Genomic DNA, 54,699 nt, shown 5'->3' on the forward strand with positions numbered 1-54,699 from the left:
GGGATCAGCTTGGCGGTGTCGGGCTTGTCGGCCTGCACCACCGCGACCGGCTTGCCATCCACCGGGGTGGCGGCGTGGGCGATCGGGCCGGCGAAAACACCGCCGGCGAACGCGAGACCAGCAACAGACAGCATGCTCTTACGGATGATCGTGTTCATGGGGTAGCTCCTTCGGGGGTAGGAAACACCCGCCACCAGGGGGATGGCATGCGGGTGTGAGCACCTCGTCCGGCGCTGCACAAACAAAGGGGAAAAGAGTCTTGGGGGATTCGGCGACCTACGGGCGGGGCTCGTGGCGCCGGGTCCAGATGTAACGACCGACGGGCCGGAGTCATTCCGACCTGCGTAACCCCGTCGAAGCGGGGCTGGTGTGGTCGCTCGTCGGAGATACAACCACCGGCGGGCCGTGGCCATTCCGGGGGCGGCCCATCCACACATCGAGCCGGTGCGGCCGGTCGTGGAGGATGTAACCACCAGAGGACCGGGGTCATTCCGGGGCCCGTCGAGCTAGTGCGCTCGGTCGTCGGGATGTAACGACCGGGCCTGGCCGGGCATTCCAACCCCGCATGTGGGGCAGGCCAGCGGCCAGTGGTACTGCGATCGTCAGGATATGTAACCCGTCCGAGGCCGCCACGATTCCGGCCCCAGGATGCCACCGGTCACACCCAGAAACCACCCACAGACGACATCTCGCCCACACCGGCATCGCCCAGCCCGGTCAGACCGGCCCGTGAGGGGATGATCCACTCGACATCGCCGATATCGCGGTATCCACGGCACCGGGATACCCCGACATCGCCGATGTCGAGTCGATCAACTCTGGGAGGGCTCCTACCAAATCCGGACGACGACTGGAGGGGCGCGACCACTAACGCTGATAACGACTTATAACGGACGGAATGCACCAGGCGGGTGGGCGGATCCCAGCCCTCACAGCCAGCCGACAGCTCTCTGCCCTACCACGCCCCACGCCCCACGCCCCACGCCCCACGCCCCACGCCCCACGCCCCACGCCCCACGCCCCACGCCCCACGCGGGACCCTCACGCCCCGCGCCCGCGCCCCGCGCCGACCCCGACGCCGACTCCCCGACACGACGCCCGAACCCGACTTCGCCCCTCAACCCCGACGCCGCATGGCGCAGACGGCCCGACGACGCCTGTCGCCCGACGCCCGCCCGACGCCCGAGGCCCGGCAACCGACGTTTTGCGAGGTGCCGCCAGGCGAGATCCTTCCGACCGTCGGCTCTGGTTGACGGTGCCGGGTCTAGCGGCCGTCCGGGGTCCACCCACCGCTGCGGTACAGGGTGCCCCGACCGCCCGGGTCGGGAACCCCCCGCTGCCCCAGGCCGGCAGGCTCGCCAGCCTCGGCAGGCTCGGGGTTGCGGGCGGCGCGGCGTGCCCGCAGGACGCGGGAGCCCACGAACCAGGCGACGGCAGCCACGCAGGCCACGATCACCACGTTCTGGAGCACTCCGACGTACCCCTCGACGAGGTGCCAGTTGTCGCCGAGCAGGTAGCCGGCCATCACGAATGTGGTGTTCCAGATGAGGCTGCCCAGCGTCGTGTAGAGCAGGAAGATTCGCACCGGCATCCGCTCCACCCCGGCGGGGATGGAGATCAGGCTCCGGAAGATCGGAAGCATCCGGCCGAAGAAGACGGCCTTCACACCGTGCCGGAGGAACCACGCCTCGGTCCGGTCCACGTCGCTGAGCTTCACCAGCGGCAACCGTTCCACGATGGCGCGCATCCGGTCCCGCCCCAGTGACGCGCCGATGTAGTACAGCGCCAGGGCACCCACCACCGACCCCAGCGTCGTCCAGAAAATCGCACCGATCAGGCTGATCCGGCCCTGCGCGGCGACGAACCCGGCGAGCGGCAGGATGATCTCGCTGGGGATCGGCGGGAACAGGTTCTCCAACGCCACCGCCAGGCCGGCGCCCGGACCGCCGAGCCGTTCCACCAGGTCGCTGACGTAACCGACGAGGCCATCCTGGGGCGGTTCGGCCGCAGCGATGGGGGTTCCGGCGGCGAGCACGGCGTGGGACGTTCGAATCATGCCCCCACGCTACGAAGTGATCCTGAGAGTCGACCATGAGGGCGACCGCCCGGCCAAGCGGACCGAGCCGGCCAAGCGGACCGAGCACGCCGAGCGGGCCGAGCACACCGAGCACGCCGGGCCGGCCGAGCACGCCGAGCACGCCGAGCGCGCCGCTGGGGGCGCGCACGACCGTACCCCGCTGCGGCTCGCGGTGGCGCAGCCTCCGTGCGTACCCCTTGATGTTGACAAGAACGCGCGGGCGCACGCCGCCGCGGTCCGCGCGGCGCGCGCCCGGGTGGTGGTCTTTCCAGAGCTGTCACTGACGGGGTACGAGTTGGACGGGCCTGTCGTGTCGGTCGACGATCCCCGGTTGGCGCCGCTTGTCGAGGCGTGCGCCGAGACGGGAGCCCTGGCGCTGGCCGGTGCGCCGGTCGCGGGCGACCACATCGCCACGCTGGCCGTGACCGGCGACGGCGTGACGGTGGCGTACCGGAAGATGTGGCTGGGGGACGTGGAGGCCCGCCGGTTCCGGCCGGGCGACGCGCCGGCCGTGCTCGTCGTGGACGGATGGCGGGTGGGGCTGGCGATCTGCAAGGACACCGGCGTCGCCGCGCACGCGGCGGAGACGGCCGCGTGCGGCATCGACGTGTACGCGGCGGGCGTGCTGGAGTCGGCGCGCGACGCCGCCGTTACGGACGAGCGAGCGCTGCGGATCGCCACGACGCACCGGGTGTGGGTGGCGGTGGCGAGCTTCGCGGGGTCGACCGGTGGTGGCTACACCGAGGCCGCCGGCGGGTCGGCGATCTGGTCACCTGCGGGCGAGGTGCACGCACAGGCGGGCACCGAGCCCGGGTCGCTGGCCCGGGCCGACATCGGCTGACGGCACCGGGCCAGCCGGCGAAACGGAGTCCTCCGTCACCTCGCCTCGCCTCGCTAGTGGCGAACCGCCACCCGCTTCGGCGGCCAGGCTGGCGGCGGGCCGTCACGCGCTTTGGCGGGCAAGGCTCGCGGCGAGCTCGGCTGAGCTGTGGTCGGGCTCGACTCCGTCGGCCAGGATCACGTCGCCGGCGATGTGCCGCGTCCGTAAGGGCTTGATCTGTTGGTAGTCGCTGGAGTCGTACCAGGCGCGGGCCGTGGGCAGGTCGGGGAACTCGACGATCACCAGATGGCCCGGCCAGGTGCCCTCCAGGACGTCGACGTCGCCGCCGTGGACGAGGAACCGGCCGCCGAACGGGGCGAAGGTGGCGTCGATGCGGCGCAGGTACTCCAGCACCTCGGCGTGGGTGGATGCGGTGCGCAGGTGCGCAAGTGCGTACGCGGTCATGGGGAGATGGTCCCGAGGCTGCCGGTGCCCTGTCGATTACCTCGCAGGTAATGGTTCGTGCGCAGCTGCGGTCACTAGGGTCGAGGCGTGACGACCACGGCAAGGCCCACGCGCGGCGTCGGGGAGTTGCTGCGCGACTGGCGCCGGACCCGCGGGCTGAGTCAGCTCGACCTGTCGATCGAGGCGGGGGTGTCGGCCCGGCACCTGAGCTTCGTGGAGACCGGGCGGTCGCGCCCGAGCCCGGAGCTGATCCTGCGGCTGGCCGAGCATCTCGACCTGCCGTTGGCGGCCCGCAACACGATCCTGCTCGCCGGTGGCTACGCGCCCGCATACTCCACTCACGAGCTGACCGATCCGGAGTTGGACCCGGTGCGCGCGGCAGTGCGGCAGATCCTCGACGGTCACAGCCCGTACCCAGCACTGCTCGTCGACCAGCACTGGCACCTTGTCGAGGCCAATCCGGCAGTGGCCCTGTTCACCGCTGGCGCGGACCCTCGCCTACTGAGCCCTCCGGTGAACGTGCTGCGGCTCAGCCTGCACCCCGACGGCATGGCTCCGCGCATCCTCAACCTGCCGCAGTGGCGCGCCCACCTGCTGAGCCGGCTGCGCCAGCAGGCAGTGACGAGCAACGACCCGATCCTGTACGACCTGCACGAGGAGCTTCGGGGCTACCCCGGCGACGACGCCCACGAGACGCCGATCAGCACGGCGGTGTCACGCATCGTCGTTCCGCTGCGCTACCGCCATGACGGCCGGGAGATGTCCTTCCTCAGCACCACCACCCTCTTCGGTACGCCGCTGGACGTCACAGTCGCCGGATTGGCCGTCGAGGCCTTCTTCCCGGCCGACCCGGCGACCACCGCGTCGCTTCAGGCCCTCGCCGGCCCGGGAGCCGCTCACCGTCCCTGACGGACGGTGGGTGCCGACATGTCGTACGCGCCGGGCAGGATCAGTGTCATGGACGCACTTCCCTCCCGACTGTCGGTTGTCACAGTGGGCACCCGCGACGTGGGCCGGCTGCGGTCGTTCTACCGCTCGTTGGGCTGGCCCGAGTCGCCGGGCAGCGACGACAGTTGGTCGGCGTTCCTGCTCGGCGGCGTTCTGTTCGCGCTCTTTCCGTTGTCAGAGTTGGCCGCCGAGGCGGCACCCGGCGTGCCCGGTCCGGCCGGCGGTTGGTCCGGGGTGACCCTGGCCTGCAACGTCGACAGCCGGGCCGAGGTCGACACGGCTTTCGCCGCGGCGGTCGCGGCGGGTGCGACGGTGGTGGCCGAGCCTACCGACCGGTCCTGGGGTGGGCGCTCGGCCTATATCGCCGATCCCGAGGGCAACCGTTGGGAGATCGCGTGGGCGGGCACGGCCCGCTTCGACGAGCGCGGCGCCCTGCTCTCCTTCGGTTAGCGCCGGTCGCGGCAGCCGTCCTCCGCCGGTGTCTTAGGCTTCGACCATGACCTCCTTTCCGCCGACCTTCGCGATCGACGTGGTCGGTGCGTCCGCGCAGGAGCAGTTCGAGGCGTTCATCGACGAGCACCGCAACGCGCTCAACGGCTACCTGGACGGGCTGGCCGAGGAGCAGGCGCGCCGATCGTTGGTGCCGTCGCGCACAACGCTGCTCGGCCTGGTCAAGCACGCCACGTTCGTCGAGAAGGTGTGGTTCGACGAGGCCGTCACGTGCCGGTCCCGTGCGGAGATCGGCGTCCCGGAGCGGTCGGAAGACTCGTTTCTCCTCGACGACGGCGACACGATCGCCAGTGTCCAGCGAGCACACCGCGAGGCGTGTGCGGCGTCCCGCCGCGCGACCGCCGCCCTGGGTCTGGACGACGTGCTGCGCGGCAACCGGCGCGGCCCTCTGCCGCTGCGCTGGGTCTACCTGCACGTGCTGCGGGAGTTGGCGCAGCACTGCGGGCACGCGGAGATCCTTCGGGAGCAGATCCTCAACGAATAGGCCGACGCCGACGAATACGATCGCCGCATGCCCGAGCTGATCGCGCCCACCGTGCACCTGCACCGCCCGTGGCTGGACGCGCACGAAGAGTGGGGTGCTGGCCTCCACGAGGACGGCTTCGGCTTGCGGCCCACCGACGAGGTGCGTACGCCTGACGGGTTCGCGACCTGGGTGACGCGGCTGACGGACCAGTCGGATCCGGCTAAGCCGCTTGACGAGGGTCAGGTGCGGTGCACGTACCGGTGGATTGTCGAGGACGACCGCGTGCTCGGTGGGATCGCGCTGCGGCACGAACTCGACGATCATCTGCTGTGGGCCACCGGCCACGTCGGTTACGGCATTCGGCCGTCCGCCCGCCGCCGGGGTGTGGCGACCTGGGCGTTGGGGCGGATGCTCGACGAGGCTCGGCGGCTCGGCCTGGATCGTGTCCTGGTCGTCTGCGCGGCCGACAATGTCGCGTCGGCGAAGACCGTCGAGCGGCACGGCGGTGTCCTTGAGGGCGTCCGGGACTCCGACCTCGGCCCCGCGCGCCGCTACTGGATCACGCTCTGAGCGTCCCGGCCCGTGAAGCCGCGGGTGCCGCAGCTCTAGCGTGAGTCGTCGGTGCGGCCGGTGGCGGCCGTTGTCGCCTGGGTGAGCAGGGCGTCGAGCTGGGCGGCTGTGCGCGCCGACATCTCGCGCCGCTCGACCAGCTCGGCGATGTGTTCGCGCAGGTCGGCGACGTTTCTGGCCCGGTCGCGCGGCCGGCGGTCCAGGTTGTCGAGGTCGTCGCGCAGGTCCTCGGCGGTCTTGCGGTCGATGTCGCCGCGCGCCTGGGCCTGAGCGAGCACCGCAGCGAACTCGCTGGTCACCTGCCGCAGGCTGACCGGCACCTGCTGACCGAAGGTCCGAGTCGGAGTCGGGGTCGGTGCGCCGCTGGTGGGCGGCGGTGCGGCCGGTGACGTCGGCGTCGGCGACTGTGTGGTGGCCGAGGGTGCCGGGGCGGAGGCCGTCGACGGGCCGGCGAGCGGCGGGGATTCGGGCGACCCGGACGAGTCGAAGCCCTGGGCGAGCAGCGCGCCGAGCCCGACCACGGCGGCGAGGCCGGCGGCGGTCAAAACGGCGAGCGGCCGGCGGGAGCGACGCCGACGGGGTGCGAGGGCCACCGGCGCGAGGGCAGGCGGGGCCCCCGAACGGTCGATGAGCGTGGGCGGGTGGACTGCCGAGGCCGACGACGGGACATGTGACATCTCGGTGGCGGCCAGGACCGACGGCGGGACGCGCAGCATCTCGGTGGGCGGGTGGGCTGATGGCAGCAGCTCGGTGGATGGCTCGACCGGCTGGGCGGCGCCGAACCGGCGGGCGAGCCGTGCGGCGCTCGGCCGGCGGGCCGGGTCGGCGGCGAGGCAGGCGACTGTCAGTTCGGCGATGTCAGCGGGCAGGCCGGGCACCTGCGGCGGCGCCACCGGGGTGCGTTGCCGGTGGACCTCGAGCGCGTCCTCCCAGCTCTGCACGGGCAGCGGCGCCCGGCCGGTGAGGGTGCGGTAGAGCAGCGCGCCGAGGGCGTACACGTCACTGGCCGGGTCGGGCGGGCCGGCGGCGAGCCGCTCCGGGGCGAAGTAGGCAGGTGTGCCCATCACCGGCTCGCCGGACCGGCTGTCGAGCCCGCCGAGCGCGGCGATGCCGAAGTCGAGCACCTTGGCGCCGGTGTCGGTGAGCATGACGTTGCCGGGCTTGATGTCCCGGTGCACGACGCCGATGCGGTGCGCGGCGGCAAGCGCCGCGGCGATCTGCCCGGCCACCCGGACGGCCTCCGGCCAGGGCATCGGCCCGGAGCGCATCCGGTCGGCCAGGTTGTGCCCCTCGACCAACTCCATCACCAGGTACGGCACGACGACCCCGCCGGCCAGGGTCGCCTCGGCGTAGTCGTACACCTGGGTCACGTGTGGGTGAGTCAGCCGGGCGGCCGCGCGGGCCTCGCGTCGGATGGTGGCCCGCAGGTGCGGGTCGGCGGTGAGTTGCCCGGCGAGCACCTTGACCGCGACGGGCCGGCCGAGCACCTCGTCGTCGGCCCGCCACACCTCGGACATGCCGCCGAGACCGATCCGCTCGTGCAGTACGTAGCGGTCGTGGAGACGGAGAGTAGGCGTGAACGGTGACATGGCCCCGCCAGTCTGCCTGGCCCTGCCCCACTCGACCACCCGCGCCGCCCGGTGCTGACCCGCTCGTTCCCCACGTACCGAAATGGGGTGTTGCGTGGGTGGCACCGGGCCTGACGGTCCGTCAGGAGCAGCGGGGCGTGGACGGCATCGGTCGCGGCTGGATCCGGTCGGCGAGGCGGTGCAGGGCACCCGCCGCGGCCTGCCGGGTCGGCGCGAGCAGCGCCCGGCGGGGCCGCTCGACCTGGACGGGGGCGTCCGGTCGGGCCGAGTTGACGTGTCGGTTCATGGCGTCGAGAGCGGTGACGTATCCGGTCGGGAATTCCATGGTCAACTCCTCGGGACAGGTCCGGTGGAGGCCCGGACGATGAGTGCGGTGGGTAGCAGCACGTGACCGGCTGCGGGGTCCGTGGGTGGGTCGAGCAGTAGTTCGGCGGCGATCCGGCCCTTCTCCTCGGCCGGCTGCCGGACTGTGGTGAGGCCGGCGGTAGCGGCCTCGGGAACGTCGTCGAAACCGGTCACCGAGACCGGCGGGTTGTCGCCGTCCGGCCGCTGGGCCAGCACGTCGAGCACGCCCAGGGCGAGCACGTCGGAGCCGGCGAGCACTGCGGTAGGCGGTGCGGGCCCGTCGAACAGCCCGGCGACGGCAGCGGCTCCGGCGGCCCGGCTGTTGCCCGCGGCGCTGACCAGGGTCAACTCGCCCCAGGCGACGCCGACCTCGGCGAACGCGTCGGCGAAGCCGGCCAGCCGGTCGCGGGTGGTCGGATGCCACACCTCGTGGGCCCCGGCCAGGGTGAGCGGGCCGCTCGACGCGTGGGGCAGCACGGCTTCGGCGAGCAGAGCGACCCGGCGGTGGCCGAGCCCAGCCACGTGCGCGGCGATGCCGTAGGCAGCAGCGCGCTCGTCGATGCCGACGAACCGGTCGTCGGGGCCGGCGTCCTCGCGGGCGGCAGTGGTGACGAACGGCAGGCCACGATCCCGGATCACGTCCAGCGCCCATTGCTCGTCGGCGGCGCAGTAGACGCAGAAGCCGTCGACGGCGGCGTTCTCCACTGCCTGCCGGGCGTCGGTCTGTGCCGGTGGCAGCGGCACCAGCAGCATGCTGGTGCCGTGCCGTTCGGCGGCGGCACCGACCCCGGCGAGGAAGCGGACCGCGAAGGGGTCGGTGAAGGCGTACGACAGTTGCGAGGTGAACAGCACCCCGATCGAGCCGACGAAGCCACGTCGCAGGGATCGGGCGGTGGGGTTGGGACCGGGGTAGCCGAGCTGCCGGGCGGCGTCCAGGATCCGCTCGCGCAGGGCGGCGGAGAGCTGGTCAGGACGGCTGTAGGCATTGGACACGGTGCTGCGGGAGACGCCCACGGCGTCCGCAACGGCTTGCAGCGTTGGCTTCACCCGGCACCCCTCTGGATCGATTCAGAACTGTATCGATCCAGAGGTTAGCGCGAGACGTCGGTGTCGGTCAATAGCGACGCTCAGCAACAAGTGGTTGGCCCTGGTGGTGAGCGAGCCGGTCGGTGACGGCGAGCGTGCCGGCCCGGGTCGACTACCGGCTGACGCCGCTGGGCGAGAGCGTGCTGCCCGAGCAGCGGGCCATCAAGGCGTGGGCCGAGGCACACATCGCCGATTTGCACGAGGCCCGAGCCCGCTACGACGACACGGACGCGCGTCAGTGCGGGTAGGCGTCCTTCAGCAGCCGGTCGAGGATCTCCGGGGTGCGCTCCGGCGGCTCGGCCTCGACGCAGAGCCGTTCCATGGCCACGGCGTAATAGTCGAGGTCGTCGCGCTTGTCCAGGTAGATGGCGCTTGTGAGCTGTTCGATGTAGACGATGTCGGGCAACTCCTGGTCGCCGAAGCGCAGGATGGTGAAGGCGCCGCCGGCCGCCGCGTGGCCACCGGCCGCGAACGGGATGACCTGGAGCCGGATGTGGGGTGACCGGGTCGCCTCGATGAGCGCCTCGATCTGCCCCCGCATCACCTCGACACCGCCGATCGGACGGCGGAGCGCCGCCTCGTCCACCACTGCCCAGAGCTGCGGTGGATCGTCGCGGCGCAGCAGTTGCTGGCGCTGCATCCGCAGCGCCACCCGGCGTTCGATCTCGGCCGCGTCAGCGGTGCCGTGCCCGAGCAGGACGACCGCGCGGGCGTACTCCCGGGTCTGCAACAGGCCGGGTACGAATTGCACCTCGTAGCTGCGGATCAGCGCGGCCGCCGCCTCCAGGCCCAGGTAGGACTGGAACCAGCTGGGCAGGACGTCGCCGTAGCGATGCCACCAGCCAGGGCTGTTGGCGTCCCGGGCGAGTTTGAGCAGCGCCTCGCGCTCCTGCCCGTCTGTGACGCCGTACAGGGTGAGCAGGTCGGACACGTCGCGTTCCTTGAAGCCGACGCGACCCAGCTCCATCCGACTGATCTTCGACTCAGAGGACCGGATCTCCCAGCCGGCGCCTTCGCGGGTCACCCCGCTGGATTCCCGCAGCCGGCGCAGCTGGGCACCGAGCAACATGCGCAGCACAGTGGGCCCTGTTGTCGGGCCGCCCTCGGCGGGAACCATCGTCACGTGCGGACCTCCGCATACCGACCACATCGTCGGGCATCCGGCCCGGCCGACGTGTAAGCATGCCATGGACCGTCAGTGAGATGAACTCCTGGAAAGCGGTGATTCAGGCGCGTTCCGAGGAGGGGCCTGTCGGAGCGCTCAGTTGATCAGATGGTCGAAGTCGCCGTCGCGGGCACCGAGCACGAAGGCGGCGATCTCGTCCACTGTGTAGATCAGGGCCGGCCCCTCCGGATGCCGCGAGTTGCGGACGGCGATGCCCGCTCCCCCGGGCAGCTCAGCGATTTCGACGCAGTTGCCGCTGGGGTTGCTGCGACGACTTTTTTGCCAGCTCAGCGGGGGCAACTGATGGATCGGAACGCCATTGGGTGGCTGCTGCATGAGAGGCGTCTTTCTGGTCACGAGCCCGCCGGTGCCCGTGGGGAGGAGCGGTGACGGCGAGGGTGCGGTATCAACGACGGACGGTTCTGCACGTGCATCTGCTATTGCATCTGCACCGGACGGCGAGCATGATAACGCACGTGATCGGTGCTCATCCGTTCACTTTGAGTGACCCCGGCTGGGGCACCAAACGGGGACAACTGGGCCCGACGCGGCAACCGCGCCGCGTCGACCGACGCCTGGAAGCGGTCGCGGCGATGGGAGGTCTCGTGCCGGATCCGATGAGTGTCGCCTCCGGCATCTGTGCGGCGGGAGCGCTGCTGTCCTCCTGGCAACTGCGGCGACGGGCGCTGCGGGCCGAGGCCGAGATCGAGCACCTCCAGGCCGAGCTCGCCGCCGAACGGCACGCCGCCAGCCACGACCCACTCACCGGACTGCCCAACCGGCGGGCCTTCTATCGCCTCGCGGCCGCACTCCTCACCGACGCCGCCGGCCAGCCCTTGATCGCCATCGTGCTCGACCTCGACGACTTCAAGCAGATCAACGACAGGTACGGGCACGCCGCAGGCGACCAGGTGCTGATAAGCGTCGCCGACCGGCTGGCAGGCTTCGCCGGGGACAACCTCGTCGCCCGCCTCGGCGGCGACGAGTTCGCCGGCCTGCTCGCCAGCCCGACCGTCGACAGGCGCTGGATCGAGCACGCCACCCGACGGCTCAGCGAGACCGTCGCCGCGCCGATCCGACTCAGCGGATGCAGCAGCGTCCGGGTGACCGCATCCGTCGGGCTCGCCCCGGTGACCGGCCCTGCCCAGCTCACCGAGGCGCTCAGCCGCGCCGACGCGGCCATGTACCAGGCGAAGAGCCTCTCCGGCGCCCGACCGGCCCGCCAACTCACCGACCGCACCCGCCTCGTGGAGCGCTGACCGTCCACACTGGCTGAGCCGCGAGCCAGCCTGATCGGCCGACAGACTTTACCGGAGTACGGTCAGCGCCAGCCGTAGCCGGCGCGCAGCGCCTGCCCGACCCGGTCGAACCGGGGCCGGTCCAGCACCGCGCCCTCCCGGCGGATGCTGTCCTCGCGCATGGTGAGCACCCGGTCCAGCCGGACCCAGCTCGGCCGGTTGTCCCGGTCCCACTCGCCGGGGCCGAGCGCGAACCAGTGCCGCTGCCCGTCCCGGTCGCTCTGGCTCGACAGCATCAGCCCGAACAGCGTCCGGCTGTGCCGCCCCACCACAAGCACCGGGCGGTCCTTGCCCTGGCGGGGGTCGTCCTCGTAGGGCACCCAGGTCCAGACGATCTCGCCCGGGTCGGCGTGGCCGTCCTGCTCGGGGGCGTACGTCAGCTCCCGCCGCTGCAACGCGTTGACCTGGCGGGGACGGGCAACCTTCGCGGGCGCCGGCCCGGACCGTCGGGGCGACGGGATCGCCGCGCCGACCCGGGAGATGCGTTGCGCCATGTTCCTCAACAGACCAGCCACGGCGGGCAGCCTACCGGCCCCGCCGCCGGCAGTCGGAGCCGGAGCTACGGCAGAGCGGGCGACCACCACGGCGCTGGCGGTCGACCGCAGCGGGCCGCTACGGCAGGGCGGCGGCCGAGGTCTCTGCGGTGCCTTTGGAGCTGATGACGTAGACGATTCAGCGCCGAGGTGCCCCGCACCGTCGGTCCGCCAGCCCTGCGAGGCCGGGCGTCGGTGATGTCGTAAACGGTTCAGCTCCAAAGGGACGAGCCACTGCGGCATGAGGCGCCGGCCGGGGCCGGGCCTGCGGCATGAGGCGCCGGCCGGGGCCGGGCCTGCGGCAGACTGGTCCGATGAGCGAGTTGCCCGACGACCTGCCCGTGTGGGAGCGGCGCGCGGTGCGGGTGGTGGTCCTCGACGCCACCGATCGGGTGCTGCTGTTCCACACCCGCGACCCGGACCATCCCCGGCTCGGCACCTGGTGGGAGCTGCCCGGCGGCGGCATGGACCCCGGTGAGGCATACCGCGACACGGCTGTCCGGGAACTGCGCGAGGAGACCGGCATCGTGGTGACCGCCGGGCAGGTGGGTGCGCCGACCTGGCGGCGACGGGCGAGCTTCCCGCACCGGCAGTTGCGCCACGTCCAGAACGAGGTGATCGTCGCGGTACGGCTGGACGGCCCCGGGCCGGACGTGGACGAGGCCCACCGGCTCGACTACGAGCGGGAGGACTACTTCGGGTTCCGCTGGTGGCCGCTGCCGGACGTGGTGGCCAGCCGGGAACGCTTCTACCCCGGCCGACTCCCCCAGCTGATCACCCCGTTCCTGGCCGGCGAGACCATCGACGAGCCGTTCGAACTGTGGGCGTGAGCGACAGTTGGTGAGGATGCCGGACCGGCGCGCGGCGGGCAGAGTGGGGGCATGACGACCGACCTGCACGGCCCGCTCTCCGCGTACGCCGAGCGGCTGCACGCCACGATCGGCGACCGGCACCACGTCGCCTCCCCGCTCGGCGCGTGGCTGCTGCTCGCCCTCAGCGCAGCGGCGTCCGATCCCGAGGCGACGCCCGAGCGCACAACGGCGGGCGCGAGCGCGACGGTGGCTGCGGACCTGGCGGCGGCGCTCGGCACGGACCTGGCAGGCGCGGCGGAGGTCGCCCGCGCGCTGCTGGACGCGCCGCACCCGCTTGTCGCGTCCGCCACCGCGCTTTGGCACCGACCGGGCCGTCTCGCCGACGGTACGGCGGGGTGGCGGGCGGCGTTGCCCGCGACGACCGAGGTGGGTGCGCTACCCGATCAGGCCGGGTTGGACGCGTGGGCGCGCGAGCACACCGACGGCCTGATCGACACGTTCCCCCTGAAGGTCGGCCCGGATGTGGTGTTCGCCCTCGCCAGCGCCCTCGCGACCCGGATCTCGTGGGCCGAGCCGTTCGAGGTCACCGAGGCCGGCGCGCTCGGCCCCGGCAGCGCCTGGGCGCGCACGCTACGCCGAGCGTTGCGCAGCCCGAGCCACGGCCACCGCGGCGCCATCGTCACGACCACGCGGGCCGGTGACGTGATCGTGCACGCCGCACCGGCTCAGACGGCCGACGGGGCGGGGCTAGTCGTGCTCTCGGTCGCCGCCGCACCGGAGGTGCCGCCGGCCGACGTGCTGGCCGCCGCGTACCACCTAAGTGCCGGCGCGGCCGACGGCGGGCAACTGGCCGGCCGGCGCTCGCTGTTCGACCTGCCGCTCGGCGACGCGCCGCTGTGGACGATCCGGGAGGAGCAGGTCCGCACCCGGGCCCGCGACGGCCGCGAGGAGCGGCACAGCGCGGTGCTTCCCTGCTGGTCGGCCCGCAGCGAGCACGACCTCACCGCCGAGGCGCTGGGCTTCCCGGCGGCCACGGCGGCGCTGGCTCGGGCGCTCGCCCAGCCGACACAGGGCTTCGAGGCGCGGCAGGTGGCGATGGCCCGCTACGACAGGTACGGCTTCGAGGCGGCGGCGGTGACCGGCATGTTCGGGACTGTCAGCCTGCCGCCGGAGGGCGTCGCCCGCACCGCCGAGTTGCGCTTCGGCCACCCGTACGCCGTCGTGGCCGTCGCCACCGAACGCCGGCCCGACGGGACCACCGGGCCGTGGCACGGGGTGCCGGTCTTCTCCGCCTGGGTCGCCGAGCCCGAGGAGCCACAGGTCATCTGAAGCCTCGATCTGCTCGCGCGCCGGAGCGGGTCAGGGGTCGGGCAGGGTGGGCAGGCCGTCGTCGTCGTGGGGCAGTTGCGCCACCATCGCGCGGAACTCCCGCACGGTCACCGCCTCGCGCAGTGTCGCGAAGACCGCCCCGGTGCCGGCCCCTGCCGTCACCGGATCCACCCCGGCGCGCTGGCCCACCCTGCGAAGGAACTCGGCCGGCCCGGCGTTCGCCGGCGGCGTGGCCGCGGCAGGCCCCGGCGCGGAGGGGTCAAGGTAGCCGCCCACCTGGTCCGGGAGGTGCCCGACGAGGTCGTCGGGCACCCCGCCTGTGACTCGTTCGGACATGGTCTGGAGTACGGCGCGGGCAACGGTGGCGGCCTGCTCGGGCGGCAGGCCGGACCGTCGGGCCACCGCGTCGATGAAGTGCGGAAACCCGTCGCCGAGCACGCTGTCGGTCACGCCCGGGCGGTTACCCACGGCCGGTGCCGGCAAACTGCGCTGCAAGCGCAGGCCTTGGCAACGGGCAACGGCTCCTACTCCTGGTCGGCGAGCAGGTCGAGCAGCAGCGCGGCGGTCCAGCCGAACGCCGGTGAGCCCAGCCCGACGCCAGTGTCGGGGTGGAAGTACTCGTGGCAGCCGGCCCCGGCGACCAGCCCGATCATCGACCGGCGCAGCCCGGCCGCCAACTCCGGGTGCCCGTGCGCGAGCAGGCCGCGCCGCACCAGCCAGCCGATGTTCAGCCAGCTCGGCCCGCGCCAGTAGCGCAGCGGCTCGAAGTCGGGCGCGGTCCGATCGTGGCTGGGCAGCGGGCGGTCCATCCGCACGGCCACCCCGAAGCGCGCCGACCGGGCCTCGACGACAAGCGCGTCGACCTGCCGGGCGGGCAGGTCGGGCAGGATCAGTGGCGTCAGCCCGAGCACGGTACGCGCACCGAGCAGCCGACCGGCCCGCACGTCGCGGGGTTGGAAGGTGCCGGTCACCGGGTCGTACAGCCGACGTACCACTGCCTCGGTGATCTGGGCCGCGCGGACCCGGTGCGGGCCGGGGTCGGCGCCGATCAGCGTGGCGATCTCGGCGAGGGCGTGTTCGGCGACGCCGAACGCCGCGTTGAACAGCGGGCACTCCACCAGGAACGGATGGCGCTCGGCCAGGTTGTGATCGTCGTAGCCGTGGTCGCGGTAGGCCGCGACGATCGCCAGGTAGCGCGCATAGTCGAGGTCCGTGGGGCGGTGCGCGGCGTCGGCGTGCGCGGTGTCGTGCCGACGGTACGCGCGCATCACCGCCGCCTCGGCCGGCACGGCGGCCATCGGCTCGTCCCACGCGGGGCTGTTGTCCAGGCCGGACTCCCATGGGTGCACGATGCACACGAGCCCGTCGCCGGCCACGTCCCGCCGGTCGGCGAGGTAGCGCTGCTGCGCGACGAGCGCAGGGTAGAGCTGGTGCAGGGCTGCCAGGCCGACCGGCTCGGGTGCCCGCCGGTACGCCAGCAGCGCGGCGAGCGCGTGCACCGGCGGCTGGACCAGGCCGGAGGTGTGCCCGGCGGGCGCTCCCGGGGCGTCGGTGGAGCGCCACAGCTCCGGCCCGGGGAAGTACGCGCCGACGCGCAGCGCGGGGTTGAACACGATGTGTGGGACCCGCCCGTGGGCCCACTGTGCCCGGAAGAGGCTTGTCAGCTCCCGCCAGGCGCGCTCGGGGCGCACGTGGGCCAGGCCGACCGCGATGAACGCCGAGTCCCAGCTCCACTGGTGGGGATAGAGGGTGCGTGACGGCACTGTGTGGTCGTGTTCCCAGTTGGCGTCGAGGGTGGTGACCGCGAGCTGGCGCAGCCCGGCGAGGTCGGTCGGCCCGCCGGTGCGGGCCGGGGCGGCGGTCATGCGGCGGCCCGCCGGGGCAGCGCGTGCCGCAGCACAGTGGCGGCCTGCTGCAACGCGCGGACCGGGTCGCCGCGCAGCCGGCACTCCAACGCCAGCCAACCCTGGTAGTCAAGCTCCAACAGGGTTCGCACGAGCGCCGGCCAGTCCAGGTGCCCGGCACCCGGCTGGTAGCGGTTGGAGTCGCTTACCTGCACGTGCCCGAGGTACGGGGCGGCGGCACGGAGTGCCCGGTGCACGTCGTCCTCCTCGATGTTCATGTGGAAGGTGTCGGCGACCACCCGGACCGAGGGTAGGCCGACCGCCGCGCAGAGGGCGACAGCCTCGTCGAGACGGTTGACCATGTGATCCTCGTACCTGTTGAGGGGTTCGAGAAAGAGGGTGACTCCCTCGGCGCGGGCGTGCGTGCCCAGCTCGCCGAGGGCGTCGAGGAGCACCAGCCGGTCGCCGGCCGGCGGGCGAGGCGGCTCGAACGGCGGCAGTCGCCGGGAGAACATCCCCCAGGACGCCGGGGTCATCACCCCGATGCCGCCCAGCTCGGCGATCACCGACAGTTGGGAGCGCAGGTTGCGGACGGCGTCGGCGGAGCGGGCGGGGTCGAAGTCGCCGATGAAGTGGTCCATCTCGACGCAGACGGTGGGCATCACCACTCCGGCGGCGCGGGCGCGGCGCAGCTCGGGCAGTCGGCGGGCGAACGCGCCGTCGCCGCGCCCGCGTAGCTCGATGCCCTGGTAGCCGAGGGCGGCGGCGAGGGCGTACTTCTGGATCAGGTTGGTGCCCGGCAGGAGTTGTTCCTGGCAGGCGAGCGCGATGGTGGTCATCTAGAACCTCAACACCACTTGGAGGACGTCACCGGCGCCGCTGTCGAGCAGCGCGAGGGCGTCGGCGACCGCGCTGGCGTCGACGATGTGGCTGACAAGCGGCAGCGGGTCGACCCGATGCTCAGCCACCAACTCCATGAAGGTCTGCGCCACCCGGTCGCCTGTCCACCGGCCGGCCATGCTCGGCGCGGGGGTGGGGCCGGAGACCTGGGCGGCCACCAACTGGATGCGGTTGTGGTGGAACTCCTCACCGAGGCCGAGGCCGTCGGCCTGGCCCTGGTAGAAGCCGGCGGCCACGACCCGACCGGCGTGTGCGGTGGATCGGATGGCCTCGTGCAGCGCCGGGTACGCCCCGGACAGCTCCAGGCAGACGTCCGCGCCCCGGCCGTCGGTGGCCTGGCGCAGCACTGTGGCGGCGGATGCGGCGGTGGCGTCCACTATGGCCCGGGCGCCGTAGCGGGCCGCGTGTTCCAGTCGGTCGGGCACCCGGTCGACGGCCACCACCCGGGCCCCGGAGAGGACGGCGAGCCGGGTGGCGAGCAGACCCATAACGCCCTGCCCGAAGACGCCCACCCAGTCGCCGAGGTGCAGATCGGCGGCGAGCACGGAGGTCAGCGCGATGGCGCCCGGCCGGGCGAACACCGCGGCCAGCGGGTCGAGGTCGGCGGGCAGTGGACGGACCGCCTCGGCGGCGAGCACGGCCTCGGCCCGGTGCCCCCAGATGCCCCACACGAGCTGCCCCGGGTGCCGGTCAGTGACCTCCGGCGCCACCTCGACGACCTCGCCGACCTCCTCGTAGCCGAACCCGACCAGCGGGTAGGGCACCGGGGTCTGCCGGGGGACGAACATCCGCGCAGCGTCGTCCCAGTCTTTGCTGAGCCGGGGATTGCTGCCCCGGTAGAGGGTCAGCTCGGTGCCGGCGGAGATGCCCGAGTAGCAGGTGCGGACCCGGACCTGGCCGGGGCCGAGCGGATCCGGCGGGCAGGGCTCGAGGCTGATCTGCCGAGGCCCGGCGAGGGAGACGACCCAGTTGCCCATGTGTCACATCCCGGTAGCACTGGGCTCCAGGATAGCAAAAAATCGCTATATGTCTTGTCATTGATCAATCGAAGCGGTTGAATCCGGCATGTACCCTTCGAGAGGAGTGCCACCGATGTCAGCACCTCCGAGGCGGATACTCGCCACCACTGTGATCCTGGCACTGACCGCGTCCACCCTGCTTGCCTGCGGAGACGGCGGATCCGACAGCAACAGCAAAAAGATCACCGTTTGGAGTCTGGAAGACGTCGCCGACCGGGTCACCGCCACCAAGGCGATCATCGCGGACTTCACCGCGAAGACGGGGATCCAGGTCGACCTCGTGACCGTCAACGAGGACCAGTTCCCCTCCCTCATCGCCGCCAACGCCGCAGCCGGTGACCTGCCCGACGTGGTCGGCTCGGTCTCCCTGGCCGGCATCCGTACGCTCGCGGGAAACGAGCTGCTGCACGCCTCGGCGAACGCGGAGGTCGTCGAGAAGCTGGGCCGGCAGACGTTCTCCCCCCGAGCGCTGGAGCTGACCGCCGACGACGGCAAGCAGCTCGCCGTGCCCAGCGACGGGTGGGGGCAACTGCTCGTCTACCGCAAGGACCTGTTCGCCGCGGCCGGCCTGCCCGCCCCCGACACGTACGAGCGGATCACCGACGCCGCGGCGAAGTTGAACACCGGCGGCGTCGCCGGGATCACCGCCGCGACATCGCCCAGTGACGTGTTCACCCAGCAGACCTTCGAGCACCTGGCTCTTGCCAACGGCTGCCAGCTCACCGACGACTCCGGCGGCATCACCCTCGATTCGCCGCAGTGTGTCGAGGCGTTCCGCTTCTACGGCGACCTGATCCGCACCAGCTCGACCAAGGGCGCGCAGGACGTCGACACGACACGGGCGACCTACTTCGCGGGCAAGGCGGCAATGGTGATCTGGTCGCCGTTCATCCTCGACGAGCTGGCCGGGCTGCGTAACGACGCCAAGCCGACCTGCCCGCAGTGCCAGGCCGACCCGGCGTTCCTCGCGAAGAACAGCGGGTTCGTCACCGCGATCAAGGGCCCCAACGGCACCGAGCCGGCCCAGTACGGCGAGATCAGTTCCTGGGCCGTGCTGGACGGCGCGGCGGCCGACCCGGCGAAGTCTTTCGTGGAGTACATGCTCGGTGACGGCTACCCGCGCTGGTTCGGCATGTCCCCCGAGGGCCGGTTCCCGGTGCGCAAGGGCACCCCGGCCGAGCCGGAGGCGTACCTGACCGCGTGGAACGCCAGCCAGGCCGGCGTGGACGCCAAGAAACCCCTCGCCGACGTGTACGGCGACGAGGTGCTCGCCACGCTGCGCCGCAGCCCGGACACCTTCGGGCGCTGGGGGCTCACCCAGGGGCAGGGCAAGCTGGTCGGCGCGATGCTCGGCGAGCTGCCGGTGCCCAAGGTGCTGGCCGACCTCACGTCCGGCAAGTCCGACGCGGCGGCAGCGGCCGGCCGGGCCAAGAAGGATGTCGAGGCGATCAAGGCGGGCGTCAATTGACCACCACGGCGCCGGACACCGGCCGCTCCCCCACCCGGGAGCGGCCGGCGCCACCGAAGCGCCGACCACTGACCCTGCGTCGCCGCGAGTCCCGCGCCGGCCTGGCGCTTGTCGCGCCGACGCTGCTCGTCACGATCGCGGTCATCGGCATCCCGATCGTCTGGACCGTGGTGCTCGCCTTCCAGCGGGTCCGGCTCGCCACCCTGCGCAAGACCGGGCTGTTCGGCGAGTTCACCATGGACAACATCGACCGGGTGCTGCACACCCCGGGCTTTGCCGACACGCTGTGGGTGACGCTGCTCTACAGCATCGGCGGCACCGTCGGGTCGATAGTGCTCGGCCTGGTCGCCGCCCTGGTGGTCCGCCGGCCGTTCCGGGGCCGCACGCTGGTCCGGGCGTCCATGCTGCTGCCGTACGTGGCGCCCGTGGTCGCTGTGACATTCGTCTGGCAGGTGATGCTGGACCCGCAGCTCGGCATCGTCAACGACTGGGGGCAGCGACTGCTGGGCTGGGACGCGCCGGTGCCGTTCCTCACCCAGGAGTCGACAGCGCTCGCCACGGTGATCGTGTTCGAGGCGTGGCGGTACTTCCCGTTCGCGTTCCTGTTCCTGCTGGCTCGGCTCCAGGCGGTGCCCGGTGAGTTGGAGGAGGCCGCCCGAGTCGACGGCGCCACCCCCACCCAGCGGTTCCGGCACATCCTGCTGCCGCAACTGCTGCCGGTGATCGCCCTGCTGGGGGTGCTGCGCTTCATCATGACGTTCAACAAGTTCGACGACGTCTACCTGCTCACCGGTGGCGCGGCGGGCACCGAGGTGGTCAGCGTGCGGGTGTACGAGTTTCTCACCGCGCGTACCGACATCGGCGCCGCCGCCGCGCAGGCGGTCGTGCTGGCCGTGGTGCTCATCGTGTTCGTGCTGATCTACCTGCGCTTCTTCGGACGGAGGGTCGGCTGATGGACAGGGACGTCGTCGAGACGGTGAGCCTGCGCTGGCTGCGCCGCCTGGTGATCGCCGCGTTCCTGGTGGTCACCGTCTTCCCCTTCTACTACATGCTCGTGCTCTCGGTGCGCCCCATCGAGCGTCTGCTGCTCGACCCGGGCTCGCTGATCGTCGGCTTCGGCGAGCTGACCGTCGCCACGTACGCCGAGGTGCTCAAGGCCACCGACGACGGCGGCCAGGGGTTCCTCACGTTCATGCGCAACAGCGGCCTCGTCGCCGTCGCCGCGACAGTGCTCACGCTGCTGGTCGCGATCCCCGGCGCGTACGCGGTGGCGCGGTTGCGGTTCTTCGGCAGGCGGCAGGTCGACTTCCTGTTCCTGGCGGTCTACCTGTTCCCGTCGATAGTCATCGCGATCCCGCTGTTCGTGGTCTTCACCCGGGCCGGGCTGCGCGGCTCGCTGTTCGGGCTGGTGCTCGTCTACATCTCGCAGACGCTGCCGGTCTCGGTCTACATGTTGAAGAACTACTTCGAGACGATCCCGGTCAGTCTGGAGGAGTCCGCCGCCATCGACGGCGCGGGCCGGCTCGGCATCATCCGCCGGGTGAGCCTGCCGCTCGCCGCGCCGTCGATCATGGCGGTCGCGCTCTACGACTTCATGATCGCCTGGAACGAGTTCCTCTTCGCCCTGCTGTTCCTGGTCGACAAACCCGACAGGTGGACGGTCTCGCTCGGGCTGTCCCTGCTCGCCGACGGCGTCGAGGTGCCCAAGACGGTGCTGATGGCCGGGTCGGTCGTGCTCACCCTGCCCATCGTCATCCTCTTCTTCGCCAGCGAGCGGCTGCTCACCGAGGGGCTGACAAGCGGCGCGGAGAAGGGATGATCGTCTCCCCCAGGTCTCCCGCCGCACCCCCATCGGCCCGGTTACGGTGGCCCCATGGCCAACCCGACCCGCTGGGCGACCGAAACCGGTCCCGAGCACTCACAGTGGTACATCGACCGGTTCCGCAAGCTCGCCGCCGAGGGGGCCGACCTGGCCGGCGAGGCCCGCCTGGTGGACACGCTCGTCGCACCCGGCTCGCGGATCCTCGACGCCGGCAGCGGCACCGGGCGGGTCGGCGCGGCGCTGGCCGAGCGGGGGCACAACGTGGTTGGCGTGGACGCTGATCCGGCGCTGGTGCAGGCAGCCCAGGCCGACTACCCCGGCGCGCACTGGCTCGTAGCCGACCTTGCCGAGTTGGACCTGCCGGCGCTCGGCGAGGCCGAGCCGTTCGACGCCGCAGTGCTTGCCGGCAACGTGCTCGCGTTCGTCGCCGTCGGCACCGAGCCGGAGGTGCTGCGCCGCGTCGCCGCTCACCTGCGCCCGGACGGCGTGCTGGCGGTGGGCTTCGGCACCGAACGCGGCTACCCGCTCACCGCGTTCGACGCCGACGCGGTCGCCGCCGGGCTGCGCCTGGAGCACCGCTTCGCCACCTGGGATCTGCGCCCGTGGCGCGACGACGCGGACTTCGCCGTCACCGTGCTGCGCCGCCCGGCCGGCTGACACCCGGGCTGTCCCGCATCAGGCCGGCACCGCCACCGCCCGAGCTGCGGCCGGATCCAGTGCCGCGCCGGCCGGCACGAGGCTGACCAGGCCGGCGGGCAGCCGCACCGGTCGCACGTCGCGGTAGCCGAGCATCGTCAACACGTCCCGGTCGGCAAGCACGTACCGCCGGCCCAGGTCCGTGACCACGGACACCGCGCCGCCGGACGCGCCGGGCGCCGCGGCGGCCTCGACGACCGCGCCGCGGCCCGGCTCCACCACCACGTGGTCGGCAAGCACGGCACCACCGGCCTGCGCGGTCCGCGGCACGGCGGCCAGATCCGGCAGGTGTACGCCCCAGCGCACCTCGCCGGGCCCGCTGTCGTCGCCGACGCGGGTGCAGACCGCCGCGTCGTCGGCGGCGGCGAGCCGGGGCGGTGCCGGCGGTGGGGCGGTCGGGCCACTCGGCGCGAGGTCCGGCATCGTGGGCAGCGCCGCGAACCGGCCGAGCGTCATCGGCTCCGGCTCGCCCTGCCCGGTGCGGGCCAGCAGCAGCCCGGCCTGCAACTCGGTGATGCCGGCCAGCCCGTCGTCGAGCGCCACCGCGTACTGCCGGCCGCCGCCGGAGTTGCGCACCAGGTAGACCTGACCGATCGTGGCGCCCGGCACGCCGGTGGCCGGGCGGCCCGCATCAGGCAGGGCGAGCGGGGCCAGGTCGACGCCGGCGGGCAGCGAATTGAGCAGCGCGGGCGCCACCGGCACCGCCCGGGCACGCGTGGTGGCCAGCGCCGCGAGCACCCGGCTGGGATCGCGGACCAGGTAGCGGCGCTGATGCCACACCAGGTGCAGGCCACCGTCGGGGTGGCGCAGCAGCAGCGCGTCGTCACCAAGTGGCTGACCGCCAGCGGGCTCGGTGCCGATGAGCAGCGCGGAGCGGGGCCCGTCGGCACTCGCGCTGGACGAGCAGACCGTCCAGGGCGCCGTGGCCAGCCGGCCCGCTGCGGGCAGGGAATCCGGTGCGTCGGCGATGCCCAGCGGCAGCCCGCGCGGCACGCCGTCGATCGAACGGCGGGACACCAGAACGGTCTTGGACTGGTCCGCGCCGACGATCAGCAGCGCCGAGGCATAGTTGAGCACCGGATGCAGCTTCTGGTCGCGGTAGACGAACCGGGCACCGGACTCCTTCTCCACGATCACCGCGCCCGGATCGCGCCACCCCTTGCCACCGCCCGCGAACAGGCCGTAGAGCGCCGAGCCACCCAGCCCGATCGCCGCGACCAGCAGGCTGGCCAGACCCGCGCCCGCGAGCCGCCGAAACGGCGACTGAGCCGGGTCGGTCTCCCGCATGACCAGAGCGGCGACGGCCCGCTGGACGCTGAACTGGTAGGAGTGCAGCTGGTCCTGCCGCGACGGCATCGGGTCCCCTCCGGTGGATTCGGGCGGCCACAGAATATGCGTTGCGTCGATGTCCCGTGGACCCTGCGTGGCCGGTGATCGCCCCACCGGTAACATCCAGGGACGAATCCGGCGGCAGAAGGGCACCCGTGGGCGCGCGTTTCGAGGAGCTGGCCTGGCGGGAGACCCCGATCGGGGCCATCAGCCTGCGTCGACGCCGGGACCCGGCACTCCAGGTCGAGGTGTACGAGGTCAAGCTCGACGACGAGTACCTGATGTCTAGCCTGTTCCCCGTCGCGGAGATCGAGCTGGCCCGGCTGGGGCTGGCCGAGCTGACCGGTGACACGCTCGACGTGGTGGTCGGAGGGCTCGGCCTGGGCTACACCGCCCGCACCGCGCTCGACGACCCGAGGGTGCGGTCGCTGCTGGTGGTGGAGGCCATCGAGGACGTGATCGACTGGCACCAGCGCGGGCTGCTGCCGTTCGCGGCGGGGCTCGCCGAGGACCCACGGAACCGGTTCGTACGCGCCGACTTCTTCGCGGCGGTCGCCGGCGACACCGGGTTCGACGCCGAGGCGCCCGGACGGCGGTTCGACGCCGTGCTGCTCGACGTCGACCACTCACCCCGCAACGTCCTGCACCCCAGCCACGCCCCCTTCTACGAGCCGGACGGGCTGTGCCGGCTCACCGCGCTGCTGCGTCCGGGAGGCGTCTTCGCTCTCTGGTCGGACGACCCGCCGGACGCCGAGTTCACGGCCGCGCTCACCGAGGTGTTCGCGACCGCACGGGCCCACGTCGTGCCGTTCGCCAACCCGCTTACCGGCGGCGAGTCCGCCAACACCGTCTACGTCGCCCGCACCGCGCCCTGAACCGGCTTCTCCGCCCGGTTGGGCATGGTTGCGGCGAGATCGGGAAAGGTGACCGGCGGGTCGCCGCACGGGCGGGGCCGTCACGGGAGGTCGAGATGCGTGCCTTGCTCTGGGTCGTCGGCGTGGTGGCCGGCGTGCTGATCCTGCTCGGGCTGCTCCTCGAAGCCGTCCGCTGGCTGATCATCATCGGGCTGATCGCGCTCGTCGTCGTGATCGTGTGGGGCATGGTCAAGGGACGGCAGGCGATGCACAACCAGAACCGACGACGGTGAGGCCGACCCGACCGCCGTTCAGAACCAGTCCGCGCGCATGTCGAGCGTGGTCCGGTCCCGGCTGTCCAACAGGTCGAACTGAGGGCCGGTGCGGGGCAGTTCGACGGTGAAGAAGTAGCGGGCCGCCTGCCGCTTGCCGGCGTGGAACGCATCCCCGGCCTCCTCCGGCGGCAGCGCCAGCCACTGCTCCAGCCACATCCACGCGATCACCACGTGCCCGACCGCTTCCAGGTAGGTGCTGGCATTGGCCAGGGCGAGCACCGGGTCACCGTCGGCCCAGAGTCGACGGGTGACCGCGACGATCCGGTCCACCGCAGCGGTCAGCCGATCGGCCAACTCGGCGGCTTCCCCGCCGGCCTTGCGACCCCGGGTGGCGGCGTCCCGCAGCGTCTCGGTCAGCAGGAGCAGACCCGCACCGTCGTGCATTGTCATCTTGCGTCCCAGCAGGTCCAGCGCCTGGATGCCGTGGGTGCCCTCGTGGATCGGGTTGAGCCGGTTGTCCCGGTAGTGCTGTTCCACGTCGTGATCGCGTGTGTAGCCGGCGCCGCCGAGCACCTGGATCGCCAGGTCGTTGGCGGCCAGGCACCACTGCGACGGCCAGCTCTTCGTGATCGGGGTGAGCACCTCCAGCAGCAGGTGCGCACGCTCGCGGTCGACCTGCTCCGGGGCGGTCTTCTCCTCGTCGAGCAGCCGGGCGCAGTAGAGCACAAGGGCCAGCGCGCCCTCCACGTAGCTCTTCTGCGCCAGCAGCATCCGGCGTACATCCGGGTGGTCGATGATCGGCACCTGCGGCGCGGCCGGGTCCTTCGCGCCGACCGGCCGGCCCTGCGGCCGCTCCCGGGCGTACTCCAGGCTCTTGAGATAGCCGGTGTAGCCAAGCGCGGTGGCGCCGGCGCCGACGCCGATGCGGGCCCCGTTCATCATGTGGAACATCTGGGCGAGCCCCTGGTGCGGCGTGCCGACCAGGTGGCCGACCGCGCCGGGGCGACCGGCGGGGGTGTGCAGGCCGTCGCCGAAGCTGAGCAGGGTGTTCGTGGTCCCCCGGAAGCCCATCTTGTGGTTGAGCCCGACCAGCACCACGTCGTTGCGGTCGCCGAGCGAGCCGTCCGGCTCGACGAGCACCTTGGGCACGACGAACAGCGAGATGCCCTTCACCCCGGGCGGACCGCCGGGGATCCGCGCCAACACCAGGTGGACGATGTTCTCGCCCAGCTCGTGATCCCCGCCGGAGATCCACATCTTGGTGCCGAAGAGCCGGTACGTGCCGTCCGGCTGCGGCTCGGCACGTGTGGTGATGTCGGCGAGGGAACTGCCCGCGTGCGGCTCGGACAGGCACATCGTGCCGAAGAACCGACCCTCCAGCATGGGCCGGACGTAGGTGTCGACCTGCTCCGGGCTGCCGTGTGCCAGCAACAGGTTCGCGTTGCCCAGGGTGAGCATCGGGTACGCCGAGGTGGCCACGTTTGCCGCCTGGAACCAGGCGAAGCAGGCGGCGGCGACGGCGTGCGGCAGTTGCAGACCGCCGACCGAGGCGTCCAGCCCGGCGCTGAGCAGACCGGTCTCGGCGAAGCTGTCCAACGCGGCGCGGACCTGCGGGATCAGCCGGACCTGCTGCCCGTCGAACGTCGGCTCGGCGAGGTCGGCGGCCCGGTTGTGCGAGGCGAACTGCTCGGTGGCCACCCGCTCGGCGAGGTCCAGCGCGTCGTCGAACGTCTCCCGGGAATGCTCGGCGTAACGAGGACGCGCGACGAGCTGCGACACCCGCAGCCAGTCGTGCAGCAGGAAGTCCAGGTCGCGGCGTGAGAGCAGGGTGGACGGCACGGCACTCCTCGGAGGGGCGGGGGCGGCGGGTGGGTGCGGCGGTCGGGGCAGTCGTCGGACGTGTGCCGCTCTGGCCTCATCCTGTCGGATCGTTCGGGCGGGCACCACACCGACGGCACCGGACTGGGCCCCATCCACGGACGAGAATTGTCACACCGGGCGCTAGGGTCGCTGGCCGTGACCGAACCCGGAGACGTCCCTCCCGAGGTCCTCGACCGGCTGCGGCCGATCTGTCGTGCGCTGCCGGAGAGCTACGAGCCGGCGGCCATGATCGACACGAGGTCGGCGATGTCGGGGTGTCCGGGTGCCGTGGATACCCCGACATCGCCGATCCCGAGTGGATCACCCGGCGCAGCCGCACCTGACCGCAGGTCCGCGTTAGGGTCCCGGGCATGGCTGATTTCGTGCTTGTGGCGGGGGCGTGGCTGGGGTCACTGGCCGATGTTCTCGCAGCCCGCCGAGCTGGCCCGGCTGCTGCTGGAGCAGGCCGGCTGACCCACCCCGATCGACACCGAGCCGCCCACACTGAAGCGCGCTCGACAGCCCGACGGTCCGGCTTTCGAGCCGAGCGGAGCGGCACTGGCGGCGGTAATCTGCCGCGCATGCATCGAAGCCGTGTGTACGCGCTGTTGATCGACACTCCGCGCGCGGAGGCCGAGCAGGCTGCGCGGTTCTGGTCGGCGGCGCTCGGTGTCACCACCCGGTCGGATCCCGCCGAGCCGCAGTTCGTCGGCCTGTGCCAGGCCGTGCCGGGGCTGGTCACCGCCGTGCAGTCGGTCGACGATGCGCCACGCTTTCACCTCGACATCGAGACCGATGACGTGCCGGCCGAGACCGCCAGGCTGATCGACCTGGGGGCGACCGAGGTGACACGGTGGCAGGAGTGCCGGATTCTGCGGGCACCGGGCGGCCATCTGCTCTGCGTGCTGCCGGTGGAGAGCCCTGCGGAGGTTTTCGCGGCTGAGGCTCGTACCTGGCCGTGACACCCCTGGCCTCGGCCAGCACGGCGGACGCCGACCCCGGGTCCGGCGGTGTCAGGGTGCCGCGTCGTCGATGGACCTGATGTGGCGTACCGGCGACGCGAGCAGCCAGAACACCGCTAGCGCGCCGCCCAGACCGGCGACGACGAGTGTCGGCCGCAGGCCGATGGTGGTGCCAAGCGCGCCGCCGACCAACGCGCCGAGCGGCCGGATGCCGTAGTTGACGGCGCTGTACGCGCCGGCCCGGCGGCCCCGCGCGTCGTCGGGCGTGACGGCGGTGAGCAGGGCGTTGATGTTGACGTCCAGCAGCATCACCCCGACGCTGGAGACCAGCTCGACGGCCGCCAGCATGGCCACCTTCGCCCAGGTGGGGCCGCTGATCAGCGCGGTCAGTGCCAGCGGCGCGGGAAACAGCACCACACCGATCATCGCGGTGCGGCCGAGACCGATGGCGCGCGAGATCCGGGGTGCCAGCGCGGCGCCGGCGAGGCCGCCGAGCGCGCCGACCCCGAAGGCGATGCCGATGGCGCCGGCGGACAGCCCGAGGTCGCGGCTGGCGTAGAGCACCAGCAGGGCGGTGGCGATGAACGTGAAGAAGTTGACGGTGCTGGTGCAGCCGAGCGCGGCGCGCAGCACCGGGTGGCGAAAGACCAGCACGAGCCCTTCGCGGACGAGGGCGAGGGTGGAGGATCGGCGCGGCGGCGGGGGCGCCTCGGTGACCGGGATTCGGCCGAGCAGCAGGGCGGAGCCGAGGAAGGACAACGCGTCGACGACGATCGCGATCGGCGCGGTGAGAGCCTGGACCAGTCCCCCGCCGACGGCCGGTCCGGCGATGAACGACAGAGATCGGCTCAGGCTCAGCTTGCTTGTCGCATCCACGTAGGCGGATCGCGGCACCAGAGCCACGAAGAACGCCTGGTGCGCCATCGCGAACAACACCGCCCCGGCGCCGGTGAGCAGCGCGACCAGGTAGAGCTGGGTGAGGGTCACCGCGTCGAAGAGGTACGCCACCGGCAGGCTGAGCAGCACCGCCGCGCGGATCAGGTCGGCGATGATCAGGATTCGCCGCTTGTGGGTGCGCTGGTCGACCCACGCGCCGAGGAACAGGCCCAGCAGGTTGGGCAGCCAGATCAGTGCCGTGAGGACGCTGACCTGCGCGGGCGTGACCGCGAGGAGGGAGACGGCGATCAGCGGCAGTGCCAGCTCGCTGATCCGGTCGCCGAACTGGGAGACCGTCTCGCCGATCCAGAAGGTGCGGAACCGCCGGTCGCGGTGCAGGGCCGGTGCGGGCGGGGCCTCGATGGCGGTCATGACGCCGCAGGCCCGCCGGGCTCGCTCCGCACCGCGCCGGGCTCGGAGGGCAGTTCGGGCAGCAGGTAGCGCAACATCCGCACGACCTGCGCCCCGGCGGGCTGCGTGTCGTCGTCCTTGCGGCGCACGTACGGCGCGAGCAGGTCCTCGATCGCCTCTTCCAGTTGCCGCGCCTCGGCGGCGGTGGCGACGAACCAGGTGTCGGCGAGGCCGCCCACCCGTCGCCACTCGTCGTCCAGGCGGGGCTCGTCGTGCAGCAGCCACTGTTGGGGCGCCTCGGCGACGCGGGCGAACATCTCGCCACGCAGTTGCCGGCCGGCGGCCTGGCCTTCGGCGTCGTCGGGCAGGGCGAAACGGAAGCCCCGCGCGGCTGCCTGCCACCAGCGTTCCCGCTTGCTGGCGGCGCCCGGGACCCCTTGCGCGTCGGTGACGAGGCCGAACGTCGCGAGGTGGCGCAGGTGCCAGCTGACCACCGACGGGGTGGCGCCGACGTGCGGCGACAGCCCGGTGGCGGTTGCCGGGCCGTGCCGCTGGAGCCGGACGAGGATGGCGAGCCGGACAGGGTGCGCCAACGCCCGCAGTGCCTGCGGCTCGGTGATCTCGAAATCCCCGTACGAGTTCTTGAGAGACATGTTTCGAAAGTAGTCTCTCAGATCGATGGGGGCAACCCCGTCAGCTCACCCCGAGCCGGGCCAGCGGCTCGACAAGCTCACGCTCCTCGTAGCTGAGGTGCGACAGCAGGGTGTCGGTCAGCAGGTTGACCGCCTCGCGCAGCTCCGCCAACCCGTCCGGCGCGCCGACGTACGCGACCAGCGCCTTGTCGACGCCCTCCAGCACCTCGTGGATGACGTGGTGCTCCTGCTCCAGCCGATCGACGACCGGCCGCAGGCGGGGGTCGGCCTGCCGCAGCCGCGGAAAGAGCGCCTGGTCCTCGATGGTGTGGTGGGTGGTGACGATGCGGCAGTAGGACTCGCAGTAGGCACCGAGGGTCCAGCGGTTCTGCCGCATGGTCATCGTGTTGATCTGCGAGCGGGCCGCGCCGGCGTCGATCTCCCCCGCCGCGACCTGCTCGATCAGGTCGTGGATCTGGGCCAGTTCGCCACGTAGGCCGTCGTGGACCTGCACGAGATGCTGGCCGTTGGCCTGTTCGTGGGCGGTGTAGGTGCGCGTCGGGTCGGGCGTGGGGCCGGTCGGGCGCGCCGACTCGTCCCAGACCTGCCGGTCGCTGAGCCGCCGACCGTCGTCGGGCGTCGGCACCACCGCGAAGGCACCGCTTGTCACCCTCGCGCGGGCCGGCCGCGCCGACGGCGCGGGGACCAGAGGTTCAGTGACGGGGGTACGCGTCGACGCGCCGTCCCGCTCGGCGGCGACGATCTCCCGCACGGCGGGCGCCACCTCGCCGGCGAAGCGGCGCAGGTCGTCGGGGTCGTCGCTGGCGAGGATGAACGCGCTGATGCCGTCGTTGAGCGCGTACTCGGTCAGCTCGCGTACCCACTGCTCGGCCGGCCCGTGCAGCGGACCGCGCTCGGCGGTCGCGAACTGGCCGGAGATGTTGAGCAGCCGTCGGACGTCCCGGGGCGACCGACCGGCCTGCCGCGCGGCGTCGTCGATCATCTCGTTGCCCTTGGCCAGGTCACCGGGCTGGAGGTAGGCGAGCGAGGGCAGCCACCCGTCGGCCCGGCGACCGGTCAGCTCCAGCATCCGCGGCTTGTATGCGCCGAGCCAGATCGGCACCGCGTGGGCGGGCGCAGGGCCGCGCTTGGCGCCGAGCACCCGGTGGAACTCGCCGTCGACGCGCACTCCCCCGCGCGCCTCGGCGTCCCAGAGTTGGCGGATGACGTCGATGGCCTCCTCCAGCGCCCGGACCCCCTGCCCGGGGGTCAGCCGCCGGCCGCCCATCGCCTCGATGGCCTCCCAGAACGCGCCCGCGCCGAGGCCCAGCTCGATCCGGCCGCCGCTGAGCAGGTCGAGGCTGGCCACGCTGCGGGCGAGCACCGCGGGCGGACGCAGCGGGAGGTTCGTGACGTTCGCCGACAGGTGCACCCGGCTGGTTCGCGCGGCGACGTAGCTGAGCAGCGTCCAGGTGTCCAGGAATCTCGGCTGGTACGGGTGGTCCTGGAAGGTGACCAGGTCAAGCCCGACCTGCTCGGCCAGGACGGCGAGGCCGACCGTGCGCTCCGGGTCGTCGCTGTCTGGCGTGGTGAACGATCCGAAGATCAGGTCGTGACCGTAGTCGGCCATGGTGAGCCTCCGTTCCCCGACGCCCCGAACGGTGCGTCATGATGTCAACCTTATGTCAGACAGAACATCTGTTGCCAATAAGGTATGCCGAGCCGCGCTATCGTCGGGGTATGACGGGAGCCACTGACGCACGGGACAGGCCGGATCCGCTCGACGACGACCTGGGCTGGATGCTCGGCGTCGTCTTCCGTGGCTACGTCCGGGCGGCCGAGCACACGCTCACCGACTTTCCCGGCGGTCCGCGTGGCTACCAGGTGCTCACCGCCGCGATCAACGGGCCCGCCCGCAACCAGGGCGCCATCGCCGAGGAGCTCGGCATCGACCGCACCGTGCTGACGTACCTGATCGACGACCTGGAACGCCCCGGCTACGTCGCGCGGCGGGCGGACCCGGCGGACCGGCGCAGCCGGCTTGTGGATGTCACCGACGCGGGCCGCGCGGCCTGGGAACAACAACGGCGGGCGCTACGCAGGGTCGAGTCTCATCTGTTGGGGGCCCTCGATCCCGAGGAGTCGGCGAGCCTGCGGGCCCTGCTCCAGCGGATCGCCTGCTCGGCGCAGGCCGTCGACCCGCTGCGGGACCTCTGTGAGGCGGTGACGCAGGTGCGGCCCGAGCCGCCCGGCGACGGCCGCGCACCTCGCCACGGGAACCCCTGAGCGACCAGCCGGAGCAACGAACGCGGGCCCGCCCGCACCCCCGAACGTCGAGAGGTGCCGGCGGGCCCGACGTGCCGCTGCGGCGCAGGTCAGCGCACGTGCACGAACACCGGGTTGGAGTAGAACCAGAGGTCCTGCCACGGGCTCTCCAGCCCGTCCGCGAGCGGCTCGGCCTCGTCGGTGCTGGTGCCACGAACCCGCGCGTAGGTGTCGGCCTCGACGTTGCGCAGGGTGTGCCGGATGACGTAGTCCTCGCCCTGGCGACGCCAGTCGCGCGGGCCGAACCGGGCCACGACTTTTGTGGTGGGGTTGGTGTCGGCGTCCAGGCTGGCGCTCGGGCCGGTGATCTGCCCGACGATCAGGTCGACCCGGCGGACCTCGGGGCGGTCGCCGTTGGCGTTCTTGCCGTTCAGCGGACGGAACCTGATCTCGATCTCGACATCGGTGCGGCTGCGGCGGCTGACCGTGATGGTCTCGCCCACCTGGGCGGTACGCCCCTGCGACGTCGCGCTGACGTCGAGGTTGCGGATCAGGTCACCTGTGGTGACCCAGATCCGGCCGTTGCGCAGCCCGTCCATGATGTCGCCGTAGTCCTGGCGGGCGTGCACGTAGGTCTTGCTGTACTCGCCCGGCCAGAAGTCGGAGCCGCCGCGCGTCCAGTGCACGTGCGAGTCCGACGTCGCCGTGATCCACCAGCGCCGGCCCTCACCGAGCAGCGAGTCCCAGAGCCCACCGACACGCGCGGTCATCTGGTCGAAGCCGCCGTAGGTGGGGTGGTTGCCGTACCCGCCCCGCGCCCCGCCGTTGAGCGGGCCGGCCTGGTGACCGGGCGCGCCCTCGAAGCCGATGTAGACGTCCGGCGCGGCGTTGTTGCCGTTGCGGAACTCGCGCGGGGTGTCCTGGCCGTACACGCCGAGCCCGGGTGCCGAGCGGGACGCGTGGTGGGCGATCACCAGCGGCTTGTGCGGCATGTTGCGGGCGACCTTCAGGAACTCCACCATCTTGGCCTCGGTGTCGCGGGCCGGGTCGGTGGGGAACGCGTCGTACTTGGCGAACCGGCTCTCCAGCTCGAAGAGCTGCTTCGCCTCGTCGTCGTGGCGCGGAATCATGAGCGTGTGGTGGTCCAGCGAGGGCGCGTCGAACTCCATGCCCCAGAACTGGAGCACCTCGGGGACCAGCTTGCGGGAGCGCAGCAGGTCGGGGTACGCCTGCTCGATGTTCACCTTGGAGTGTGTCGGTCCACCGTGGTCGGTGCACATCGCCCAGGTCAGGCCGAAGTTCTTGGCCATGATGGCGTTGGTGACGATCGGGTAGACCGCGTCCGCGCCCTTGTGGAAGACGATCGGGGACTTCGTGGTGTCGAACTCGCCGCTGTACTCGGAGTGAACGTGGTGGTCACCGGCGCGCCACGCCCGGTTCTTCGTGGTGCCGGGGCCGTTCTTGTCGTCGCCGGGCCGGCGCTCCTCGTCGGCCCAGGCCGCGCCGCCGCCCACCAGCGGGCTGGCCGCGGCGAGCGTCGCGCCGACGCCCGCGTACTTGACCAGCGTGCGCCGAGACAGCTGCGCGCGCTCGGCCTCTTCGGGTTGCTTGTCCCTCACGTGAGAGCCTCTCCTCGATCAAGCGAATGCTCTTTCGATCAGGAAGCCTCGGAGAGCGCGGTGAACTCCCCCCGTACGGAGAGCGGGCGCACGATGAACACCCTTGCCGAGCACGTTGAGGGCACGGCAAGGGTGGCGGTTGGGTCACGCGACGACTGCGCTGGGTGCCAGCCGAACGCGAGGATCTAGCCTCGGTAGCGCTCGCGCGCGGCCCGCACCTCGGGCACCGAACTCTCCAGCAGGTCGGCGAGGCTCCGGAGCCGCTCGGCGACGCGGGCGCCGAGCGGGGTGAGCGAATATTCGACGCGCGGCGGAATCGTGCTGAGGACCTCACGGGTCACCATGCCGTCGCCCTCGAGGGTCTGCAGGGTCTGGGACAGCATCCGCTCACTGACCCCGTCGACGCGGCGGCGCAGGGCGTTGAACCGGTAACGACCCTCGCCCAGCGCGAGCAGGACCAGCGACGCCCACTTCGAGGTGACGTCCTCGAAGGCGGCACGCGAGGTGCAGTCGCGCGCGAAGACATCGCTGACGAGTTCCTGGGTAGGCGCTGCGGGGTCCGGGGACGGCCTGTCGGTCACGGCACCAGCCTACCCGTGCTTACTTCTACGCTAGTGCTATAGATTAGTAAGTGCTTTCAGATCGTCACCATCCCATGGAGATCCCCGTGCCCACCTATGCCGTCACCGGTGCCACCGGCCGACTGGGCCGACTGGTAATCGAGCGCCTGCTCGACACCGGCGTGCCCGCCGCCGAGATCGCCGCCGTCGTCCGCACCCCGGAGAAGGCCGCCGACCTGGCCGCCCGCGGTGTCGAGATCCGCCGCGCCGACTACGACGACCCGGTGACACTGCCCGGTGCCGTGGCCGGCGTACGCCGTCTGCTGCTCATCTCCGGCGACACCCCCGGCCAGCGCGTCGCCCAGCACACCGCCGTCATCGACGCGGCCAAGCTCGCCGGCGTCGAGCGCCTGTTCTACACAAGCATCCTCAAGGCCGACACCACGACGAACCCGCTGGCGCCCGAGCACCTGGCCACGGAGCAGGTGCTCGCCGCCTCGGGCCTCTCCCACACCGTGCTGCGCAACAGCTGGTACACCGAGAACTACACCGACCAGCTTCCGCAGTACCAACAGACCGGCACCATCCTCGGCGCCACCGCCGGTAACAAGGTCTCGGCCGCGACCCGCGCCGACTATGCGGCCGCTGCGGCCGCCGCGCTCACCCGCGACGAGCACGGCAACACCGTCTACGAGTTGGGCGGCACCGCCTTCACCTTCGACGAACTGGCCGCGGCCGTCAGCGAGGTCACCGGCACCACTGTCGTCCACCGGGACCTCTCCACCGCCGAGCTGGCCTCGACGCTGGAAGGCTTCGGCCTCGACGCGGGCACCGCCGGGTTCGTCGCCGCTCTCGACCACTCCATCGCCATCGGCGAACTGACCACCGACAGCGACGACCTCAGCCGCCTGATCGGCCGCCCGAGCACCCCGCTGCACGACGCCATCCGGGCCGCGCGGGCCTGAGCCGCCGCCGGCCCGGTCGGGGCGACGGGGGTACGCGCCGACCCGTCGCCCGGCCCGGCACGCAGGGACCGTAGGTCGGTCCGGGCGACAGGCGCCGAGCGAAGTCCCCTACCGTCAGTGTCCACACACCAACACCCGCACTCGTTGATCTTCGTTAGTCTCTTGGTCATGCCCGCACGCCCCCCGCATCGCCACCACGACGGCCGGAGGTGGGCCCACGTGGCGCCCCCGGCACACGCCGCCAGGCCGGCTGCCCGGTGAGTGCTGCGCCCGTGCCCGCGCAGCGGGGTACGCCGTCCCCGCACCCCAGGCCCCGCTGGGCCGACCGCTGCGACCGACTCGCGCGGTCGCGCCCCTTCGAAATCGTCATCGTCGTCGTCATCCTCGCCAACGGGATCGTCCTCGGTCTGGAGACGTACGACGAACTGACCTCGGCGAGCACTCTGCTGCGGTCGCTGGAGACGGCCTTCCGCGCGTTCTTCGTCGTCGAGATCGGCATTCGGCTGGCCGCCTACGGCCGCCGACCGCAGGACTTCTTCCGGCACGGCTGGAACATCTTCGACTTCGTGGTGATCGCGGCGATCTTCATTCCGGGCCTGCACGGCGACTCGGCGCTGCTGCGCGTGGTGCGGGTCGCCCGGATGCTGCGGCTGGTCCGGTTCTCGCCGGGCCTTCGTACGATCGTCTCCGCCCTGTGGCGCAGCCTTCCGGGCGTCGCCGGTTTCCTCGCCCTGGCCGTGGTGACGCTCTACGTGTACGGCATGGCCGGTTGGCTGATCTTCGGCACCACCTACCCCGAGGAGTACGGCGACATCGGCCGGTCACTGCTCACGCTGTTCGTGCTGCTGTCGCTGGAGACCCTGCCGGACCTGATGGCGCAGGGCATGGCCCTCTCGCCGTGGACGCTCGTCTACTACGTCAGCTACGTGCTCATCACCGTCAACCTGCTGCTCAACATCCTCATCGCGGTCATCGTCAACTCGATGGAGGAGGCACGCCGGTTGGAGATGACCGAGCGGCTGGCCCCCGACTACGACGAGGACGGCGACGGCGTACCGGACGAGGTCGACCGCATCGCGCTCACCCAGCGGCTGGACGATCTGCGGGCGGTCATCGCCGAGTTGGAGCGGGAGCTACGCATCGACAGGGAGGACGGGCACGGTCGCCCGCACCGCGACGGCGCCCACACCAGACGGTGATCTGACAGTCTCGCGCGGTAGCCGTCAGGTCGGATAGTCTCAGCGGCGGTCCCACCGGTTGAGCTGAAGGGACACCCGCATGACGGCCCCTGTCGACGCCACCCACCCCACGACCGACATCACGACCACCCTCGGCGCTCTGATCGATGACGTGATCCGACCCCAGGCGGCGACCGTCGACCGGGATGGGGTCTTCCCCCGTCAGGGCATCGATGCCCTCGTCGCGGCCGGCCTGCTCGGCCTGGCATCCTCGACCGACGTCGGCGGCGGCGGGCAGGGCATGCGCACTGTCGCCGGGGTCATCGAACGGCTGGCCGCCGAGTGCGGGTCCACGGCGATGGTGGTGCTCATGCACTACGCGGCCACCGCCGTCATCGAGGCGCACGGTCCCCGCGAGGTGCGCACGGCAATCGCCCAGGGCGGTCACCTGAGCACGTTGGCCTTCTCCGAGTTCGGCTCGCGCAGCCACTTCTGGTCGCCGACCGGCAGCGCGTCATCGGCCGACGACGGCACCGTCCGGCTTGACGCCCGCAAGAGCTGGGTCACCTCGGCCGGCGAGGCCAACAGCTACGTGTGGTCGAGCCTGCCGCTGTCCCCCACGGCGGGTTCGATGACACTGTGGCTCGTCCCTGCCGACACTGCCGGTCTGAGCATCACAGGCGACTTCGACGGGCTCGGCCTGCGCGGCAACGGATCCCGACCGATGACCGCGGACGGGCTCCACGTTCCTGCCGACGCGATGCTGGCCACCGACGGCGCCGGCCTCGACACCGCGCTGAGCGTGGTCCTGCCGTGGTTCCTGGTGCTCAACGCCGCGTTCTGCCTCGGCCTCGCCACCAGCGCGGTCGCCGAGGCCGGGCGGCACCTCACCCGGACCACGCTCACGCACACCGGTGCGGCCCTGCGCGACGCGCCCGTGACGCGGCGTGCCCTCGCCCAACTGATCATCCGCGCCGACGCCCTGCGCGCGTTCCTCGGCGACACCCTCACCGCGCTGGAGACCGGCCGCGACGACGCGATGCTGCGGGTGTTGCAGGTCAAGGCGCTCGCTGGCGAGACGGCCGCCGACGTGACCGACGGCGCCATGCAGCTCTGCGGCGGCAGCGCGTTCCGCAAGGAGTTGGGCCTGGAGCGCCGGTTCCGCGACTCCCGCGCGGCCCGGGTGATGGCGCCGACCACCGACGCGCTGCACGACTTCGTCGGTCGCGTAGCCACCGGGCTGCCGCTGCTCGACGAGGTCAACCGCTGATGCCGGCGCCGACGGTCCTGATGGGCGCTGTCGCGTACGACCCCAAGGTGGTGACCATCTGGGAGGGCTTCCGCGCCTGGCTCCGGGAGCAGGGCCTGGATTTCGACTTCGTCCTCTACTCGCACTACGAACGCCAGGTCGAGGACCTCGTCGCTGGCCGGATCGACGCGGCGTGGAACTCGCCGCTCGCCTGGCTGCGGGCCGAGCGGATGGCGAGGGCCAATGGCAGCGCCGTCCGCGCGCTCGTCATGCGCGACACCGACCGGGATCTCACGTCGGTCGTGGTGGTGCGCGCCGAGTCACCCGTGCGGCAGGTCGCGGATCTCGCTGGCCTGACGGTCGCCGTCGGAGCCGTGGACAGCCCACAGGCGACACTGATCCCGCTGGGCCACCTTGCCGCCGCCGGCGTCCAGGTCGACGTGCGCGGCTTCGACGTCGGCGTTGGTCTGCACGGCGACCACATCGGCGGGGAACGCGACGCCGCGCGGGCGCTGATGGCCGGGGAGGTCGATGCCGCCTGCATGATCGACGCCAACCACCTGACCTTCGTCCAGGATGGCACGCTGACGCCCGACGGCACCCGGGTCGTCGCGCAGACCGACCGCTACGACCACTGCAACATGACGGTCCGCGAGCCGACGTCCGCCGGGGTCGAGCTCTTCGGCACGCTGCTGCGTGGCATGTCGTACGCCGACCCGCAGGTCCGTCCGCTGCTCGACCTCGAAGGGCTGACGGCCTGGGAAGACGGCCGCACCACGGGGTACGACGCCCTCACCAGGGCTGTCGACGCGAGCGGGTTCTACGCCCCGGACGGACGGGTGACGGCCACGGGCTACCGGCCGTGAGCACCGCACCGCCCGCCGACGCCCAGCTTCACCTGGGCGGCCTGGGCTTCGGGCAGGGAGCACACCTGCTCGTGCAACGCGCCCTGGCCGGGCTCGCACCGGGCGGGCGGCTGGCGGTCTCCGGGCACGACCCGGCCCTGGCCGTCCATCTGCCGCCCTGGTGCCGGCAGCGGGGGCACCGGGTCGAGTGGCCGGCTCCCGCCGATCGCAGCGACCTGGTCGCGGTCGTCGTACGCGGCTCGGCTGTCGACGACCGCTGGTTCGGCGCGGAACGGGCCGGGCCGGCCCTGCCCTCGGGGCTGCACAGCAATCCCCCGCCGCGGTGGGGCCTCGGTGCCCGTGGCGCGCTGCTCGAAGCCGGCGGTACGGAGAGTCGCTTCGACCTGGACGAGCGGGACCTGGTCTGGGCCGACGTCGCGCCCAAGCTCTACGCGCAGGCCGCCGCGCGGCAGTGGGACCCGGAGACCGCGGTGCCCTGGGACGACGCGTTCGCGCTGCCGCCCGACGTCGAGGCCGCTGTGGTGCAGGTGATGACCTACCTGGTCGAGAACGAGCAGGCCGCTCTCGTCGTGCCGGCGCGGTTCGTCGGTCGCATCCACCCACACTTCCGCGAGGTGATGCAGCTCCTCGCCGTGCAGATGGCCGACGAGGCTCGACACATGGAGGTGTTCAGCCGGCGGGCGCTGCTGCGGGGCGCAGAGTTGGGCACGTCATCGGTCGGCGGCCGGCAGTCGCTCTTCACACTCGTCGCCGAGTCGGACTTCGCGCTTGCCTCGTTCCTGCTGTCAGTGCTCGGCGAGGGCAGTTTCGTCGACCTGCTCTCGTTCCTGGAGCAGCACGCACCGGACCCGGTGACCCGCCGGATCTGCTGGCTGGCGATGCAGGACGAACGCCGGCACGTGGTGTTCGGCATGGCGCATCTGGAGCACCAGGCAACAGTGGATCCGCTGCTGCGTGACCGGCTGCGTGCGGCGATCCACCGCCGCCACGACGCGCTTGTGGACACCGCCGGGCTCAATGCGGACGTCTTCGACGCGCTTGTGGTGCTCGCGGCAGGCGGGTGGGGCCCGGATGAGATAGCCGCCGGCTTCGGTCGGGTGCGTGCCCTTCAGGCCGCGATGGACCAGGGCCGCCAGCGTCGGCTGGTGCGGCTGGGCTTCCGGCCCGACGAGGCGGCGGCGCTCTCCGTCCTGCACACCCGCAACTTCATGTAGAACCGCGCTGGCTCCGGGATGACGGCCGTCTCGGACGGTGGGTGCGGTGACCGCGCCATCGGCAGTACCGTGGAACGGTCATGAACACCGATTCCAGCGCAATCCGCCAGGAACTGCTACGCCTGCGTGAGCAGACCGAGGCTCAGGCCGCCGCCCTGGACGGCGATCTACGGAGCCTCTTCGAGGCGTCCCGGTCGTCCAACGCCGACGACGAGCACGACCCGGAGGGCAGCACGATCGCCTTCGAGCGGGCACAGCTCAGCGCCGTCCTGGACGCGGCGCGCCGCCGCCTCGTGGAGCTGGACGTCGCCCTGCAGCGGGTGGACGCCGGCAACTACGGCGTGTGCGAACGGTGCTCGCGCCCGATTCCCGCCGAACGGCTTGTCGCCCGCCCGTCGGCGCGTACCTGCGTGGCGTGCGCCGCTCGACGGTGACGGTGCCCGTTCACCGCGGTGGGTGACGGGCACCGTCGTCGTATCCGGTGCTCAGCTGGCGCAGCAGCCGCCGGCCTGGGCATCGGTGGGTACGGCGTCGAGCGTGACCAGGTTGAGCGGGGTGGCCAGCAGGCCGCCGGAGATGCCGGTGGCCAGCCCGCGTGCGGTCGGCTCGGCCGACGGCGCCGGCCCGCAGCAGCCGCCGTCGTCGGTCGTCGAGTCGACGGGGTTGCTGTTGCAGACGCCGGTCTCGGGCAGGTCGAGCTGGACGTCCCGGGCGGCGGCCCAGTCCCCGGCGAGGGCGGCGACGACACTGCGGGCCTGTTCGTAGCCGGTGGCCATGAGGAACGTCGGCGCTCGACCGTAGGACTTCGCGCCGACCGCGTAGTAGCCGGGTTCGGGGTGGGTGAGCTGGTCGACTCCGTGCGGCGGGACGGTGCCGCAGGAGTGCTCGTTGGGGTCGATCAGTGGGGCCAGCGCCCGGGTGGCGCCCATGATCGGGTCCAGGTCGAGGCGCAACTCGGCGGCGATCGTGTGGTCGGGACGGAAGCCGGTGGCCGCGACGACACGATCGGCGAGGACCGTCTCCTCGGTGCTGTCGGCGCGCCGGACGACCACGGCGACACGCCCGTCGGCGGGGGTGAGAGCGTGCACCCAGAAGCCGGTGAGCAGCCGGATCCGGCCGGCGTCGACGTGCTCACGCAGGCGCGATCCGAGGGCGCCGCGCGCCGGGAGGGCGTCGGCGCTCCCGCCGCCGTACGTCCGCGTCGGCGAGTCGGTCCGGATCGCCCAGCTCACCCGCGTGCCGGGCTGCTGGGCGGCAAGGTCCGCCAGAGACAGCAGGGTGTTGGCCGCCGAGTGGCCCGCGCCCACGACAAGTGTGTGCCGCCCGGCGAACCGGTCCCGGTCGGCGCCGAGCACGTCCGGCAGCGCATGTTCCAGGTACGCGGCCACGTCGGCCTCGCCCCGGGCGGGCAGGCCGGACGCGCCGAGCACGTTCGGGGTACGCCAGGTGCCGGTGGCGTCGATGACGGCGCGGGCCAGCAGTTCGTCGCCGTCGGCGAGGCGGATGAGGAACGGGGTGGTGTCACGTCCGGCGCTGCGCAGCCGGTCCAGGCCGAGGCGGCTGATGGCCTCGACCCGGGCGCCGTAGCGCAGGTGCGGTTTGAGCTGCGGCGACTGCGCGAGCGGCTGGAGGTAGGTGTCGACGAGTTCGGCGCCGGTCGGCAGGGCCTCCGGGTCGGGGGCGAGCCATCCGGCCTCGTCCAGGATCAGACGGGCGGCCGGGTCGATGTTGTAGCGCCACGGGGAGAACACCCGTACGTGCCCCCACTGCCGCACGGTGGCGCCGGCGGTGTGCCCGGCCTCCAGGACGAGGAAGGGCAGGGCACGCTCGTGCAGGCGGGCGGCGGCGGCCAGGCCGACGGGGCCGGCGCCGATGACCACGACGGGCAGGTTGTCCAGGGCGCTCATCAGGAACTCCTTCGCGGGGAAGCTGTCAGGTCGGGCAGGCGATGCCGGCCCATCAGGTGACGGTGGGGCTGCGGCGTTCGAGCAGGACCACGTCACGCCAGCGGTCGTGGTGACGGCCGACGCGTTCGCGGACACCGACGACGCGGAACCCGGCCCGCTGGTGCAGGCGCAGGCTGGCGGCGTTCTCCGGAAAGACGCCGGACTGGATCGTCCAGATGCCGGCGGCCTCGGTCGAGGCGATGAGCGCGTCGAGCAGCCGCCGGGCGATCCCCCGCCCGTGGGCGCTCGGATCGACGTAGACGGAGTGTTCGACCACGCCGGCGTAGACCGCGCGGGTCGAGGTCGGCGAAACGGCGATCCAGCCGAGGACGGTGCCGGCGGCGTCGACAGCCACGAAGCGGTGCGCGGTCAGCCTGGTGGCGTCGAACGCCGCCCAGGTCGGCGCCGTGAGCTCGAAGCTGGCGTTGCCCGCGTCCAACCCGGCCTGGTAGATCACCAGGACGCGGTCGGCATCGGCGGCGATCATGGGCCGGACGCTGATGTCCGCCATCGACAATCTCCCTTCGAGTCGCCACGATCGGGCGCCTGTCTTGACGTCCGTCGAATCAAACACTTGCACACTGTTTAGAGACCTGTCAACCTAGAGGAATGTCGAAACAGCCGGCCCCTCTCGCACCCGTCGACCTGGCCGTGGACCTGGCCGTGGACGCGCCGTGCTGCCCGTCCCTGACCGAGCGCCGCGTGCCGGCCGAGACGGCAGCCGTGCTCGCCCCCGCGTTCAAGGCCCTGGGCGACCCGGTACGGCTGCAACTCATGTCGATGATCGCCTCCGCTGCGGACGGGGAGATCTGCGTCTGCGACCTGACCCCCGCGTTCGACCTGACCGGACCGACCATCTCGCACCACCTCAAGACGCTGCGCGAGGCGGGGCTCGTGGACGCCGAGCGTCGGGGCACCTGGGTCTACTACCGGGCGCGGCCGGCCATCCTGCGCCAACTCGCCGCACTGCTCGCCATCGGGCCGACGCAGTCGTGACCGACGAGCGTCGCGCACCAGCCGACCGACCGGAGCACGCGTGAGCACCACCCTGCGGCCCTCACCGACCGACAACCACGTGGTCGGCCGACTCTCCCGGCTCGACCGGCTCCTGCCGGTCTGGATCGGGTTGGCCATGCTCGCCGGGCTGTTGCTCGGCCGCCTGGTTCCCGGCCTGAACAGCACCCTGGACGCGGTGGCGGTCGGCGGAATCTCCCTGCCGATCGCGATCGGCCTACTGATCATGATGTATCCGGTGCTGGCCAAGGTCCGCTACGACCGGCTCGGCACCGTCACCGGCGACCGTCGGCTGCTGATCTCCTCACTGGCCCTCAACTGGCTCGTCGGCCCCGCCGTGATGTTCGCACTGGCCTGGATCTTTCTGGCCGACCAGCCGGCGTACCGGACCGGCCTGATCATCGTCGGCCTGGCCCGCTGCATCGCCATGGTGATCATCTGGAACGACCTCGCCTGCGGCGACCGGGAGGCCGCCGCCGTCCTGGTGGCGCTCAACTCGGTCTTCCAGGTCCTCGCCTTCGGCCTGCTCGGCTGGTTCTACCTGTCCGTGCTTCCCGGCTGGCTGGGGTTGCCCGGCGCCGAACTGGCCATCTCGGCCTGGGATCTCGCCGGCAACGTGCTCGTCTTCCTCGGCATTCCCCTGCTGGCCGGCTACCTCACCCGCCGACTGGGCGAACGCGCCAGGGGTCGGGACTGGTACGAGAACCGCTTCCTACCGAGGATCGGCCCGGCCGCCCTCTACGGGCTGCTGTTCACCATCGTGATTCTGTTCGCCCTCCAGGGTGACGCCATCACCAGCCGCCCCGTCGACGTCGTGCGCATCGCCCTGCCCCTGCTTGTGTACTTCGCCCTCATGTGGGCCGGCTCGTACGCCCTCGGCCGGGCCATCGGTCTCGGCTACGAGCGGACCACCACCCTCGCGTTCACCGCCGCGGGCAACAACTTCGAACTCGCCATCGCCGTCGCGATCGGCGCCTTCGGTGTCGCCTCCGGCGAGGCGCTCGCCGGGGTCGTCGGCCCACTGATCGAGGTGCCCGTCCTGGTCGGGCTCGTCTACGTCGCACTCTGGGCACGCCGCCGCTACTTCAGCACCAACGCCACGACACCGCCGACCGGGAAGGCAACCCCATGAGCGACAAGCCGAGCGTCCTGTTCGTCTGCGTGCACAATGCCGGCCGTTCGCAGATGGCCGCCGGCTGGCTGCGCCACCTCGCAGGCGACAGCGTCGAGGTCCGTTCGGCCGGCTCCGCACCGGCCGCGACGGTCAACCCCGCCGTCGTGCAGGCCATGCGGGAGGTCGGCATCGACATCGCCGACCAGACCCCCAGGATCCTGGAGTACGCCACCGCCGAGTCGTCCGACATCATCGTGACCATGGGCTGCGGCGACGCCTGCCCGGTCTTTCCCGGCAAGCGCTACGAGGATTGGAAGCTCGACGACCCGGCCGGCAGGGGCATCGACGCCGTCCGCCCGATTCGCGACGAGATCCGTGCCCGAGTGCAGCGTCTCGTCGCCGAGCTGCGCCCGACTGACTGATCGCAGGGGCCGGCACCCCGCCTTCGGCGATCCGGGGTGCCGGCCGACTGCGCCTCCGGATGGCCACCGGCGCGTGGGCTACCTGGCGCACCATCAGGCCCCGCGAGCGAGGTCGGCGGCCGGAGGTGCTGAGGAATCTACAAAGATGTGATGTATCGAGTCAATGACCGCAATGAATGACTCCCATACCCTCCGATCCTCGGTGGCGCAGGAGCGCTTCAGTGCCATTGACGTCCGGATCGACGCCTCCGTAGACTCCGGTTGATCATCTGATCTTTAGCCGAGTCGGGCGAGGAGCGCATGCCGCAGATCACCGCCGTCACCGTCGAGGACGTCCGCTTCCCCACCTCGCTGACCGCCGACGGGTCCGACGCCATGAACAAGGACGGCGACTACTCGGCGGCATACGTCACACTGCACACCGACGGCGTCGACAGCGCGGGTGCGCCGCTGGCGGGCCACGGGCTGACCTTCACCATCGGCCGGGGCAACGACATCGTCGCCGCGGCGGCGGTGCACCAGGCCCAGCACCTGGTGGGCCTGGACGTCGCCACGATGGCCGCGGACATGGGGGCGGTCTACCGTCACCTCACCTCCGACTCCCAGTTGCGGTGGCTCGGCCCGGAGAAGGGCGTCATCCACCTGTCCCTGGCGGCCGTGTTGAACGCGGCGTGGGACCTGGTCGCACGGGTCGCCGACAAGCCACTGTGGAGGCTGCTCGTCGACATGTCCCCCGAGCAGCTCGTCGACATCGCAGACCTGCGCTATCTCTCCGACGCGCTGACCCGCGACGAGGCCCTGGCCATCCTCCGCACCAAGGAGAGCACGAAGGCCGATCGACTGGCCGAGCTGGCCCGCACCGGCTATCCCGCGTACACCACCTCGGCGGGTTGGCTCGGCTACGGCGACGACAAGCTGCGGCGGCTGTGCCAGGAGGCGGTCGACTCGGGTTACGGCTACGTCAAGCTCAAGGTGGGCGCCGACCTCGACGACGACATCCGCCGCTGCGGGATCGCCCGGGACATCCTCGGCCCGCACCGCCACCTGATGATCGACGCCAACCAGGTGTGGGACGTCGGGCAGGCCATCGAGTGGGTTACCGCACTCGCCCGCTTCGCACCACTGTGGATCGAAGAGCCGACCAGCCCCGACGACATCCTGGGGCACGCGGCCGTCCGCCGTGCCGTGGCGCCGATCGGGGTCGCCACCGGCGAGCACTGCCACAACAGGGTGATGTTCAAGCAGCTGTTCCAGGCCGGAGCGATCGACTTCTGCCAGTTGGACACCGGCCGGCTGGCGAGCATCAACGAGATCGTCGCCGTGTTGCTGCTCGCCGCCAAGTTCGGCGTCCCCGTGTGCCCGCACGCCGGAGGTGTCGGGCTGTGCGAGATGGTCCAACACATCTCGGTGCTCGACTACGTCGCGATCTCGGGTGATCTCACCGGCCGGGTCACCGAGTTCGTCGACCACCTGCACGAGCACTTCACCGACCCGTGTGTCGTCCGGGACACCGGTTCGGGCAGCGGCTACGTCCTGCCCACCATGCCCGGCTACTCCACCCGGATGCGCCAGGAATCGCTCGCCCTCTACCGGTTCCCCGACGGGCACTACTGGGCGGCGGCGGGCCCGGCTACCGTGTCATCTCCGGATCCGTACGTCGTCGCGGGTGGGACAGCCACCCCGGCCGCCCGCTAGGAGGTGCCATGTCTCGCACCGACGAGGTGGTGAACGGCATCAAGCGGATGATCCTCGAAGGGTCGTTCAAGCCCGGGGACCGGTTGCCCATCGAGAAGGACCTCGCCGAGTCGCTCGGTGTCTCGCGCGGCTCACTGCGCGAGGGGATGTCGGCGCTGTCGATCCTCGGCATCGTCAACATCCGCCAGGGCGACGGCACGTACGTCACGAACCTCGACGCGCCGCGACTGCTGGCCCCGATGGGTTTCGTCGTCGACTTCCAGGGCCAGGGCGACCCGCGGCACATTCACGCCGTCCGTCGTCTGCTGGAGTGCGACGCGGCCGGGCTGGCGGCGACCAGGATCACCGACGAGGCTCTGGCCCAGGCCGGGGATTTGCTCGACGAGGCGGCCCGGATCGTCGGCCAGTCGCCGCAGGACCACGAGCGGCTCATCGAGATCGACATCGCATTCCACCGAATCATCGCCGTGCACGCCGACAATCCGGTGCTCACCGGCCTGATCGAGGCGTTCGCCGGGCGTACGGTGCGGGGGCGGCTCTGGCGGAGCCTGCACGAGGAGGGTGCCGACCGCCGTACCCACGACGAACATGTGGCGATCCTGAAGGCCCTCGTGGCACGCGACCCCGAGCGGGCCCGCATCCGGATGGCCAACCACCTGATCGGGGTGGAGGAGTCGTTGCAGGGGCTGCCCGAGGAGTGAGGCGGATGCCCGCCCCCTCCCGGCTGCGGTCGTCACCGTTCGTCCCGCTCGACGCTCGTGCTCCCGGTCATCGCCGCGACCAGGTCGTCGGTGGTGACCTCATCGGCGCGTAGGCGGGCGGCCCGCCGGCCCAGGCGCAGCACCTCCACCCGGTCGGCGATCTCCAGCACCTGCGGCATGTTGTGGCTGACCAGCACCACCGACATACCGGCGTCGCGGGCACGCCGGACGACGTCGAGCACCCGGGCGGTCTGGACGACGCCGAGCGCCGCGGTGGGCTCGTCGAGGATGACGACGTTTGTCGCCCAGATGATGGCGCGGGCGACGGCGACACACTGCCGTTGCCCGCCGGACAGCATCGCGATGGGTGTGGTGACCCGCGGGATCCGTACGCCGAGCTGGTCGAGGGCCGCGGCGGCGCCCTGCCGCATGGCGCGCTTGTCGAGCAGCCCGAGCCGGCCCAGTGGCCCGGAGCGCAGGATCTCCCGGCCGAGGTAGAGGTTGGCGGCGACGCTGAGGTCGTCGGCGACAGCGAGGTCCTGGTAGACGGTCTCCACGCCGGCGCGGCGGGCGTCGACGGGGGTGGCGAACCGGACCGGAGCGCCGCCCACCAGGATCTCGCCCTCGTCGGGCGTGTGCACCCCGGAAAGAGTCTTGATCAGCGTGCTCTTGCCCGCGCCGTTGTCGCCGATGAGCGCGACGACCTCGCCCCTGCCGACGGTGAAGTCAGCGCCGCGCAGCGCCTCGACGTGGCCGAACCGCTTGACGATGCCGCGAGCTTCGAGCACCGGCGGCTCGTCGGGGACGTGACGTTGGTCGCCGTCGCTGACCACCGAAGGGCTGGCCGCCATCACTGCACCGGTGGGTTGTCGCAGCTGGGTTCGAGCACGGCCTTGATCTCCGCAGAGTCGATGTTGGCCTTGGTGACGAACGTGACGCCGGTGTCCGCCGACGCCAATGGCGCCTTGTCGCGCAGGTGCTTGACCATCTTGTCGACGCCGAAGTAGCCCATCTTGAACGGGTTCTGCACGACGAGCGCCGAGATCTGGCCGCTGCGCAGCCCGGCGACCTCGTCGGGCGCGGCGTCCCAACCGATGATGACGACCTTGCCGGACTTGTTCGCCGCCTGGATGGCCTGGGCGGCGCCGAGCACACTCTGCTCGTTGGCCGCGAAGACGCCGGCGAGGTTCGGGTTGGCGGTCAGGATGTTCTCGGTGACCCGACGTGCCTCGTTGACGTCGCTGCGGCTGGGCTGCTGCCCGACGAGCTTCAGGTTGGGATATCCGGCCAGGCCGCTCTTGAAGCCCTCGACCCGCTCGGTGTTGGTCTGCGACCCCGGCTGGAACTCGACGAGCGCCACCTCGTGGTTACCCGGGCCCAGCTCCTTCGCGAGCAACTTCGCCGCCTCGCCGGCCGCGGCACGGTTGTCGGTGGCGAACAGCGGCACCGTCGACGGCTGCGGACTGGTGCCGGAGTCGATCATCGCCACCGGGATGTTGGCGCCGAGCGCCTGGTCGGTGGCGGGTGCCAACGCCTGGGAGTCGGTGGCCGCGTAGACGATGCCGTCGACCTTCCTGGTGACGAAGTTCTGGATCAGGTTTACCTGGCCCTCGACGTCCGTCTCGGTCGTGACGCCGTCCCACTGCACGGTGACGTCGCCGGCGCGCTTGGCGGCGCACTCGGCGCCGGCCTTCACCGTGTTCCAGTAGTCGGCGCCGACGGCCTTGGGCACGACGGCGAGCTTCAGCGGACCGCTGGCGTCGGCCGACGCGCCGTCGCCGCCGTCGCGGACCTCGACCCCGCCGCAGGCGCCGAGCAGGGCGACGACAGCTGCGGCGGCGAGCAGGCCCGGCGCGCGCAGGTGCCGTCCTCGGGTCCGCCGGCTGGTGGTGGTGTGTGCCATGGTGTGCGTCCTTCCTCTGTCGAGCTGCGGGGAACGGCGGGTCAGCCCCGGGACTCCAGTCGCCGGCGGCGGTACTGGTCGAAGTAGACGGCGGCCCAGATGATCACGCCGACGATCACCTGCTGGTAGTGGATGCTGATGTCGAGCAGGACGGCGCCGTTGCGGACCAGCGCGATGAGGAAGGCGCCGATGATGGTTCCGAGGATCCGACCCTGGCCTCCGAAGAGGCTGGCGCCGCCGATGACCGCTGCGGCGATGACGTCGAGTTCCAGCGAGATGCCGTAGTTCGGCTGGCCGGAGTTGACCCGCGAGGCGGCGATCATGCCGCCCAGCCCGACCAGGACGCCCGCGAGGACGTAGACACCGGTCAGGTGGCGGCCCACCCGGATGCCCGAGCGCCGGGCCGCCTCCAGGTTGGAGCCCATCGCGTACGTGTACTGGCCGAAGCGGGTCTGGGACAGCAGGAACGCGACCCCGACGGCGACCACGGCGGTGATCACCACGGCGAACGGGATGCCGGCGATCTCACCGTTGCCGAGCAGTTGGAAGGACCGGGGCAGGCCGTACACCCCGACGGCTCCGGTGATGATGAAGACCAGGCCGCGCACGGCGGACATCGTTCCCAGCGTCGCGATGAACGGGGGGATCCGGGCTACGGTCACCAGCAGCCCGTTGACAAGCCCGGCCAGCGCGCCGACGCCGATCGCCACTGCCGTCGCCGCCAGGAGCGGGAGACCCAGGTCACGGACGACAATCGCCCCTGTCACACCGGCGAGCGCGGCGACCGACCCGACCGACAGGTCGATGCCCCCGGTGATGATGACCATGGTCTGAGCGGCGGCGATGATGGCGATCACCGCCGTCTGCGCGCCGATGTTGAACAGGTTGTCCGCCGTCAGGAAGTACGGGCTCGCGACGCTCAGCGCGATGAACAGCACGACGAGCGCGGTGGCGGCGGTGAACTCGGCGACGGCGTGCGAGACCCGCTCACGGAGTCGGTCGGTGAGCACGTCACCCCGGGCCGACGAGGTTGCCTCGGCGGCGCTCATCGCCGGGACCGTCCTTTCCCGACCGGCTCGCCGAAGCCGGGCACGGCATCGGCGGTGAACCGAGCACTTGTCAGCAACCGGACCTCCTCAGGAAGTCACGCACGGCCCCACACCTACGCGATAGATCAGATGTTTCGGTTGATCAGGCGTTACCATGCCACGGATTCGTCGGCATTGCCAAGGTGCTACCGCCATGTTTTGCCGCCGTCGCTCGCGTTACGGAGCGCATACGTCTGATCAAACTCGCTCAGCCCTTGTCGGCGGGCAGGCAGGGAGGCAGCACGGGACCGCCGGATGCGCCGGGCAGCCCACGCCGGACGCACCGGCATCGCCGTGCGGCGGCTCCCGACAGCCCTGTTAGCGGTAACGCCTCATGCCCGAAACCGTCACCAGGCGGCAGGGCCCGGCGACTCCCAAGGCGCATGTTATCGATAACAGGCGATGGTCCGCCACGGCATGCCGTCCGCGCCCCCGCTCGACGCCCGACGCGTCGCGGCTGTCGCACTCTCGGAGACGGCGGCAGCCGAGGGCCCGGGGGCGCCGATTTCCGGCTCGGTATTGACTCTCACCCGGAGCGGCAATCATGCTCTGCTAAATCAGTTTAGCGGGCACTCGCCCGTCCCTCTCTCGGCGTCGAACGCCAGAGACGGGTGCCCGCTCGAGAAAGGACTCGCATGAGACTGCGAAGAGGACTGGTCCCGCTTCTCGCCGCCCTCGTCCTGACCGTCGCCTCCGGCACCGCCTACGCCGCCACGGGCGGTGGCACCGGCCCGGCCCACGGCGGCGGAGACGGGATCCGCAGCATCACCCCCATCACCACGGTCTACACGTACGGCCAGAAGGTCTCCGCCGTGGCCATCGAGTACGGCGCGACGGTCAACCCCCGCACCCTCGACAACGCCACCTTCACGGTCGCCGACACCATCTACAACTTCCGCTTCAACCCGATCGAGGACCTGCCGAAGCTCGCCGACCGGACCATCACCCACACCTACACGAACGACGCGCCGAACACCCGGACCGACAAGCAGTCGGCACCCGGCCGGTACGTCATCGTGGAGCTGGACCCCGCCGACACCGGCGGCTGGACAGTCATCGTCTCCAAGTGCCCCACCTTCCTGTGCACAGTGAAGGTCAACCCCGAACTGCCGACCCGCGTCGTGCAGCGCAAGGACGTTCACGCGCAGCCCGGTAAGGGCGCCGGCAAGGGGCCGGTGCTCGCGAGGGCGACGCCGCGCGAGTCCCGCCCGGTCACCGAGAAGCCGGTCAACAAGCTGGTCGACGAGTTCACCTACGGCTCGTTCCTCAGTGGTGGAATGGTGCTGCCCTACCACTACCACCTGCCGAAGAACTACCAGCCCGGCCGCACGTACCCGCTGATGGTCGTCCTACCCGGGCACGGCATGGGTTGGGACGGCGACAACCTCGGCGTCCAGCTCGCCGCCGACATCCCGGCGACGGCGTGGCTGCAGTCCAGCTGGACCGGCAGCTCCGAGGACGTGATCGTCCTGGCGCCGCAGCATCAGCGGGTGGGTGGGCCCGCCGAGGCTGACCTGCTGGTGAAGCTGCTCGACCAGTTCGTCCGTCAGTTCCCCGTGGACACCCGCCGGGTGTACGCCACCACCGTCTCGTACGGCTCCCAGCTGCTGTGGGAGGCGTTCGCCAAGCGTCCGGGCCTGTTCGCGGGCGGGTTGGTGACGGGCGGCTTCCCCGTCAACGCCACGCAGGCCAACGCGATCGCCGCGGGCGAGGTGCCGGTCTGGATCACCCACGGTGAGCACGACCACCTGCTCAACGTCACTGGCGCGCGGAGCTCCTCCACGCTGCTGCGGCAGGCGTACCAGGCCCGGGGCAAGAGCCCGGAGCAGGCCGCGAACCTTGTCCGCTACACCGAGTACGCCGACTCGGCGTTCTCGCTGCCGGACTACCACGCGGCGTTCGGACCGACCTACGAGGACAGCAGCATCCTGCGCTGGCTGCTCGGCCAGACCAAGCCCGCCGGGGCTGGCGGCTGACACCCCGACAGGCGATGTGCGGCTCCCCGGGCGACGTCGCCCGGGGAGCCGCTGTCGTCGCGATCGGCGTGCGTCGTGCGCGCAACGGCCGGTGGCTCGGATGGGCTCGGGCGCGAGTCACGGCACCTGCGCGCTGATCGTCACCGGCAGCTCGGGCTGGGCGCGGTGGCCGCCTCGAAGGCCCAGGAGTCGATCTCGAAGAGTTCGGCTCCGGCCGGGCCACTGAAGGTGAAGTAGACGTCGTGCACGCCGCTGACGCCCGTCAACTCCGCGCGTACCTCGGCCCACCGACCGGCCGGGCTGTCGACCGCGATCGTGCCGACCACCGGACCGTCGACAACATCCAGCCGGACCTGGATCCGGGCGCCCGTGGCGAGGGCCCGCACCGTGGCCGTGACGCCGCGTGCACCGTCGTCGCCGAAGTCCACTGACGACAGCGCCGTCCAGTCGCCGTCCTGGATGTCGCGGACCACCAGGTTCGGTGCCGCGGCGTCGAACTGCGCGGAGGGGCGGTCGGCCTTCGAGGTCGCGACACCCTTGCTCCAACCGAAGGTCTCGGCCTCGAAGACGCGGTACGGGTCGAAGTGGCGGACCTGGTCCACACCGGCGTACGTGCCGACGACCTGCTCGATGGTGCCGTCCGGGCGGAAGGTCAACTCCTGGATGTGCGGGCTGCGGTAGCCCTGGGTGGTGTCGCCGTTGATGCGCTTGTTCAGCGTCGGGGCGTGGTAGGTGAAGTAGTACCGCCCCTCGAACTCGAACACCGACTGGTGGTTGTTGCCACCGGTGCCGGCGCCGAAGAACTGGGACTGGTTGGGGAACAGGACGCCGGCGTAGGTCTCCTTCGGCCACGACATCGGGTCGTCGGAGATCAGGTAGCCGATCTGGCCCGCGTCGGGGTAGCCGGGAATCGACTGCTGGCTGCCGCCGAAGTCGCTTCCGCCGAAGTGCGACGAGTACGAGAAGTAGTACCTTCCCCCGCGCGTGAACACATGGCCCGCCTCGAAGGCGACGGGGGCGTCGACCACCACTGCCGCCCCTTCGGTGGAGACCATGTCGTCGCCGAGTGCGATGACCCGGAGGTTCTTCGGGTTGTTGAAACGTTCGGCCGGCGGCATGCCCGTCGACGCGGGGCCGCCGCCGAAGTAGAGGTAGGGCCGGCCGTCGTCGTCCACGAAGGGCGTCGGGTCGAACTTCCAGGCGACGTCCTCGGCACCGGGGGTGCTGTCGTTGATCAACGTGCTCGTGCGCTCGCTGGTCCACGGGCCGAGCGGGGTGCTACCCGAGATCACGTTGGTGGAGTCGCCACTGTTGGCGTAGTAGAGGAAGAACTTCTCCTCGCCGTCGACCACCTTCCTGGCGATGCCGGGCGCCCACGAGTTCGCGGTGAAGGGTGCCACCCCGTCCGGGCCCGCGACCTGGATCTCGCCGTGGTCGGTCCAGTTCACCAGGTCCGTCGAGGAGATCACCGTGATCTGGTTGATGTCGCCGTAGTTGATCCCCGGTGAGACGCCGGTGACAGGGTCCGGGGCGTAGCCCTGGGTGTCGTTGGTCAGGTACAGGTACACCCGGCCGTCGTGCACGAAGCCGAAGCCGTCGGCACCGAACTTGTGCCCGATCAACGGGTTGTGCTCGCCCGGCAGTTTGCCGACGACCTCGATCGTCTTCGGTCGGGGTGGTGGCACGGCACCGGCCACCGCCACGTCATCCAGTGTCAAGTCCATAGGTGCGGCTCCGGGTCGGTCGAGGGGTGCTCGTCAACGGGGTCTCGCCGAACAGCCGCGCCGTGGGCGCGTTCCGCCCAGCCGGGATCGCGAACGTGAAGGCCATCGTGTTATCGCTCACATCGACTGTCAAGGGGACCGATGACACGTGCCCGAAGTATCCCCGTAACACCAGCGCGCCATCGCGCCAGAGCCATAGCCGACAATCTTTATGGACGAATGTCTATATTCGTGACGGCGTCATCGGGTGAGCATCTTGGCACCACCACCGCGATGCCTCTGGGAGGCGCCATGAACCGTCCCCTCCTGCGGGCAGCCCTCCGGCTGACCGCTCTCGCCGCGGCGACCGCCGGCGTGCTGCTCGCCGCCGCCGCACCCGCCACCGCCGCCGTACCCACCGGCCGCTACGTCGCACTCGGCGACTCGTACACCTCCGGGCCACTGATCCCCACCCAGGTCAACCTGAACTGCCTGCGGTCCAGCCGCAACTATCCGTCGCTTGTCGCCGCCTCCGCGGGCTCGTCGTCGTTCGTCGACGTGAGCTGCTCCGGTGCCACCACCGACGACATCCTCTACGGCGGCAGCGGCCAACTGGGCATCGCGACTCCACCGCAGATCAACGCGGTCACCTCGAACACCGCCCTGGTGACAGTGCAGATCGGCGGCAACGACATCGGCTTCGCGGGCATCATCGGGGACTGCGCGGAGGCGAGCCTCAGCAGTCCACTCGGGTCGCCATGCCGGGACCGCTACACGGCCGGGGGCACCGACCAGCTCCAGGCCAGGATCGCCGCCACGGCCCCGAAGGTGACGGCCGTGCACCAGGCGGCCCGCCGGGCCGCGCCCGGCGCGCGGGTCGTGGTGCTCGGCTACCCGGCGATCGTGCCGGACACCGGCTACGGCTGCTGGCCCGTCGTACCGGTCGCCTACCAGGACGTGCCGTACCTGCGGACCATCGAGAAGTCGCTCAACTCCATGCTGGCCCGCACGGCCGCCGCGAACGGCGCCACCTACTCCGACGTCTACACCCCGTCGATCGGCCGGGACGCGTGCAAGGGCAGCGGCACCCGCTGGGTCGAGGGTCTCGTACCGCAGAACTCGGCCGCTCCGTTCCACCCGAACGCCCGCGGCGAGCAGGGCATGGCCACCGCCCTGCTGGCCACGCTGAACAGCTGACCGCACGCACGTCCGCCACCGGCCCCGCCCACCACAGGGCGGGGCCGGTGGCATCGTGGTCGACGCGCGGATCGGGTCAGGCCGGAAGGCAGGAGCGGACGGCGGCGGTCAGCCGGTTGGCGCGCTCGTCGCCCGCCCCGTACATCTGGTTGACCACGTAGCCGAAACCCACCTCGTGCCGCGCATCGCCGAAGGCGAGGTTCCCGCCGGCGCCGTCGTGGCCGAAGCTGGCCTCGCCGAGCAGCGGCCGGGCCGGCGGCGAGTGCAGCAGGAAGCCGGTCCCCCAACGCTGCCCGGTGTCCGGCGGGCCGTGGCGCTGCTGGCCCCGCGAACGGACGACGATCGCGTCGTCCACGGACGCGGCACTCAGCAGCGGTCCGCCCCGGAGGTCGGACACGCAGGCCGCGTAGAGGCGCGCGAGGCCGTCGGCGGTGCTCACCGCGCCCGCGCCGGGGATGCCGGCGGCCTGGATGGCGGGGTCGTTGAAGCTGACCAGGCCGTCGGCGTCGGCGGGAAAGGCGAAGGCGCCGCCCATGGTGATGCCGCGTTCGGCGACGGGGTCGACGAACGGGTCGGCCTCCGGCGGTGGGGCCAGGTTCCAGGCGACGGTGTCGCGCTCGGACGCGGGAAGCCCGAGCCAGGTACGCAGAGCCAGCGGCTCCGCGACGGCGTCGCGGAAGAACGCGCCGGGCAGTTGCCCGGTGACACGGTGGATCACCTCGCCGACGAGCCACCCGTACGTCATCGCGTGGTAGCCGTGTGCCGTGCCCGGCTGCCACAGCGGGGCCTGCGCCTCGATCGCCTTGATGACCGGGTCCCAGGCGAGGGTCTCGTCGAGGGTCAGTGGTCGGTCCAGGGCGGGCAGGCCGGCCTGGTGCGTGAGCAGCCAGCGCACCGGAATGTGTTCCTTGCCGTGCTGGCCGAACTCCGGCCAGTACCGCATCACGGGCGCGTCGAGGTCGAGCCGGCCCTGCTGCGCCAACAGGTAGGCGCAGATCGCCAGGATCCCCTTGGTGCAGGAGAAGACGACCACCGGCGTGTCCGCCTCCCAGGGCCGTCCGGT

The 54,699-nt window shown here is 71.6% G+C and carries 56 protein-coding genes (1 of these 56 only partly in view); 30 read left to right on the forward strand and 26 right to left on the reverse strand.

Annotation, left to right across the window (positions count from 1 at the left end; genetic code table 11):
- Positions 1-1,264 precede the first annotated feature (1,264 nt).
- Complete coding sequence (locus tag ACFY2Q_RS20725; RefSeq protein ID WP_387132541.1) at positions 1,265-2,056, reverse strand: DedA family protein; 792 nt, start codon at positions 2,054-2,056, stop codon at positions 1,265-1,267.
- Here ACFY2Q_RS20725 and ACFY2Q_RS20730 point away from each other — a divergent pair.
- Entirely contained in the window at positions 2,055-2,918 is an 864-nt protein-coding gene (locus tag ACFY2Q_RS20730; protein WP_387132542.1) for a carbon-nitrogen hydrolase family protein, read from the forward strand. The genes ACFY2Q_RS20725 and ACFY2Q_RS20730 overlap by 2 nt on opposite strands.
- Before the next feature lie 102 nt (positions 2,919-3,020).
- Here ACFY2Q_RS20730 and ACFY2Q_RS20735 read toward each other — a convergent pair whose 3' ends face one another.
- On the reverse strand, positions 3,021-3,362 hold the full coding sequence (locus ACFY2Q_RS20735; RefSeq protein ID WP_387132545.1) for a DUF1330 domain-containing protein: 342 nt from the start codon (positions 3,360-3,362) through the stop codon (positions 3,021-3,023).
- 87 nt (positions 3,363-3,449) lie between these two features.
- On the opposite strand from ACFY2Q_RS20735, the gene ACFY2Q_RS20740 reads away from it, so the two are divergent.
- Genes ACFY2Q_RS20740 through ACFY2Q_RS20755 form a run of 4 tightly spaced genes read left to right on the forward strand, consistent with a single transcriptional unit; the run spans position 3,450 to position 5,856 of the window.
- Positions 3,450-4,271, forward strand: coding sequence for a helix-turn-helix domain-containing protein (locus tag ACFY2Q_RS20740; protein WP_387132547.1), 822 nt, complete (start codon positions 3,450-3,452; stop codon positions 4,269-4,271).
- Between the two features lie 48 nt (positions 4,272-4,319).
- Positions 4,320-4,760: a VOC family protein gene (locus ACFY2Q_RS20745; protein WP_387132550.1), complete on the forward strand. Its 441-nt coding sequence runs from the start codon at positions 4,320-4,322 to the stop codon at positions 4,758-4,760.
- Between the two features lie 46 nt (positions 4,761-4,806).
- Entirely contained in the window at positions 4,807-5,304 is a 498-nt protein-coding gene (locus ACFY2Q_RS20750; protein WP_387132552.1) for a DinB family protein, read from the forward strand.
- A 27-nt stretch (positions 5,305-5,331) separates the two neighbouring features.
- Positions 5,332-5,856 carry a GNAT family N-acetyltransferase gene (locus tag ACFY2Q_RS20755; protein WP_387132555.1) on the forward strand — a complete coding sequence of 175 codons (525 nt, stop codon included), beginning with the start codon at positions 5,332-5,334 and terminating at the stop codon, positions 5,854-5,856.
- A gap of 35 nt (positions 5,857-5,891) precedes the next feature.
- Here the strand turns inward: ACFY2Q_RS20755 and ACFY2Q_RS20760 are convergent, their stop codons facing one another.
- The 3 genes from ACFY2Q_RS20760 to ACFY2Q_RS20770 all read right to left on the reverse strand — a co-directional run bounded on the left by ACFY2Q_RS20760 (position 5,892) and on the right by ACFY2Q_RS20770 (position 8,837).
- Complete coding sequence (locus tag ACFY2Q_RS20760) at positions 5,892-7,445, reverse strand: protein kinase (RefSeq protein ID WP_387132557.1); 1,554 nt, start codon at positions 7,443-7,445, stop codon at positions 5,892-5,894.
- A gap of 121 nt (positions 7,446-7,566) precedes the next feature.
- Positions 7,567-7,770 carry a hypothetical protein gene (locus ACFY2Q_RS20765; RefSeq protein ID WP_387132560.1) on the reverse strand — a complete coding sequence of 68 codons (204 nt, stop codon included), beginning with the start codon at positions 7,768-7,770 and terminating at the stop codon, positions 7,567-7,569.
- A gap of 2 nt (positions 7,771-7,772) precedes the next feature.
- Positions 7,773-8,837, reverse strand: a complete 1,065-nt coding sequence (locus ACFY2Q_RS20770; RefSeq protein ID WP_387132562.1) for a LacI family DNA-binding transcriptional regulator — start codon at positions 8,835-8,837, stop codon at positions 7,773-7,775.
- Positions 8,838-8,959: 122 nt separating this feature from the next.
- On the opposite strand from ACFY2Q_RS20770, the gene ACFY2Q_RS20775 reads away from it, so the two are divergent.
- Positions 8,960-9,124 carry a winged helix-turn-helix transcriptional regulator gene (locus ACFY2Q_RS20775; RefSeq protein WP_387132564.1) on the forward strand — a complete coding sequence of 55 codons (165 nt, stop codon included), beginning with the start codon at positions 8,960-8,962 and terminating at the stop codon, positions 9,122-9,124.
- Here ACFY2Q_RS20775 and ACFY2Q_RS20780 read toward each other — a convergent pair.
- Both ACFY2Q_RS20780 and ACFY2Q_RS20785 read right to left on the reverse strand, forming a co-directional pair.
- The gene (locus ACFY2Q_RS20780; protein WP_387132567.1) at positions 9,112-9,999 is read right to left on the reverse strand and encodes a helix-turn-helix domain-containing protein; all 888 of its coding nucleotides are present in this window, start codon (positions 9,997-9,999) and stop codon (positions 9,112-9,114) included. The two genes, ACFY2Q_RS20775 and ACFY2Q_RS20780, sit on opposite strands and share 13 nt — an antisense overlap.
- A 138-nt stretch (positions 10,000-10,137) precedes the next feature.
- A complete protein-coding gene (locus ACFY2Q_RS20785; RefSeq protein WP_357002044.1) occupies positions 10,138-10,377 on the reverse strand; it encodes a DUF397 domain-containing protein in 240 nt (79 codons plus the stop codon).
- 269 nt (positions 10,378-10,646) lie between these two features.
- On the opposite strand from ACFY2Q_RS20785, the gene ACFY2Q_RS20790 reads away from it, so the two are divergent.
- Positions 10,647-11,300: a GGDEF domain-containing protein gene (locus ACFY2Q_RS20790; RefSeq protein ID WP_387132570.1), complete on the forward strand. Its 654-nt coding sequence runs from the start codon at positions 10,647-10,649 to the stop codon at positions 11,298-11,300.
- A 62-nt stretch (positions 11,301-11,362) separates the two neighbouring features.
- Here ACFY2Q_RS20790 and ACFY2Q_RS20795 read toward each other — a convergent pair whose 3' ends face one another.
- Positions 11,363-11,854, reverse strand: coding sequence for a type II toxin-antitoxin system PemK/MazF family toxin (locus tag ACFY2Q_RS20795; protein ID WP_387132573.1), 492 nt, complete (start codon positions 11,852-11,854; stop codon positions 11,363-11,365).
- 332 nt (positions 11,855-12,186) lie between these two features.
- Between ACFY2Q_RS20795 and ACFY2Q_RS20800 the strand changes: the two genes are divergently transcribed.
- Both ACFY2Q_RS20800 and ACFY2Q_RS20805 read left to right on the forward strand, forming a co-directional pair.
- The gene (locus ACFY2Q_RS20800; RefSeq protein WP_387132576.1) at positions 12,187-12,702 is read left to right on the forward strand and encodes an NUDIX hydrolase; all 516 of its coding nucleotides are present in this window, start codon (positions 12,187-12,189) and stop codon (positions 12,700-12,702) included.
- A gap of 51 nt (positions 12,703-12,753) precedes the next feature.
- Positions 12,754-14,013: a hypothetical protein gene (locus ACFY2Q_RS20805; RefSeq protein ID WP_387132577.1), complete on the forward strand. Its 1,260-nt coding sequence runs from the start codon at positions 12,754-12,756 to the stop codon at positions 14,011-14,013.
- A gap of 30 nt (positions 14,014-14,043) precedes the next feature.
- Here ACFY2Q_RS20805 and ACFY2Q_RS20810 read toward each other — a convergent pair whose 3' ends face one another.
- The 4 genes from ACFY2Q_RS20810 to ACFY2Q_RS20825 form a co-directional block, all read right to left on the reverse strand.
- Positions 14,044-14,463, reverse strand: a complete 420-nt coding sequence (locus ACFY2Q_RS20810) for a DUF2267 domain-containing protein (protein WP_387132579.1) — start codon at positions 14,461-14,463, stop codon at positions 14,044-14,046.
- A 74-nt stretch (positions 14,464-14,537) separates the two neighbouring features.
- Positions 14,538-15,878, reverse strand: coding sequence for a hypothetical protein (locus ACFY2Q_RS20815; RefSeq protein ID WP_387132582.1), 1,341 nt, complete (start codon positions 15,876-15,878; stop codon positions 14,538-14,540).
- Positions 15,875-16,696 carry a sugar phosphate isomerase/epimerase family protein gene (locus tag ACFY2Q_RS20820; protein WP_387132583.1) on the reverse strand — a complete coding sequence of 274 codons (822 nt, stop codon included), beginning with the start codon at positions 16,694-16,696 and terminating at the stop codon, positions 15,875-15,877. Before ACFY2Q_RS20820 ends, ACFY2Q_RS20815 begins: the two co-directional genes overlap by 4 nt.
- Positions 16,697-17,734 (reverse strand): zinc-binding alcohol dehydrogenase, encoded by a 1,038-nt coding sequence (locus tag ACFY2Q_RS20825; RefSeq protein WP_387132585.1) that lies wholly within the window; start codon positions 17,732-17,734, stop codon positions 16,697-16,699.
- A gap of 115 nt (positions 17,735-17,849) precedes the next feature.
- On the opposite strand from ACFY2Q_RS20825, the gene ACFY2Q_RS20830 reads away from it, so the two are divergent.
- The 4 genes from ACFY2Q_RS20830 to ACFY2Q_RS20845 are packed head-to-tail and all read left to right on the forward strand — an operon-like array spanning position 17,850 to position 21,723.
- Positions 17,850-19,244: an ABC transporter substrate-binding protein gene (locus ACFY2Q_RS20830; protein ID WP_387132586.1), complete on the forward strand. Its 1,395-nt coding sequence runs from the start codon at positions 17,850-17,852 to the stop codon at positions 19,242-19,244.
- Positions 19,241-20,197, forward strand: a complete 957-nt coding sequence (locus tag ACFY2Q_RS20835) for a carbohydrate ABC transporter permease (RefSeq protein ID WP_387132588.1) — start codon at positions 19,241-19,243, stop codon at positions 20,195-20,197. The genes ACFY2Q_RS20830 and ACFY2Q_RS20835 overlap by 4 nt, the downstream gene beginning before the upstream one ends.
- Positions 20,197-21,063 (forward strand): carbohydrate ABC transporter permease, encoded by an 867-nt coding sequence (locus tag ACFY2Q_RS20840; protein WP_387132590.1) that lies wholly within the window; start codon positions 20,197-20,199, stop codon positions 21,061-21,063. The genes ACFY2Q_RS20835 and ACFY2Q_RS20840 overlap by 1 nt, the downstream gene beginning before the upstream one ends.
- Before the next feature lie 54 nt (positions 21,064-21,117).
- The gene (locus tag ACFY2Q_RS20845) at positions 21,118-21,723 is read left to right on the forward strand and encodes a class I SAM-dependent methyltransferase (protein ID WP_387132593.1); all 606 of its coding nucleotides are present in this window, start codon (positions 21,118-21,120) and stop codon (positions 21,721-21,723) included.
- An 18-nt stretch (positions 21,724-21,741) separates the two neighbouring features.
- On the opposite strand, the gene eccB is transcribed toward ACFY2Q_RS20845, so the two are convergent.
- Entirely contained in the window at positions 21,742-23,118 is a 1,377-nt protein-coding gene (eccB, locus tag ACFY2Q_RS20850; protein ID WP_387132595.1) for a type VII secretion protein EccB, read from the reverse strand.
- Positions 23,119-23,246: 128 nt separating this feature from the next.
- Between eccB and ACFY2Q_RS20855 the strand changes: the two genes are divergently transcribed.
- A complete protein-coding gene (locus ACFY2Q_RS20855) occupies positions 23,247-23,966 on the forward strand; it encodes a spermidine synthase (protein WP_387132597.1) in 720 nt (239 codons plus the stop codon).
- Between the two features lie 95 nt (positions 23,967-24,061).
- Positions 24,062-24,238: a hypothetical protein gene (locus tag ACFY2Q_RS20860; RefSeq protein ID WP_387132599.1), complete on the forward strand. Its 177-nt coding sequence runs from the start codon at positions 24,062-24,064 to the stop codon at positions 24,236-24,238.
- 18 nt (positions 24,239-24,256) lie between these two features.
- Here ACFY2Q_RS20860 and ACFY2Q_RS20865 read toward each other — a convergent pair whose 3' ends face one another.
- A complete protein-coding gene (locus ACFY2Q_RS20865; RefSeq protein WP_387132601.1) occupies positions 24,257-26,059 on the reverse strand; it encodes an acyl-CoA dehydrogenase in 1,803 nt (600 codons plus the stop codon).
- 602 nt (positions 26,060-26,661) lie between these two features.
- Between ACFY2Q_RS20865 and ACFY2Q_RS20870 the strand changes: the two genes are divergently transcribed.
- On the forward strand, positions 26,662-27,042 hold the full coding sequence (locus ACFY2Q_RS20870; protein WP_387132604.1) for a VOC family protein: 381 nt from the start codon (positions 26,662-26,664) through the stop codon (positions 27,040-27,042).
- A gap of 51 nt (positions 27,043-27,093) precedes the next feature.
- Here ACFY2Q_RS20870 and ACFY2Q_RS20875 read toward each other — a convergent pair whose 3' ends face one another.
- The 3 genes from ACFY2Q_RS20875 to ACFY2Q_RS20885 are packed head-to-tail and all read right to left on the reverse strand — an operon-like array spanning position 27,094 to position 30,591.
- A complete protein-coding gene (locus ACFY2Q_RS20875; protein ID WP_387132607.1) occupies positions 27,094-28,350 on the reverse strand; it encodes an MFS transporter in 1,257 nt (418 codons plus the stop codon).
- Positions 28,347-28,982 (reverse strand): ArsR/SmtB family transcription factor, encoded by a 636-nt coding sequence (locus ACFY2Q_RS20880; RefSeq protein WP_387132609.1) that lies wholly within the window; start codon positions 28,980-28,982, stop codon positions 28,347-28,349. The genes ACFY2Q_RS20875 and ACFY2Q_RS20880 overlap by 4 nt, the downstream gene beginning before the upstream one ends.
- 40 nt (positions 28,983-29,022) lie before the next feature.
- Complete coding sequence (locus ACFY2Q_RS20885) at positions 29,023-30,591, reverse strand: LLM class flavin-dependent oxidoreductase (protein ID WP_387132611.1); 1,569 nt, start codon at positions 30,589-30,591, stop codon at positions 29,023-29,025.
- Positions 30,592-30,701: 110 nt separating this feature from the next.
- Here ACFY2Q_RS20885 and ACFY2Q_RS20890 point away from each other — a divergent pair, with 110 nt between their 5' ends.
- Positions 30,702-31,247 carry a MarR family winged helix-turn-helix transcriptional regulator gene (locus ACFY2Q_RS20890; protein ID WP_387132614.1) on the forward strand — a complete coding sequence of 182 codons (546 nt, stop codon included), beginning with the start codon at positions 30,702-30,704 and terminating at the stop codon, positions 31,245-31,247.
- 89 nt (positions 31,248-31,336) lie between these two features.
- Here the strand turns inward: ACFY2Q_RS20890 and ACFY2Q_RS20895 are convergent, their stop codons facing one another.
- Positions 31,337-32,845, reverse strand: coding sequence for a phosphoesterase (locus tag ACFY2Q_RS20895; protein ID WP_387132617.1), 1,509 nt, complete (start codon positions 32,843-32,845; stop codon positions 31,337-31,339).
- 185 nt (positions 32,846-33,030) lie between these two features.
- A complete protein-coding gene (locus tag ACFY2Q_RS20900) occupies positions 33,031-33,426 on the reverse strand; it encodes a winged helix-turn-helix transcriptional regulator (RefSeq protein WP_387132618.1) in 396 nt (131 codons plus the stop codon).
- A gap of 86 nt (positions 33,427-33,512) precedes the next feature.
- Between ACFY2Q_RS20900 and ACFY2Q_RS20905 the strand changes: the two genes are divergently transcribed.
- The 6 genes from ACFY2Q_RS20905 to ACFY2Q_RS20930 all read left to right on the forward strand — a co-directional run bounded on the left by ACFY2Q_RS20905 (position 33,513) and on the right by ACFY2Q_RS20930 (position 39,311).
- Complete coding sequence (locus ACFY2Q_RS20905; RefSeq protein ID WP_387132620.1) at positions 33,513-34,370, forward strand: SDR family oxidoreductase; 858 nt, start codon at positions 33,513-33,515, stop codon at positions 34,368-34,370.
- A gap of 257 nt (positions 34,371-34,627) precedes the next feature.
- Entirely contained in the window at positions 34,628-35,569 is a 942-nt protein-coding gene (locus ACFY2Q_RS20910) for an ion transporter (protein WP_387132621.1), read from the forward strand.
- Positions 35,570-35,648: 79 nt separating this feature from the next.
- The gene (locus ACFY2Q_RS20915; protein WP_387132623.1) at positions 35,649-36,818 is read left to right on the forward strand and encodes an acyl-CoA dehydrogenase family protein; all 1,170 of its coding nucleotides are present in this window, start codon (positions 35,649-35,651) and stop codon (positions 36,816-36,818) included.
- Entirely contained in the window at positions 36,818-37,663 is an 846-nt protein-coding gene (locus ACFY2Q_RS20920; RefSeq protein ID WP_387132624.1) for a phosphate/phosphite/phosphonate ABC transporter substrate-binding protein, read from the forward strand. The genes ACFY2Q_RS20915 and ACFY2Q_RS20920 overlap by 1 nt, the downstream gene beginning before the upstream one ends.
- Positions 37,660-38,877 carry a ferritin-like domain-containing protein gene (locus ACFY2Q_RS20925; RefSeq protein WP_387132628.1) on the forward strand — a complete coding sequence of 406 codons (1,218 nt, stop codon included), beginning with the start codon at positions 37,660-37,662 and terminating at the stop codon, positions 38,875-38,877. The genes ACFY2Q_RS20920 and ACFY2Q_RS20925 overlap by 4 nt, the downstream gene beginning before the upstream one ends.
- An 80-nt stretch (positions 38,878-38,957) precedes the next feature.
- Positions 38,958-39,311 carry a TraR/DksA family transcriptional regulator gene (locus tag ACFY2Q_RS20930; RefSeq protein WP_387132632.1) on the forward strand — a complete coding sequence of 118 codons (354 nt, stop codon included), beginning with the start codon at positions 38,958-38,960 and terminating at the stop codon, positions 39,309-39,311.
- Between the two features lie 51 nt (positions 39,312-39,362).
- On the opposite strand, the gene ACFY2Q_RS20935 is transcribed toward ACFY2Q_RS20930, so the two are convergent.
- The gene (locus ACFY2Q_RS20935; protein WP_387132635.1) at positions 39,363-40,784 is read right to left on the reverse strand and encodes an NAD(P)-binding domain-containing protein; all 1,422 of its coding nucleotides are present in this window, start codon (positions 40,782-40,784) and stop codon (positions 39,363-39,365) included.
- Positions 40,785-40,836: 52 nt separating this feature from the next.
- A complete protein-coding gene (locus tag ACFY2Q_RS20940) occupies positions 40,837-41,334 on the reverse strand; it encodes a GNAT family N-acetyltransferase (RefSeq protein ID WP_387132638.1) in 498 nt (165 codons plus the stop codon).
- A gap of 98 nt (positions 41,335-41,432) precedes the next feature.
- Here ACFY2Q_RS20940 and ACFY2Q_RS20945 point away from each other — a divergent pair, with 98 nt between their 5' ends.
- The 5 genes from ACFY2Q_RS20945 to ACFY2Q_RS20965 all read left to right on the forward strand — a co-directional run bounded on the left by ACFY2Q_RS20945 (position 41,433) and on the right by ACFY2Q_RS20965 (position 45,769).
- A complete protein-coding gene (locus ACFY2Q_RS20945; protein ID WP_387132641.1) occupies positions 41,433-41,819 on the forward strand; it encodes an ArsR/SmtB family transcription factor in 387 nt (128 codons plus the stop codon).
- Between the two features lie 40 nt (positions 41,820-41,859).
- On the forward strand, positions 41,860-42,969 hold the full coding sequence (arsB, locus tag ACFY2Q_RS20950; RefSeq protein WP_387132643.1) for an ACR3 family arsenite efflux transporter: 1,110 nt from the start codon (positions 41,860-41,862) through the stop codon (positions 42,967-42,969).
- Positions 42,966-43,373, forward strand: a complete 408-nt coding sequence (locus ACFY2Q_RS20955) for an arsenate reductase ArsC (protein ID WP_387132646.1) — start codon at positions 42,966-42,968, stop codon at positions 43,371-43,373. Before arsB ends, ACFY2Q_RS20955 begins: the two co-directional genes overlap by 4 nt.
- Positions 43,374-43,673: 300 nt before the next feature.
- On the forward strand, positions 43,674-45,068 hold the full coding sequence (locus ACFY2Q_RS20960; protein ID WP_387132647.1) for an enolase C-terminal domain-like protein: 1,395 nt from the start codon (positions 43,674-43,676) through the stop codon (positions 45,066-45,068).
- A gap of 8 nt (positions 45,069-45,076) precedes the next feature.
- Positions 45,077-45,769, forward strand: coding sequence for a FadR/GntR family transcriptional regulator (locus ACFY2Q_RS20965; RefSeq protein ID WP_387132648.1), 693 nt, complete (start codon positions 45,077-45,079; stop codon positions 45,767-45,769).
- A 32-nt stretch (positions 45,770-45,801) separates the two neighbouring features.
- Here the strand turns inward: ACFY2Q_RS20965 and ACFY2Q_RS20970 are convergent, their stop codons facing one another.
- Genes ACFY2Q_RS20970 through ACFY2Q_RS20980 form a run of 3 tightly spaced genes read right to left on the reverse strand, consistent with a single transcriptional unit; the run spans position 45,802 to position 48,721 of the window.
- Positions 45,802-46,620: an ATP-binding cassette domain-containing protein gene (locus ACFY2Q_RS20970; RefSeq protein ID WP_387132649.1), complete on the reverse strand. Its 819-nt coding sequence runs from the start codon at positions 46,618-46,620 to the stop codon at positions 45,802-45,804.
- A complete protein-coding gene (locus ACFY2Q_RS20975; protein ID WP_387132651.1) occupies positions 46,620-47,672 on the reverse strand; it encodes an ABC transporter substrate-binding protein in 1,053 nt (350 codons plus the stop codon). Before ACFY2Q_RS20975 ends, ACFY2Q_RS20970 begins: the two co-directional genes overlap by 1 nt.
- Positions 47,673-47,713: 41 nt before the next feature.
- The gene (locus tag ACFY2Q_RS20980; protein ID WP_387132652.1) at positions 47,714-48,721 is read right to left on the reverse strand and encodes an ABC transporter permease; all 1,008 of its coding nucleotides are present in this window, start codon (positions 48,719-48,721) and stop codon (positions 47,714-47,716) included.
- A 674-nt stretch (positions 48,722-49,395) separates the two neighbouring features.
- Between ACFY2Q_RS20980 and ACFY2Q_RS20985 the strand changes: the two genes are divergently transcribed.
- Entirely contained in the window at positions 49,396-50,736 is a 1,341-nt protein-coding gene (locus ACFY2Q_RS20985) for a hypothetical protein (protein ID WP_387132653.1), read from the forward strand.
- Positions 50,737-50,876: 140 nt separating this feature from the next.
- Here ACFY2Q_RS20985 and ACFY2Q_RS20990 read toward each other — a convergent pair whose 3' ends face one another.
- Positions 50,877-52,460 (reverse strand): glycoside hydrolase family 43 protein, encoded by a 1,584-nt coding sequence (locus ACFY2Q_RS20990; protein ID WP_387132654.1) that lies wholly within the window; start codon positions 52,458-52,460, stop codon positions 50,877-50,879.
- 291 nt (positions 52,461-52,751) lie between these two features.
- Between ACFY2Q_RS20990 and ACFY2Q_RS20995 the strand changes: the two genes are divergently transcribed.
- Positions 52,752-53,636 carry an SGNH/GDSL hydrolase family protein gene (locus ACFY2Q_RS20995; protein WP_387132657.1) on the forward strand — a complete coding sequence of 295 codons (885 nt, stop codon included), beginning with the start codon at positions 52,752-52,754 and terminating at the stop codon, positions 53,634-53,636.
- 76 nt (positions 53,637-53,712) lie between these two features.
- Here ACFY2Q_RS20995 and ACFY2Q_RS21000 read toward each other — a convergent pair whose 3' ends face one another.
- Positions 53,713-54,699, reverse strand: partial view of a serine hydrolase domain-containing protein gene (locus tag ACFY2Q_RS21000; protein ID WP_387132660.1) — the 3' portion only. The gene runs 168 nt beyond the window's last position; the window shows 987 of its 1,155 coding nt (coding positions 169-1,155); its start codon lies off the right edge, out of view — the gene reads right to left on this strand; its stop codon occupies positions 53,713-53,715.

The organism is Micromonospora sp. NPDC000316, from assembly GCF_042898885.1.
GTDB lineage: Bacteria > Actinomycetota > Actinomycetes > Mycobacteriales > Micromonosporaceae > Micromonospora.

Bases quoted from the DNA above. Each gene is read 5' to 3' on its own strand.
- ACFY2Q_RS20875 (WP_387132607.1), bottom strand. From the start codon at position 28,350: ATGACCGCCATCGAGGCCCCGCCCGCACCGGCCCTGCACCGCGACCGG.
- ACFY2Q_RS20765 (WP_387132560.1), bottom strand. From the start codon at position 7,770: ATGGAATTCCCGACCGGATACGTCACCGCTCTCGACGCCATGAACCGA.
- ACFY2Q_RS20940 (WP_387132638.1), bottom strand. From the start codon at position 41,334: ATGGCGGACATCAGCGTCCGGCCCATGATCGCCGCCGATGCCGACCGC.
- ACFY2Q_RS20725 (WP_387132541.1), bottom strand. From the start codon at position 2,056: ATGATTCGAACGTCCCACGCCGTGCTCGCCGCCGGAACCCCCATCGCT.
- ACFY2Q_RS20845 (WP_387132593.1), top strand. From the start codon at position 21,118: ATGGCCAACCCGACCCGCTGGGCGACCGAAACCGGTCCCGAGCACTCA.
- ACFY2Q_RS20745 (WP_387132550.1), top strand. From the start codon at position 4,320: ATGGACGCACTTCCCTCCCGACTGTCGGTTGTCACAGTGGGCACCCGC.
- ACFY2Q_RS20825 (WP_387132585.1), bottom strand. From the start codon at position 17,734: ATGGGCAACTGGGTCGTCTCCCTCGCCGGGCCTCGGCAGATCAGCCTC.
- ACFY2Q_RS20930 (WP_387132632.1), top strand. From the start codon at position 38,958: ATGAACACCGATTCCAGCGCAATCCGCCAGGAACTGCTACGCCTGCGT.
- ACFY2Q_RS20785 (WP_357002044.1), bottom strand. From the start codon at position 10,377: ATGCAGCAGCCACCCAATGGCGTTCCGATCCATCAGTTGCCCCCGCTG.
- ACFY2Q_RS20860 (WP_387132599.1), top strand. From the start codon at position 24,062: ATGCGTGCCTTGCTCTGGGTCGTCGGCGTGGTGGCCGGCGTGCTGATC.
- ACFY2Q_RS20880 (WP_387132609.1), bottom strand. From the start codon at position 28,982: ATGTCTCTCAAGAACTCGTACGGGGATTTCGAGATCACCGAGCCGCAG.
- ACFY2Q_RS20815 (WP_387132582.1), bottom strand. From the start codon at position 15,878: ATGACCGCCGCCCCGGCCCGCACCGGCGGGCCGACCGACCTCGCCGGG.
- ACFY2Q_RS20955 (WP_387132646.1), top strand. From the start codon at position 42,966: ATGAGCGACAAGCCGAGCGTCCTGTTCGTCTGCGTGCACAATGCCGGC.
- ACFY2Q_RS20735 (WP_387132545.1), bottom strand. From the start codon at position 3,362: ATGACCGCGTACGCACTTGCGCACCTGCGCACCGCATCCACCCACGCC.
- ACFY2Q_RS20805 (WP_387132577.1), top strand. From the start codon at position 12,754: ATGACGACCGACCTGCACGGCCCGCTCTCCGCGTACGCCGAGCGGCTG.
- ACFY2Q_RS20730 (WP_387132542.1), top strand. From the start codon at position 2,055: ATGCCCCCACGCTACGAAGTGATCCTGAGAGTCGACCATGAGGGCGAC.
- eccB (WP_387132595.1), bottom strand. From the start codon at position 23,118: ATGCCGTCGCGGCAGGACCAGCTGCACTCCTACCAGTTCAGCGTCCAG.
- ACFY2Q_RS20870 (WP_387132604.1), top strand. From the start codon at position 26,662: ATGCATCGAAGCCGTGTGTACGCGCTGTTGATCGACACTCCGCGCGCG.
- ACFY2Q_RS20890 (WP_387132614.1), top strand. From the start codon at position 30,702: ATGACGGGAGCCACTGACGCACGGGACAGGCCGGATCCGCTCGACGAC.
- ACFY2Q_RS20840 (WP_387132590.1), top strand. From the start codon at position 20,197: ATGGACAGGGACGTCGTCGAGACGGTGAGCCTGCGCTGGCTGCGCCGC.
- ACFY2Q_RS20915 (WP_387132623.1), top strand. From the start codon at position 35,649: ATGACGGCCCCTGTCGACGCCACCCACCCCACGACCGACATCACGACC.
- ACFY2Q_RS20965 (WP_387132648.1), top strand. From the start codon at position 45,077: ATGTCTCGCACCGACGAGGTGGTGAACGGCATCAAGCGGATGATCCTC.
- ACFY2Q_RS20960 (WP_387132647.1), top strand. From the start codon at position 43,674: ATGCCGCAGATCACCGCCGTCACCGTCGAGGACGTCCGCTTCCCCACC.
- ACFY2Q_RS20800 (WP_387132576.1), top strand. From the start codon at position 12,187: ATGAGCGAGTTGCCCGACGACCTGCCCGTGTGGGAGCGGCGCGCGGTG.
- ACFY2Q_RS20820 (WP_387132583.1), bottom strand. From the start codon at position 16,696: ATGACCACCATCGCGCTCGCCTGCCAGGAACAACTCCTGCCGGGCACC.
- ACFY2Q_RS20990 (WP_387132654.1), bottom strand. From the start codon at position 52,460: ATGGACTTGACACTGGATGACGTGGCGGTGGCCGGTGCCGTGCCACCA.
- ACFY2Q_RS20975 (WP_387132651.1), bottom strand. From the start codon at position 47,672: ATGGCACACACCACCACCAGCCGGCGGACCCGAGGACGGCACCTGCGC.
- ACFY2Q_RS20970 (WP_387132649.1), bottom strand. From the start codon at position 46,620: ATGGCGGCCAGCCCTTCGGTGGTCAGCGACGGCGACCAACGTCACGTC.
- ACFY2Q_RS20760 (WP_387132557.1), bottom strand. From the start codon at position 7,445: ATGTCACCGTTCACGCCTACTCTCCGTCTCCACGACCGCTACGTACTG.
- ACFY2Q_RS20995 (WP_387132657.1), top strand. From the start codon at position 52,752: ATGAACCGTCCCCTCCTGCGGGCAGCCCTCCGGCTGACCGCTCTCGCC.
- ACFY2Q_RS20750 (WP_387132552.1), top strand. From the start codon at position 4,807: ATGACCTCCTTTCCGCCGACCTTCGCGATCGACGTGGTCGGTGCGTCC.
- ACFY2Q_RS20935 (WP_387132635.1), bottom strand. From the start codon at position 40,784: ATGAGCGCCCTGGACAACCTGCCCGTCGTGGTCATCGGCGCCGGCCCC.
- ACFY2Q_RS20920 (WP_387132624.1), top strand. From the start codon at position 36,818: ATGCCGGCGCCGACGGTCCTGATGGGCGCTGTCGCGTACGACCCCAAG.
- ACFY2Q_RS20985 (WP_387132653.1), top strand. From the start codon at position 49,396: ATGAGACTGCGAAGAGGACTGGTCCCGCTTCTCGCCGCCCTCGTCCTG.
- ACFY2Q_RS20980 (WP_387132652.1), bottom strand. From the start codon at position 48,721: ATGAGCGCCGCCGAGGCAACCTCGTCGGCCCGGGGTGACGTGCTCACC.
- ACFY2Q_RS20885 (WP_387132611.1), bottom strand. From the start codon at position 30,591: ATGGCCGACTACGGTCACGACCTGATCTTCGGATCGTTCACCACGCCA.
- ACFY2Q_RS20830 (WP_387132586.1), top strand. From the start codon at position 17,850: ATGTCAGCACCTCCGAGGCGGATACTCGCCACCACTGTGATCCTGGCA.
- ACFY2Q_RS20945 (WP_387132641.1), top strand. From the start codon at position 41,433: ATGTCGAAACAGCCGGCCCCTCTCGCACCCGTCGACCTGGCCGTGGAC.
- ACFY2Q_RS20755 (WP_387132555.1), top strand. From the start codon at position 5,332: ATGCCCGAGCTGATCGCGCCCACCGTGCACCTGCACCGCCCGTGGCTG.